At 68.0% G+C, this 56888-nt stretch carries 55 protein-coding genes, 1 tRNA gene and 1 pseudogene (1 of these 57 running past the window's edge); 25 read left to right on the top strand and 32 right to left on the bottom strand.

What is annotated here, in order from left to right:
- The first annotated feature begins 475 nt into the window (after window positions 1-475).
- The 3 genes from A5750_RS25920 to A5750_RS18720 are packed head-to-tail and all read left to right on the top strand — an operon-like array spanning window position 476 to window position 3427.
- Window positions 476-2107 (top strand): hypothetical protein, encoded by a 1632-nt coding sequence (locus A5750_RS25920; protein ID WP_067264834.1) that lies wholly within the window; start codon window positions 476-478, stop codon window positions 2105-2107.
- A gap of 7 nt (window positions 2108-2114) precedes the next feature.
- Window positions 2115-2768, top strand: a complete 654-nt coding sequence (locus A5750_RS18715) for a glycosyltransferase family 2 protein (RefSeq protein WP_067264839.1) — start codon at window positions 2115-2117, stop codon at window positions 2766-2768.
- Window positions 2765-3427 (top strand): DUF2064 domain-containing protein, encoded by a 663-nt coding sequence (locus tag A5750_RS18720; protein WP_067264841.1) that lies wholly within the window; start codon window positions 2765-2767, stop codon window positions 3425-3427. The genes A5750_RS18715 and A5750_RS18720 overlap by 4 nt, the downstream gene beginning before the upstream one ends.
- Window positions 3428-3434: 7 nt before the next feature.
- On the opposite strand, the gene A5750_RS18725 is transcribed toward A5750_RS18720, so the two are convergent.
- The 10 genes from A5750_RS18725 to A5750_RS18770 all read right to left on the bottom strand — a co-directional run bounded on the left by A5750_RS18725 (window position 3435) and on the right by A5750_RS18770 (window position 11684).
- Window positions 3435-4787: a hypothetical protein gene (locus A5750_RS18725; RefSeq protein WP_067264842.1), complete on the bottom strand. Its 1353-nt coding sequence runs from the start codon at window positions 4785-4787 to the stop codon at window positions 3435-3437.
- Window positions 4788-4793: 6 nt separating this feature from the next.
- The gene (menE, locus tag A5750_RS18730) at window positions 4794-5879 is read right to left on the bottom strand and encodes an o-succinylbenzoate--CoA ligase (RefSeq protein ID WP_067264843.1); all 1086 of its coding nucleotides are present in this window, start codon (window positions 5877-5879) and stop codon (window positions 4794-4796) included.
- Between the two features lie 68 nt (window positions 5880-5947).
- Window positions 5948-6250 (bottom strand): DUF3349 domain-containing protein, encoded by a 303-nt coding sequence (locus A5750_RS18735; protein WP_066956493.1) that lies wholly within the window; start codon window positions 6248-6250, stop codon window positions 5948-5950.
- Between the two features lie 56 nt (window positions 6251-6306).
- The gene (locus A5750_RS18740; protein ID WP_066956495.1) at window positions 6307-6606 is read right to left on the bottom strand and encodes a hypothetical protein; all 300 of its coding nucleotides are present in this window, start codon (window positions 6604-6606) and stop codon (window positions 6307-6309) included.
- The gene (locus tag A5750_RS18745) at window positions 6606-7841 is read right to left on the bottom strand and encodes an inorganic phosphate transporter (protein ID WP_066956498.1); all 1236 of its coding nucleotides are present in this window, start codon (window positions 7839-7841) and stop codon (window positions 6606-6608) included. Before A5750_RS18745 ends, A5750_RS18740 begins: the two co-directional genes overlap by 1 nt.
- Window positions 7842-7938: 97 nt before the next feature.
- Window positions 7939-8346 (bottom strand): VOC family protein, encoded by a 408-nt coding sequence (locus A5750_RS18750; protein ID WP_066956501.1) that lies wholly within the window; start codon window positions 8344-8346, stop codon window positions 7939-7941.
- Window positions 8347-8373: 27 nt separating this feature from the next.
- The gene (locus tag A5750_RS18755; RefSeq protein WP_066956504.1) at window positions 8374-9270 is read right to left on the bottom strand and encodes an SDR family oxidoreductase; all 897 of its coding nucleotides are present in this window, start codon (window positions 9268-9270) and stop codon (window positions 8374-8376) included.
- 107 nt (window positions 9271-9377) lie between these two features.
- On the bottom strand, window positions 9378-10280 hold the full coding sequence (locus A5750_RS18760; protein WP_066956506.1) for a 1,4-dihydroxy-2-naphthoyl-CoA synthase: 903 nt from the start codon (window positions 10278-10280) through the stop codon (window positions 9378-9380).
- 13 nt (window positions 10281-10293) lie between these two features.
- Window positions 10294-10749 (bottom strand): nitroreductase family deazaflavin-dependent oxidoreductase, encoded by a 456-nt coding sequence (locus A5750_RS18765; RefSeq protein ID WP_066956509.1) that lies wholly within the window; start codon window positions 10747-10749, stop codon window positions 10294-10296.
- Window positions 10750-10760: 11 nt separating this feature from the next.
- The gene (locus A5750_RS18770) at window positions 10761-11684 is read right to left on the bottom strand and encodes an aldo/keto reductase (protein WP_066956513.1); all 924 of its coding nucleotides are present in this window, start codon (window positions 11682-11684) and stop codon (window positions 10761-10763) included.
- 81 nt (window positions 11685-11765) lie between these two features.
- Between A5750_RS18770 and A5750_RS18775 the strand changes: the two genes are divergently transcribed.
- Window positions 11766-12314, top strand: a complete 549-nt coding sequence (locus A5750_RS18775; RefSeq protein ID WP_066956515.1) for a TetR/AcrR family transcriptional regulator — start codon at window positions 11766-11768, stop codon at window positions 12312-12314.
- 81 nt (window positions 12315-12395) lie between these two features.
- Here the strand turns inward: A5750_RS18775 and fadD8 are convergent, their stop codons facing one another.
- Window positions 12396-13997 carry a fatty-acid--CoA ligase FadD8 gene (gene fadD8, locus A5750_RS18780; protein ID WP_066956518.1) on the bottom strand — a complete coding sequence of 534 codons (1602 nt, stop codon included), beginning with the start codon at window positions 13995-13997 and terminating at the stop codon, window positions 12396-12398.
- 66 nt (window positions 13998-14063) lie between these two features.
- Between fadD8 and A5750_RS18785 the strand changes: the two genes are divergently transcribed.
- The 7 genes from A5750_RS18785 to A5750_RS18815 all read left to right on the top strand — a co-directional run bounded on the left by A5750_RS18785 (window position 14064) and on the right by A5750_RS18815 (window position 21667).
- Window positions 14064-15668, top strand: coding sequence for an amidohydrolase (locus A5750_RS18785; protein ID WP_066956521.1), 1605 nt, complete (start codon window positions 14064-14066; stop codon window positions 15666-15668).
- A 50-nt stretch (window positions 15669-15718) separates the two neighbouring features.
- A complete protein-coding gene (locus tag A5750_RS18790; protein WP_231989252.1) occupies window positions 15719-16636 on the top strand; it encodes an o-succinylbenzoate synthase in 918 nt (305 codons plus the stop codon).
- Window positions 16633-17415: an alpha/beta fold hydrolase gene (locus A5750_RS18795; protein WP_067264849.1), complete on the top strand. Its 783-nt coding sequence runs from the start codon at window positions 16633-16635 to the stop codon at window positions 17413-17415. The genes A5750_RS18790 and A5750_RS18795 overlap by 4 nt, the downstream gene beginning before the upstream one ends.
- A 57-nt stretch (window positions 17416-17472) precedes the next feature.
- The gene (gene menD / locus A5750_RS18800; protein ID WP_067264851.1) at window positions 17473-19098 is read left to right on the top strand and encodes a 2-succinyl-5-enolpyruvyl-6-hydroxy-3-cyclohexene-1-carboxylic-acid synthase; all 1626 of its coding nucleotides are present in this window, start codon (window positions 17473-17475) and stop codon (window positions 19096-19098) included.
- The gene (locus A5750_RS18805) at window positions 19073-19639 is read left to right on the top strand and encodes a DUF3592 domain-containing protein (RefSeq protein ID WP_067264860.1); all 567 of its coding nucleotides are present in this window, start codon (window positions 19073-19075) and stop codon (window positions 19637-19639) included. The genes menD and A5750_RS18805 overlap by 26 nt, the downstream gene beginning before the upstream one ends.
- Window positions 19640-19677: 38 nt before the next feature.
- Window positions 19678-20832, top strand: coding sequence for a glycosyltransferase family 1 protein (locus A5750_RS18810; protein ID WP_067264863.1), 1155 nt, complete (start codon window positions 19678-19680; stop codon window positions 20830-20832).
- A 211-nt stretch (window positions 20833-21043) separates the two neighbouring features.
- Window positions 21044-21667 (top strand): FHA domain-containing protein, encoded by a 624-nt coding sequence (locus tag A5750_RS18815; RefSeq protein ID WP_066956540.1) that lies wholly within the window; start codon window positions 21044-21046, stop codon window positions 21665-21667.
- Here A5750_RS18815 and A5750_RS18820 read toward each other — a convergent pair whose 3' ends face one another.
- From A5750_RS18820 to A5750_RS25925, 3 genes are all read right to left on the bottom strand, one after another.
- Window positions 21668-22429 (bottom strand): RNA polymerase sigma factor, encoded by a 762-nt coding sequence (locus A5750_RS18820; RefSeq protein WP_066956543.1) that lies wholly within the window; start codon window positions 22427-22429, stop codon window positions 21668-21670.
- A gap of 191 nt (window positions 22430-22620) precedes the next feature.
- Entirely contained in the window at window positions 22621-22755 is a 135-nt protein-coding gene (locus tag A5750_RS26540; RefSeq protein ID WP_255396765.1) for a hypothetical protein, read from the bottom strand.
- Window positions 22752-22973, bottom strand: coding sequence for a hypothetical protein (locus A5750_RS25925; RefSeq protein ID WP_156659708.1), 222 nt, complete (start codon window positions 22971-22973; stop codon window positions 22752-22754). The genes A5750_RS26540 and A5750_RS25925 overlap by 4 nt, the downstream gene beginning before the upstream one ends.
- On the opposite strand from A5750_RS25925, the gene A5750_RS18825 reads away from it, so the two are divergent.
- On the top strand, window positions 22966-23214 hold the full coding sequence (locus A5750_RS18825; protein WP_066956545.1) for a hypothetical protein: 249 nt from the start codon (window positions 22966-22968) through the stop codon (window positions 23212-23214). The genes A5750_RS25925 and A5750_RS18825 overlap by 8 nt on opposite strands.
- A 28-nt stretch (window positions 23215-23242) precedes the next feature.
- On the opposite strand, the gene A5750_RS18830 is transcribed toward A5750_RS18825, so the two are convergent.
- Window positions 23243-24067, bottom strand: coding sequence for an SDR family oxidoreductase (locus tag A5750_RS18830; RefSeq protein ID WP_067264868.1), 825 nt, complete (start codon window positions 24065-24067; stop codon window positions 23243-23245).
- A 55-nt stretch (window positions 24068-24122) separates the two neighbouring features.
- Here A5750_RS18830 and A5750_RS18835 point away from each other — a divergent pair, with 55 nt between their 5' ends.
- The gene (locus A5750_RS18835) at window positions 24123-24815 is read left to right on the top strand and encodes a demethylmenaquinone methyltransferase (protein WP_066956551.1); all 693 of its coding nucleotides are present in this window, start codon (window positions 24123-24125) and stop codon (window positions 24813-24815) included.
- A gap of 7 nt (window positions 24816-24822) precedes the next feature.
- On the opposite strand, the gene A5750_RS18840 is transcribed toward A5750_RS18835, so the two are convergent.
- Together A5750_RS18840 and menJ are read right to left on the bottom strand one after the other, a co-directional pair.
- Window positions 24823-25176 (bottom strand): DUF732 domain-containing protein, encoded by a 354-nt coding sequence (locus tag A5750_RS18840; protein ID WP_066956686.1) that lies wholly within the window; start codon window positions 25174-25176, stop codon window positions 24823-24825.
- 92 nt (window positions 25177-25268) lie between these two features.
- Window positions 25269-26495, bottom strand: a complete 1227-nt coding sequence (gene menJ, locus A5750_RS18845) for a menaquinone reductase (protein ID WP_156659710.1) — start codon at window positions 26493-26495, stop codon at window positions 25269-25271.
- A gap of 15 nt (window positions 26496-26510) precedes the next feature.
- Between menJ and grcC1 the strand changes: the two genes are divergently transcribed.
- From grcC1 to A5750_RS18860, 3 genes and pseudogenes are all read left to right on the top strand, one after another.
- Window positions 26511-27527, top strand: coding sequence for a nonaprenyl/(2E,6E)-farnesyl/geranylgeranyl diphosphat synthase (gene grcC1 / locus A5750_RS18850; RefSeq protein WP_066956557.1), 1017 nt, complete (start codon window positions 26511-26513; stop codon window positions 27525-27527).
- A gap of 83 nt (window positions 27528-27610) precedes the next feature.
- Entirely contained in the window at window positions 27611-28465 is an 855-nt protein-coding gene (gene htpX / locus A5750_RS18855) for a zinc metalloprotease HtpX (protein ID WP_066956560.1), read from the top strand.
- A 163-nt stretch (window positions 28466-28628) separates the two neighbouring features.
- A pseudogene (locus A5750_RS18860) lies at window positions 28629-28990 on the top strand (toxin-antitoxin system HicB family antitoxin).
- 9 nt (window positions 28991-28999) lie between these two features.
- On the opposite strand, the gene A5750_RS18865 reads toward A5750_RS18860, so the two are convergent.
- The 6 genes from A5750_RS18865 to A5750_RS18890 all read right to left on the bottom strand — a co-directional run bounded on the left by A5750_RS18865 (window position 29000) and on the right by A5750_RS18890 (window position 35151).
- Window positions 29000-30553 carry a SulP family inorganic anion transporter gene (locus tag A5750_RS18865; protein WP_067264873.1) on the bottom strand — a complete coding sequence of 518 codons (1554 nt, stop codon included), beginning with the start codon at window positions 30551-30553 and terminating at the stop codon, window positions 29000-29002.
- Between the two features lie 245 nt (window positions 30554-30798).
- On the bottom strand, window positions 30799-31824 hold the full coding sequence (locus tag A5750_RS18870; RefSeq protein WP_156659712.1) for an NAD(P)H-dependent glycerol-3-phosphate dehydrogenase: 1026 nt from the start codon (window positions 31822-31824) through the stop codon (window positions 30799-30801).
- Window positions 31825-31895: 71 nt separating this feature from the next.
- Window positions 31896-33407, bottom strand: coding sequence for an NAD(P)/FAD-dependent oxidoreductase (locus A5750_RS18875; protein ID WP_067264876.1), 1512 nt, complete (start codon window positions 33405-33407; stop codon window positions 31896-31898).
- 71 nt (window positions 33408-33478) lie between these two features.
- Window positions 33479-34093 (bottom strand): RES family NAD+ phosphorylase, encoded by a 615-nt coding sequence (locus A5750_RS18880; protein ID WP_197505463.1) that lies wholly within the window; start codon window positions 34091-34093, stop codon window positions 33479-33481.
- Window positions 34090-34596, bottom strand: coding sequence for a DUF2384 domain-containing protein (locus A5750_RS25930; protein WP_066956574.1), 507 nt, complete (start codon window positions 34594-34596; stop codon window positions 34090-34092). Before A5750_RS25930 ends, A5750_RS18880 begins: the two co-directional genes overlap by 4 nt.
- Before the next feature lie 63 nt (window positions 34597-34659).
- Window positions 34660-35151, bottom strand: a complete 492-nt coding sequence (locus A5750_RS18890) for a YajQ family cyclic di-GMP-binding protein (protein ID WP_066956577.1) — start codon at window positions 35149-35151, stop codon at window positions 34660-34662.
- Window positions 35152-35220: 69 nt separating this feature from the next.
- On the opposite strand from A5750_RS18890, the gene A5750_RS18895 reads away from it, so the two are divergent.
- Window positions 35221-35304 (top strand) — tRNA-Tyr (locus tag A5750_RS18895).
- Window positions 35305-36030: 726 nt separating this feature from the next.
- Here the strand turns inward: A5750_RS18895 and A5750_RS18900 are convergent.
- The 3 genes from A5750_RS18900 to A5750_RS18910 all read right to left on the bottom strand — a co-directional run bounded on the left by A5750_RS18900 (window position 36031) and on the right by A5750_RS18910 (window position 39884).
- On the bottom strand, window positions 36031-37170 hold the full coding sequence (locus A5750_RS18900; RefSeq protein WP_066956580.1) for a PPE family protein: 1140 nt from the start codon (window positions 37168-37170) through the stop codon (window positions 36031-36033).
- Between the two features lie 868 nt (window positions 37171-38038).
- Window positions 38039-38968, bottom strand: coding sequence for a DMT family transporter (locus A5750_RS18905; RefSeq protein WP_066956583.1), 930 nt, complete (start codon window positions 38966-38968; stop codon window positions 38039-38041).
- Window positions 38969-39014: 46 nt separating this feature from the next.
- The gene (locus A5750_RS18910; RefSeq protein ID WP_067264883.1) at window positions 39015-39884 is read right to left on the bottom strand and encodes an oxidoreductase; all 870 of its coding nucleotides are present in this window, start codon (window positions 39882-39884) and stop codon (window positions 39015-39017) included.
- Window positions 39885-39975: 91 nt separating this feature from the next.
- Between A5750_RS18910 and A5750_RS18915 the strand changes: the two genes are divergently transcribed.
- The 6 genes from A5750_RS18915 to A5750_RS18940 all read left to right on the top strand — a co-directional run bounded on the left by A5750_RS18915 (window position 39976) and on the right by A5750_RS18940 (window position 49077).
- A complete protein-coding gene (locus tag A5750_RS18915) occupies window positions 39976-40962 on the top strand; it encodes a diacylglycerol kinase family protein (protein WP_066956589.1) in 987 nt (328 codons plus the stop codon).
- A 457-nt stretch (window positions 40963-41419) separates the two neighbouring features.
- On the top strand, window positions 41420-44659 hold the full coding sequence (locus tag A5750_RS18920) for a fatty acyl-AMP ligase (protein WP_067264887.1): 3240 nt from the start codon (window positions 41420-41422) through the stop codon (window positions 44657-44659).
- 17 nt (window positions 44660-44676) lie between these two features.
- Window positions 44677-45585 (top strand): metal-dependent hydrolase, encoded by a 909-nt coding sequence (locus A5750_RS18925; RefSeq protein ID WP_067264890.1) that lies wholly within the window; start codon window positions 44677-44679, stop codon window positions 45583-45585.
- A 19-nt stretch (window positions 45586-45604) separates the two neighbouring features.
- Entirely contained in the window at window positions 45605-46510 is a 906-nt protein-coding gene (locus tag A5750_RS18930) for an alpha/beta fold hydrolase (protein ID WP_067264905.1), read from the top strand.
- Between the two features lie 10 nt (window positions 46511-46520).
- Window positions 46521-47597: a PDR/VanB family oxidoreductase gene (locus A5750_RS18935; protein ID WP_067264893.1), complete on the top strand. Its 1077-nt coding sequence runs from the start codon at window positions 46521-46523 to the stop codon at window positions 47595-47597.
- 184 nt (window positions 47598-47781) lie between these two features.
- Window positions 47782-49077 carry an NRAMP family divalent metal transporter gene (locus tag A5750_RS18940; protein WP_066956600.1) on the top strand — a complete coding sequence of 432 codons (1296 nt, stop codon included), beginning with the start codon at window positions 47782-47784 and terminating at the stop codon, window positions 49075-49077.
- A 6-nt stretch (window positions 49078-49083) separates the two neighbouring features.
- On the opposite strand, the gene A5750_RS18945 is transcribed toward A5750_RS18940, so the two are convergent.
- Window positions 49084-50085: a cation diffusion facilitator family transporter gene (locus A5750_RS18945; protein WP_067264906.1), complete on the bottom strand. Its 1002-nt coding sequence runs from the start codon at window positions 50083-50085 to the stop codon at window positions 49084-49086.
- A 140-nt stretch (window positions 50086-50225) separates the two neighbouring features.
- On the opposite strand from A5750_RS18945, the gene A5750_RS18950 reads away from it, so the two are divergent.
- Complete coding sequence (locus A5750_RS18950) at window positions 50226-50447, top strand: hypothetical protein (RefSeq protein ID WP_066956618.1); 222 nt, start codon at window positions 50226-50228, stop codon at window positions 50445-50447.
- A 75-nt stretch (window positions 50448-50522) separates the two neighbouring features.
- Here A5750_RS18950 and A5750_RS25935 read toward each other — a convergent pair whose 3' ends face one another.
- Together A5750_RS25935 and A5750_RS18955 are read right to left on the bottom strand one after the other, a co-directional pair.
- Window positions 50523-50768 carry a hypothetical protein gene (locus A5750_RS25935; RefSeq protein WP_156659714.1) on the bottom strand — a complete coding sequence of 82 codons (246 nt, stop codon included), beginning with the start codon at window positions 50766-50768 and terminating at the stop codon, window positions 50523-50525.
- A 747-nt stretch (window positions 50769-51515) separates the two neighbouring features.
- Window positions 51516-52247, bottom strand: a complete 732-nt coding sequence (locus A5750_RS18955) for a 2-thiouracil desulfurase family protein (protein WP_082948218.1) — start codon at window positions 52245-52247, stop codon at window positions 51516-51518.
- 135 nt (window positions 52248-52382) lie between these two features.
- On the opposite strand from A5750_RS18955, the gene A5750_RS18960 reads away from it, so the two are divergent.
- Window positions 52383-53297 carry an alpha/beta hydrolase gene (locus A5750_RS18960; protein ID WP_066956626.1) on the top strand — a complete coding sequence of 305 codons (915 nt, stop codon included), beginning with the start codon at window positions 52383-52385 and terminating at the stop codon, window positions 53295-53297.
- Between the two features lie 5 nt (window positions 53298-53302).
- Here A5750_RS18960 and A5750_RS18965 read toward each other — a convergent pair whose 3' ends face one another.
- From A5750_RS18965 to A5750_RS18975, 3 genes are all read right to left on the bottom strand, one after another.
- A complete protein-coding gene (locus tag A5750_RS18965) occupies window positions 53303-54652 on the bottom strand; it encodes a hypothetical protein (RefSeq protein ID WP_067264897.1) in 1350 nt (449 codons plus the stop codon).
- Window positions 54653-54755: 103 nt separating this feature from the next.
- Entirely contained in the window at window positions 54756-55994 is a 1239-nt protein-coding gene (locus A5750_RS18970) for a cytochrome P450 (protein WP_067264908.1), read from the bottom strand.
- Between the two features lie 150 nt (window positions 55995-56144).
- Window positions 56145-56888, bottom strand: partial view of an MFS transporter gene (locus A5750_RS18975; RefSeq protein WP_082948219.1) — the 3' portion only. It continues 447 nt past the right edge of the window; the window shows 744 of its 1191 coding nt (coding positions 448-1191); its start codon lies off the right edge, out of view; its stop codon occupies window positions 56145-56147.

Raw genomic sequence — 56888 nt, forward strand, 5'->3', positions numbered from 1 at the left:
ACCCCACCCCCCCCCCCCCCCCCCCCCCCCGCCGGCCGGCGGCGGGGGCGCGGGGGGCCCGGGGGGGCGGGGGGGGGGGGGGCGCGGCCCGCGGGGGGGGGGGGGCCGGCGCCCGGCCGGATGATGCGAGCGGTTTGCTGCGCCTGTCCGGGATCGATGGGGCCGGTGGGCGCGTCGTCACTGCTCTGGATCACCATGCCCCCCGGAATTCAAGGACCGTCAATCGTGGCGCAGGTTCGGTTGCGCGGCGGGTGAACACCCTGCCGAGGCGGCCGGACTGCTCGCTTGCGAACATATTCTCCGTTCGGACGCCCTCGCAGATTCCCCCGCGACCGTCCTGTCGTTCGAGAAGCTGGTTACGCTGCGCTATGGGCAAACGTTGTCGCCCGAATAACGGATACTGCCAACGGTATCGCAAGTGTAATGATGCCGGGACATTGCTGGTCGTGGGGTAGCCAGCCGAAGGAGAACCGGGATGGACGTCGTGTTGGGGGTCGCGGTCACGGGCCCGGTTGCCCGCTTGGCGCTTGTCGGGCCGGGCGCGGACGTGATCGACCAATCCGTCGTCGACCTGGCGGAGAACCCGGTCGGCAAACTCACCGAGACGGTGGTGGGCACCAATCGGCTCCTGGCGGACGAGAACCACCGGCTGGTCAGCACCCGGGTGTGCTGGAGCGACGATCCGCGGGCCGGCCAGCTGCGGCAGGCACTGGAAGATTCCGGCGTTTCCAACGTCGCGTTGCTCTCCGACTCGCAGGCGGTGGCCGCGCTGATGCGCGCGGCCGGGCGCCCCGGCGCCGCCGCGCTGGTGCTGGACGACGCGACGGCGACGCTGTCCGTGCCGGGTTCTGCCGATGACCAGAACGCACCGCCGACCGTGCTGGCCAGGGAGGCGGTCGCCGGCAGCGACGCGACCGCGACGTTCAACACGATGATGGCCCAACTCGGCGCCAGGCCGGACGCCCCGGGCGACGTGTACCTGGTGGGCGCTTCGCCCGAGCTGGCTCAGGTCGCCGACCAGATCCGCGATGCGTCGACCATGCGGGTGCAGGTCGCCGACGACCCCGCCTTCGCGATCGCCCGCGGCGCGGCGATGGCCGCCGCGGCGCAGACGGCGTTGTCGGCCGGGGATGCCACCGCGATGGCGCCGGCCGTGGGACTCACCGGGGACGAGACCGCCATGGCGCCCGGGCTCACCGGGGATGAGACCGCCATGGCGCCCGGGCTCACCGGGGACGAGACGACGGTCGTGCCTCCGGCAGATGTGGAGGAACCACAGCTGGCGTACTCGATGACCGACGATGCCGAGCCGTTCGCCGGCGACGAGTACGGCCCCCAATACGACGACTTCGACGACGTCGACGAGACCACGGCCATCCCCTCCCGGCTGAGCCGCCGATCCCTGGTGGTGGGCAACGCCGTGATCGCCTTCGCGGTCATCGGTTTCGCGTCGCTGGCCGCCGCGGTGGCCATTGCGGTCCGTCCCACCGCGAGCCAACAGCCGGTGGTGGGACACCAGAACGTCGCCCCGGGCAAGTTCATGCCGTTGTTGCCGACCCAGCAGCAGGCGCCGGTGCCACCGCCCCCGGTTGATCAGCCCAACGCGGGTTTCCAGGGCGGCGTCATCCCGGATGCCAACGGTCTTATTCCGGCACAGGGCGGCGGTGGGCCGGCCGTCCCCGCCGCGCCGGTGTCGCCCGGCTTCGTACCTAACCCGAATCCCGCTGTGCCCGTTCCGGTCCCGATCATCGTTCCGGTCCCGGTGTATCCGCCGCCCCCATACACCCCGCCGACGTTCACGACGCCGACGACCACGACGACGATCACTACCACGACCACGACGCCGACGACCACGACACCGACCACGACGACGTCCACCACGACGGAGCCGTCCACCACAACGCCAACCACGACGACGCCGACGACAACGACACCGCCCGTGACCACGACCACCCCGCCGACGAGCTCTAAGGAGCCGTTCACCTCGACGCAAACGCCGACAACCGCCGCGCCGCCGCCCAGCACGCACGAAACGACGGTGGCGCCGCACACGCAGACCCCGCAAACGCTCGCCCCGCAGCAGCCACGCACCCATCGCGGGTTCTGAGGCGTCCATGCCCGACGCCGTCACGGTGGTCCTGCCCTGCCTCAACGAGGAGGAGTCGCTGCCCGCGGTGCTGGCGGCCATCCCCGCCGGATACCGGGCGCTGGTCGTCGACAACAACAGCACCGACGACACCGCCGGGGTCGCGCGGCGGCACGGTGCCGAGGTCGTGCTCGAGCCGCGGGCCGGGTACGGCTCGGCGGTGCACGCGGGCGTGGTGGCCGCGAGGACGCCGATCGTGGCGGTGATCGACGCCGACGGCTCGATGGACGCCGGGGAGCTGCCGCGGCTGGTCGCCGCGCTCGAGCAGGGTGCCGATCTGGTGATCGGACGGCGCCGGCCGGTAGCCGGGCTGCATTGGCCGTGGGTGGCCCGGGTCGGCACCGTGGTGATGAGCTGGCGGCTGCGCACCCGCCACGGATTGCCGGTGCACGACATCGCGCCGATGCGGGTGACCCGGCGTGAGGCGCTGCTGAATCTCGGTGTCGCCGACCGGCGTTCGGGTTACCCGCTGGAGCTGCTGGTCCGGGCCGCGGCCGCCGGCTGGCGCGTGGTCGAACTCGACGTCAGCTACGGGCCCCGCACCGGCGGCCAGTCGAAGGTCAGCGGTTCGCTGCGGGGGAGCATCACCGCGATCGTCGACTTCTGGAAGGTGATCTCGTGACTGTCGTGGCGGTGACGCTGCTGGTGGTCGCGAAGGCGCCCGAGCCCGGCCGGGCCAAGACCCGGCTCGCCGCGACGGTCGGGGACCTCGTCGCCGCCGAAATCGCCGCCGCCGCACTGCTGGACACGCTGGACGCGGTGGCCGCCGCGCCGGTGGCGAACCGGGTGGTGGCCATGACCGGCGACCTGAGCGCCGCAGCCGCCGCCGACGAGATCCGGCAACGGCTGGAGTCCTTCACGGTGATTCCCCAGCGCGGCAACGACTTCGCCGATCGCCTCGCCAACGCCCATGCCGACGCGGCGGACGGCTATCCGGTGGTGCAGATCGGGATGGACACCCCGCAGGTGACCGCCGACATGTTGATCGACTGCGCGCAACGCCTGCAGGAGGCGCCGGCCGTGCTCGGGCCGGCCGTCGACGGCGGCTGGTGGGTGCTCGGTTTGCGGAGCCCCGAAACGGCCGAATGCCTGCGCACCGTCCCGATGTCGCAGCCCGATACCGGACTGCTGACGTATCGGGCGTTGCACGACTTGGGAATTGAGCCCTATGCAGCGCCCCGACTGGCCGACTTCGACGTCGTCGACGACGTGGCGGCGGTGCGCGAGGCGTGCGGGCCCGCCAGTCGCTTCGCGACGGTGACCCGCGCGGCCGGCCTGTAGCCCGCGCCTACCAGTTCGTGACGATGAGGGTATTGAGCGCCAGGGCGCCGGCGATGTTGAGCGCCAGCCACACTCGGTGCGACCGGACGGGCAACAGCGCGGGTGCCGCGGTGAGCCAGATGGTGAAGGGCAGCCAGATGCGCTCGACCTCGGCCTTGCTGAGCATGCTCAGGTCCGCGCAGGCGATCGCGGCGAGCGCCGCCAGCAGCAGCAGGTGGAACCCGGAACGGCGGCGGATGGCCACCGGGTCGAACAGCCGGCTGATGCCGGCGACGCTGCCCAACCCGATCGCACACACCACCGACGCCAGGTTGGCCCAGCTCCAGTACGCAAACGGGCGGTCTTTAGCGATGCCCTGCCAATAGCGTTGCTGCACAAGGGTATAGCCTTCGAACCAGTAGAACCCCGCCACCGCGAAGGCGACCGCCACCGCCACCGCGGCCAGCGTCGCCGGGCCGAGCGCCCGCAGCACGGCGCGCCAGTCGGCGGCCGATACCAGCACCGCCAGGGCCGGGAGCCCCATCAACATCAGGCCGTAGTTACAGAACACGCCCCAGCCCAGCAGCAGGCCCGCGGCGGCGCCCACCCACGCGGGGAACCGGACCGGTCGGTGCACCGCCACGGCCAACAGCGCGATGCCCCATGCCGCGACCCCGGCGAAGTAACCGTCGGCGGAGACCGCGACCCAGATTGCGGTTGGCGCCACGGCCACGAACGGCGCGGCACGTCGCGCGGTCTGCTCGTCGGCCAGCGCGCGAACGGCGATCAGCACCGCGGCCGTCGCGCTGGAGCCGACGAGCAGGCACAGCAGCCCGGCCCACGCGCCCCCGTGCAGGCCGATCCGGTCCAGCCAGACGAAGGTCAGCAGCGCGCCGGGTGGGTGCCCGGAGACGTGGGTGGTCCAGGAGTTCGGTTGGTAGTCGACGATCCGGCCCGCGAACGTGCGCAACGTAGCCGGAATGTCGGCGATGCTTCCCACCTGGGACAGGTACTCGTCCCGGGTGGTCAGCCGGCCGGCGAAGCCGCGTTGCCACCCGTCGATCATCGCCAGCGCGAAGGCCCAGGCGCAGGCGGTGGCCCACGTGCCCAGCGTGAGGATCCGCCACGAAACGCGTTGCGCCAGAATCGGTCCCCACGCCACCGCGGCAATCGCGAGGGCGATGGCAGGCCCGGTACCCCAACTGGCGTGGATTTCCCAGGCACCGAAAATCGGCGCGGCTCCGGCGTGCGTGCCGAACCGCTCCTGCCCAACATCGGTCCGCGGCCGCACGCCCCAGTGCAGGCGCGGCAGGATGAACGCCGCCCCGACCAGCACCACCCCGACCGCGACGGCCGCTGACTCCCGACGTGCCACTCTCACGGTCGATCAGCCTATTGATCGGCCGAACCGGCGCCCCAGCGCCGCCCGGTCGACCTTGCCGATGCCGCGCCGCGGCAGCGCGTCGACCACGTGCAACTCGCGCGGGGCGGCGGTGGGGTCCAGGGCGCCCGTCACATGGGCGCGCAGCGCGTCCAGCGTCGGCGCCGAGCAACCCTCGGCCAGCACGACCGCGGCCACCACCCGCTGGCCCAGCCGGTCGTCGGCCACGCCGAAAACTGCGCAGTCCGCCACGGCGGGGTGGGTGCCCAGCGCCGCCTCGACCAGCTGCGGCAACACGGTCAAGCCGCCCGTGCTGATCGCGTCGTCGGCGCGGGCCAGCACGGTCAGCACGCCCGCCTCGTCGATAGCGCCGAGATCGTCGGTGCGGAACCAGCCCGGCTCGGCGAACAGGTCGGGGTCCACCGGATTGCGGTAGCCCTTGGCCAGGGTCGCGCCCCCGAGGGCGATGCGCCCGTCGTCCACCCGGACCAATACGCCGCGCAGCGGTACGCCGTCGTAGACGCAGCCACCGGCGGTCTCACTCATGCCGTAGGTGCGAACCGCGGTGATGCCGGCGGCCGCCGCGGCGTCGAGCACGCCCGCCGGGGCCGGTCCACCCCCGAGCAAGACGGCATCGAGTTCGGCGAGCGCGCCCGCGGCCGCCGGATCGGTCAGCGCCTTGGCCATCTGCGCAGCGACCAGCGACGTGTAGCGCCGGCCGGGTCCCAATCGCCTTATCGCGCCGGGCAATTCGGCCACATCGAAGCCCTTGGAGGGATTTGTGACGTCCAGCTCGACGGGCGCCGAGCCCGCGAGCGCGCTGCGCACCAGCACCTGCAGCCCGGCGATGTGGTACGGCGGCAACGCCAGCAGCCAGCTGCCCGGCCCGCCGAGGCGGTCGTGGGTGGCCGCGGCGCTGGCCGTCAGCGCGGCCGCGGTCAGCAGGGCGCCCTTGGGCGCACCCGTGGTTCCCGACGTCGTCACCACCAGGGCCACGTCGTCGTCGATCTCTTCCCCCACCCGCAGGGCCGCCGCCAGCGCATCCGAGCCGGGGGCCAGGGCGACCAGGGCGGAGTCGCGGCCATCCAGCACCCGTTCCAGGGCGGGCAGCAGCGACGAGACGGCGGAGCCCGGCAGGACGGTCTGGGCGCGCAGTACGGCTATGCGGGGTCCTCGACCTGGTCCGCGTCATCGAACGGCCAGCCCTGCGCACCCAGCCGGACCCGCACCCGCTCGACGTCGTCGGGGGTGGGCAGCTCGTCGGTGATCTGCGTGATCAGCACCCCGATGTCGACGTCATCGAACTCGCCGCGCCGGATCAGCTCGCAGGCCACCTCTTTGACCTCGTCGTTGGACATCCGGCGGGCCAGCAGCGCCAGCACCGGGAAGGTGTCCGTCGGCGGGACGCCTTCCGGGTATCCCGCGCGCAGCCACGAGACGATTGAATTGAGAAATCCGTTCACGCTGGTCCAACTCCCCCCGGTGTCCGGCTCGTTGACGCGGTGGGCATCGCTCGATGCTACTTGGGTTTGGCTCCAAGGAAGGCGACGCCGGTGTGATGGGCGATGAAATCCCGGGAGATGTACGCCAGAGCGAAGGCGATCGCCAGCAGGACCACCGCATAGATCGCCCATGCGAGGGCCAGCAGCAGCGGGTTTTTCTGTGCCGAGCTGCCATCGGTGCTTACCTGCCCCGCACCCACTGCGTGGAATCGGAGCCCCAGGGCGAACAACCCCGGCAACGCGGCTCCGGCCAGCATGGCGAAGAGCAGGATCTTGAGGGAGGCCTGGTAGTTGAACCAGTCGCTGAAGTGACTCATCAAGCGTTCGCCTTCATTGTGGGGTCGTCGGAGTCGTACCGGGGGGTGGCGCCCGCCATGGGGCCACCGTCGGAGGGCGGTTCGTGGCCGTCCGCGGCTTCGAGCCCGGCGGTCAGGTCGCCCTTCCATTCGGCGTTGACGTTGTTGTGGTCGACCTTGACCTTGCGCGACCGGATGTAGATGGTGGCCGAAACCGCGACCAGCAGCGCGAAGCCGACGATCGCGCCGGGGTAGCCGCCGATGTAGTGCACGATCCAGTAGGTGACCGCGCCGACCAGCCCGGCCAACGGAAGCGTCACCAGCCAGGCGACGCCCATGCGGCCGGCGACGCCCCAGCGGACCTCGCCGCCGGGCTTGCCGAGTCCGCTGCCCAGCACCGAACCGGTGCAGACCTGGGTGGTCGACAGCGCATAGCCGAAGTGGGTGGACAGCAAAATCACTGCGGCCGAGGACGACTCGGCCGCCATGCCCTGGGGCGACTGGATCTCCACCAGCCCCTTGCCCAGCGTGCGGATGATCCGCCAGCCGCCCAGGTAGGTGCCCGCCGCCATGGACAACGCGCAAGCGACGATGACCCATAGGGGCGGCATCGCGGCGTTTCTGCTGATCGAGCCGTAGGACATCAGCGCCAGGAAGATGATGCCCATCGTCTTCTGCGCGTCGCCGGTCCCGTGCGCCAGCGAAACCAGCGACGCCGAGCCCCACTGGCCGTACCGGAACCCGGCCTCGGTGCGCTTGACCGGGATGCCGCGGGTGATCCGGTACACCAGCCAGGTCGCGATCGCCCCGACGGCGATGGCCAGGATCGCGGCCACCACAGCCGGGATGAGTACGTGGGATACCAGGCCTTTCCACAGCACCCCGTGCCCGCCGACGGCGGCGATCGTGGCGCCGACGATGCCGCCGATCAAGGCGTGCGAGGAACTCGAGGGGATACCGAAGAGCCACGTCAGCAGGTTCCACACGATGCCGCCGACCAAGCCGGCGAATACCAGCTCCAGCGTCACGATGTGCCCGTCGATCAAGCCCTTGGCGATCGTGGCGGCGACGGCGGTGGACATGAACGCGCCTACCAGGTTCAGCACCGCGGACAGTGCGACCGCCGCCTTGGGCTTGAGCGCGCCGCTGGCGATGGAGGTCGCCATCGCGTTGCCGGTGTCGTGGAAGCCGTTCGTGAAATCGAAAGCCAGTGCCGTGATTACGACAATACTCAAGAGGAACAACTGGATGTTCACAGCGCCCGATTCTGGTGGTAGGGGGATTCCATTGTCGAATGCAGGAAGACCTGAATCGCGGGTGTATTGAGAGTCGTCGCCAGATGTTACCTCTCAGTTAACCGGAATTCCCCTGCGGTTTACCCCGGGTGTCGCGGCGCAGCGGGTGGTCGGGCGGGATTTGAACGAAGATCAGCGTGATCCCGTCCGGGTCCGTCACGTGCATTTCGTATAGGCCCCACGGTTCTTGGCGCGCCTCGCGCGCGATCGGCACGCCCCGGCTTTGCAGCTCGGCCTGGGTCGCTTCGATGTCGCGAACCTGAAGCCACAGCGCGCCGGGGAACGGGCCCCGGGAATGGTTCGGGGAGCCGTAGCCCGCCAGCTCCAGCAACGACTGGCCGGCGAAAAAGACTGTGCCCGCGCCGTATTCACGGGCTATCGCGAGCCCGATCTGGTCTCGGTAAAACGTCAACGACTGCTGATAGTCCGCCGGCCGGAACAGCATCCGGCTGGCCAGGATCTCCATAGCGTCGTGTCTATCACATGGGGCGGTTCAGCTGCCGTTTTCGCGGTTGGGTTGGATCCGCTGCCGCTGCATGAGCGTGTTCACCAGCCGGGGACCGAACGTGTCGATCGCCTTCGCGGCGATCGCCATCCGCGGCGCGATCCGCACCGGCCGGGTGCGGGCGGCGGTCAGCATCCATTCGGCGGCCTCTTCTGACGTGAGCGCGGGCATGCCCTCGTACGCCTTCGTCGGCGCGATCATCGGCGTGGCCACCAGCGGGTAGTACAGCGTCGTCGAATGCACACCCTTGCGCCCCCACTCGGTCTCCACGACGCGGCTTACCGCCGACAGCGCCGCCTTCGATGCGTTGTAGACCGCGAACAGCGGCGACGCCTCCGACAGCACCCCCCATGTTGAGACGTTGATGATGTGGCCGTCGCCGCGTTCGAGCATGCCGGGCGCCAGCCCGCGGATCAGCCGCAGCGGCGAGTAGTAGTTGAGCGCGATCGTCCGCTCGACGTCGTGCCAGCGCTCCAGCGACTCCGCCAGCGGCCGGCGGATGGACCGGCCGGCGTTGTTGATCAGGATGTCGACCCCGCCGAGCCGCTTCTCGACGTCGGCGACCAACGCGTCGACGGCGTCCATGTCGGAGACGTCGCACGGCAGGGACAGCGCGGTGCCGCCCGCCGTGGTGATCCGTTCCGCGAGCGCGTCGAGCAGTTCCTGTCGACGGGCGACGACGGCCACCGTCGCGCCCTGGCGGGCCAGCAGTTCGGCCGCGGCCTCGCCGATGCCCGACGACGCGCCGGTCAGCAGGATGCGCTTGCCGTTGAGGTCGACCGGCTTGATGGCGGGCCGGTTGATCAGCACCTGCGGGGCCATCGGGGGGCGCATGGTGGCCAGGACCAGCTGATCGGTGATCCGGCGCAGGGGACTCTTGCTCACGTGGGGAGTCTAGGGGCGCGCCCCGTGCCGCCGAACGTCACGCTAGCGTGACGTGGGCCGCCGAGCGTCACGCCAGCGTGACGTGGGCCGCCGAGCGTCGGACCCGGCTAGAAGTAGCGCGGGAACCGGCTCCAGTCCGGCGGTCGCTTCTCCAGGAAGGCGTCGCGGCCCTCGACGGCCTCGTCGGTCATGTAGGCCAGCCGGGTGGCCTCTCCCGCGAACAGCTGCTGGCCCACCAGTCCGTCGTCGAGCAGGTTGAAGGCGAACTTGAGCATCCGTTGCGCCTGAGGCGATTTGGCGTTGATCTCGGCGGCCCACTCGATTGCCGCCTTCTCCAGGTCGGCGTGGTCGATGACCGCGTTGACCGCGCCCATGTGGTGCATCTGCTCGGCGGTGTACGCGCGGCCGAGGAAGAAGATCTCGCGGGCGAACTTCTGGCCCACCTGACGCGCCAGATATGCACTGCCATAGCCGCCGTCGAAGCTGCCGACGTCGGCGTCGGTCTGCTTGAAGCGGGCGTGCTCGCGGCTGGCCAGGGTGAGATCGCAGACCACGTGCAGGCTGTGCCCGCCGCCGGCCGCCCAGCCGTTGACCAGGCAGATGACCACCTTGGGCATGAATCGGATCAGCCGCTGCACCTCGAGGATGTGCAGCCTGCCGGCGCGGGCGGGGTCGACGGTCTCGGCGGTGTCGCCGCTCGCGTACTGGTAACCGCTGCGCCCCCGGATCCGCTGATCGCCGCCGGAGCAGAACGCCCAGCCGCCGTCTTTGGGCGACGGACCGTTGCCGGTCAGCAGCACCACGCCCACGTCGGGGGACATCCGCGCGTGGTCGAGCACCCGGTAGAGCTCGTCGACGGTGTGCGGCCGAAAGGCGTTGCGCACCTCGGGCCGGTCGAACGCCACCCGCACGGTCGCGTCGGTGACGTGGCGGTGGTAGGTGATGTCGGTCAGGTCGTCGAACCCGGCCACGGGCCGCCAGGCCTGGGCGTCAAAGGGATTGTCAGTCAAGGGTTTCGAACTCCTATACCGGGTCCAGGCGGAACACTGCGCAGCGGCCGGCGAGGGCTTCGAACTCGTCGGGGCGCCCTTCGGTGACGAGCCCCGCCCGCTTCATGAAGCCGACGCCCGTCGGCACCTCGGTGGGGAAGAGTCGCAGGATCGGCCGCGCGTCGTCGGCGGACAGCTCGGCCATCCGTACCCTCTGGGCGTGACGGCCGCGCGCGATCGTGGCCTCACCGGCGGCCCGAACGTTGGCCACCCAGTCGGCGCCCGGGAACCCGGCGACGACGTACTGCCGGCCGTCGACGGTCATGGGGGTCACCGGGGTTGAGCGGTCCGCGCCGGACTTGCGGCCGGTCACCGTCAGCACCACTGGGCTCTCGCCGCCGAAACTCATTCCCAGCCGCGACATCTGGATGAAGACCTTGTTGGCCGGCTTCAACCACCACGGCGGCTTGATCGGTTTGCCGCTTCCCATAGGCAGCGACGTTACCTCTCAAAGGGCTCCGCGCCATGGGGCTGGGGTTCGGTTGTACCAACGGCGTCCAGCGTTTCCAGTGCTTCGGCATCGAGGGCGACGTCGGCCGCGGCAAGGTTTTCCTCGAGGTGCCCGACGGATCGCGTGCCCGGGATCAGCAATGTGTTCGGCGCGTGCGCCAGCAGCCACGCCAAGCCGACCTGGGCGCCCGTGACGCCGAGCGCACCGGCGATCTCGGCCACCGCAGGATGGTCGGCGACCTTCGGGAAGCCCGGAAACGACGAGCCCAGCGGGAAGTAAGGCACCCAGGCGACGCCCTCGGCCGCGCACAGGTCCAGCGTGGCTTCCTGTGAGCGGTCGAGCAGGCTGTAGGCGTTCTGCACGCAGGCAATCCCCGCGGGCAACGCCCGCCGCACCACCTCGAGCGGCACGGCGCTGATGCCGATCGCGCCGATCTTGCCCTCGTCGCGCAGCGCGATCATCTCGGCGAGCTGGTCGTCGACGTCGACGACCTGGTCGCCCTCGGCGGCCACGCCGGGCCCCAGGTCCATGCGCCGCAGGTTGACCACCGGAACGCAGTCCAGACCGAGCTGGCGCAGGTCGTCCTCGACCGCGGCGCGCAGCTGCTCGGGCTTTTGTGCGGCGGCCAGGGGGATCGGTTGTTCGCCGGTGAAGCGCGCACCGACCTTGCTGACGATGACGAGGTCGTCCGGGTAGGGGGCCAGCGCCGCCCGGATCCGGCGGTTCACTTCGCCGGGGCCGTAGAACGACGCGGTGTCGATGTGGTTGACGCCGAGGTCGACCGCGCGGCGCAGCACCGCGGCCGCATCCTCGGCAGACGGGGCCTCGAACAGCTGCATCGCGCCGTAGCCGATGCGGGCGACTGCCGACGCGCCAATGTTGCCCCGCCCGCCGGGTTGTGGTTTGTCCGTCATGGTGCTCCCTCGTGCCACACTGGAGAAATGCGGAGGGTCCTCCGCTTGTTCGAGCCTAGCAGAAACGGAGGAACCTCCGCTTTGGTCGAGATCCGATCGGACGCGCGCCGTAATCGTGAGCGGCTGCTCGAGGTGGCGACGGCGGCGTTCACCGCCGGCCAAGGGCGATCCGTGTCGCTCGAGGCCATCGCGCGCGAGGCCGGCGTCGGGATCGGCACGCTCTACCGCCACTTTCCGAATCGGGAGGCGCTCGTCGAGGCGGTCTATCGCGCCGAGCTCGCCGAAGTGGCCGCAACGGCCGACCGGCTACTCAAGCGGCATCCGCCCAAGGCCGCGCTGCGCCGCTGGATGGACCGCTACGCGTCATTCGTGGCCGCCAAGCGTGGCATGGCCGAGTCGCTGCAGGCGATCTTCGCCTCCGGCGCCATGCAGGCCGGCCAGACTCGTGACAGCATCGTCGGCGCCGTCGACCTGCTGTTGCGTGCGGGCGTCGAGGACGGCAGCCTGCGCCCCGACGTGCAGGCCGACGATGTGGTGTCCAGCCTGATTGGCATCTTCCTGGCCAGCGGCTCGCCCGAGCAGACGGGCCGCATGCTCGACCTGCTGGCGGCCGGCATCGCGACAAGCTAGCCGGATTTTTGCGCCCAACGTCACGCTGGAGTGACGGCGCCCGGTGAGCGCCACGCTGGCGTGACGCTCGGCGACACAAACTCAGCCGACGGCGCGGCCGGCGCCCTCCCAGAACTGGGCGCGCACGGCCTTCTTGTCCGGCTTGCCCAGCGCGGTCACCGGCACCGACTCGACGACGATCACCTGCTTGGGCGACTGCACCGACCCCTTGCGCTCCTTGACGGCGGACTGGATCTCGACGGTCACCCGCGCCACCGACTCCTCGTCGGAGGGATGGTCGGGTCGCAGCACGATCACCGCGGTGACGGCTTCGCCCCACTTCTCGTCCGGCGTGCCGATTACGCACACCTGCGCGACCGCCGGGTGCTCGGCGACGACGTCCTCCACTTCCCGGGGGAACACGTTGAATCCGCCGGTGACGATCATGTCCTTGACCCGGTCCACGATGAACCAGAAGCCGTCCTCGTCCTCGCGGGCCATGTCACCGGTGTGCAGCCAGCCGTCCTTGAACGTCTTGGCCGTCTCCTCCGGCAGGTTCCAGTACCCGCCGCTCAGCAGTGGCCCGGACACGCAGATCTCACCGACCTCGCCCTGCGGCACCGGGTTGCCGTCGGCGTCCAGCAGTGCGGTGCGGGCGAACAGCGTGGGCCGCCCGCAGGAGGTGAGCCGCTTTTCGTCGTGGTCCTTCTTGGCCAGGTAGGAGATGACCATCGGCGCTTCGGATTGCCCGTAGTACTGGGCGAAGATCGGCCCGAAGCGGCGGATGGCCTCGGCCAGCCGCACCGGGTTCATCGCCGAGGCGCCGTAATAGACCGTCTCCAGCGACGACAGGTCGCGGGTGTGCGAATCCGGGTGGTCCATCAGCGCGTAGATCATCGACGGCACCAGCATGGTCGCGGTGATCTTCTGCTCCTCGATCACCCGCAGCACCTCGGCCGGATCGAACTTGGTCAGCACGACCAGCTCGCCGCCCTTGATGATCGTCGGCACGAAGAACGCCGCACCGGCATGCGACAGCGGCGTGCACATCAGGAAGCGCGGGTTCTCCGGCCACTCCCACTCCGCGAGCTGAATCGTGGTCATCGTGGTGATCGACTGCGCGGTGCCCAGCACACCCTTGGGCTTGCCGGTGGTGCCACCGGTGTATGCCATTCCGCCGATGTGATCGGGCGGAAGGTCGGCCGCCACCAACGGCTGCGGCGGATACTTCGCGGCCTCGGCCACCAGGTCCACCGCGGAATCGGCCAGCGCTTCGGGGACCGGGCCGATGGTCAGCACCTGCTTGAGGCCGGGCACCTTCTCCAGCAGGCCCAGCGCCCGCTCGACGAACATCGGGTTGGGATCGATGATCAGCGACGTCACGCCGGCGTCGCCCAGCACGTAGGCGTGGTCGTCCAGGGAACCCAGCGGGTGCAGGGCCACGCGCCGGTAGCCCTGGGTCTGGCCGGCGCCGATGATCATCAGCACCTCGGGCCGGTTCAGCGACAGCAGCCCGACGGTCGCGCCGGTGCCCGCACCGAGCGCCTCGAAAGCCTGGATGTATTGGCTGATGCGCTCGGCGAGCTGTCCACCGGTCAGCGTGGTGTCGCCGAGATGCAACACCGGCTTGTTCTTGTTGCGCTTGAGCGCACCGACTGTCAGGTGTCCGGAATGAATGGGATGGCGCAGCAGATCGTCACTCATGGGGCAAGACTAGAACGTGTTGCAATTCCGGTCAGCCACCCCCTCGGAGCACTAGCATCCCTGCACATGGCGCAGGCAGATCTGGTCGTTACCGGAACCATCCTGACCGTCGACGACGCGCGGCCCACCGCCGAGGCGCTCGCCGTGGCCGACGGGCGCATCGTCGCCGTCGGCAGCCGCTCCGATGTGGCCATGCTGACCGGCCCCGAGACGCGGACCATCGACTTCGGCGAAGGCTGCGTCATGCCGGGATTCGTTGAGGCGCACGGCCATCCGCTGATGGAGGCCTTGGCGCTGTCGGACCGCATCGTCGACATCCGGCCGGTCACCATACGAGAAGCCGACGACGTCGTCGGCGCCGTCCGCCGTGAGGTCGCCGCCAGGGGAGCGGCCGGCGCCTACCTGAACGGCTGGGACCCGCTGCTGCAGTCCGGGTTGCCCCAGCCGACGCTGGCCTGGCTGGACGAGATTGCGCCGAACGGGCCGTTGATCATCATCCACAACTCCGGGCACAAGGCCTATTTCAATTCGCCCGCCGCACGGCGCGCCGGCCTGACCCGCGACGCCCCCGATCCCAAGGGCGCCCGGTTCGGCCGCGACGCGCACGGCGAGCTGGACGGCACGGCCGAGGAGACCGGCGCGGTGTTCCCGCTGCTGGCCGGGGCCATCGCGCCCGGCGACTATCCGGCGATGCTGCTCGCCGAATGCGCGCGGCTCAACCGCGCCGGCCTGACCACCTGCTCCGAGATGGCCTTCGACCCGGCGTTCGGGCCGGTGGTCGAGCGGCTCCGCGACCAGCTGACGGTCCGGCTGCGCACCTACGAGATCTCCAATCCGCAGATGCGCACCGACGCCACACCCGGCCAGGGCGACGACATGCTGCGCCAGGTCGGCATCAAGATCTGGGTAGACGGCTCCCCGTGGGTCGGCAACATCGCCCTGTCCTTCCCGTACCTGGATACCGACGCCACCCGCACCATCGGGGTGCCGCCCGGCTCCTGCGGCCACGCCAACTACACCCGCGAGCAGCTCAGCGAAATCGTCGGCGCCTACTTCCCGCTGGGCTGGCCGATGGCCTGCCACGTGCAGGGCGATGCCGGAGTGGACACCATCCTCGATGTCTACGAGGAGGCGCTGAAGCGCCACCCGCGCGACGACCACCGGCTGCGGCTCGAGCACGTCGGCGCCATCCGGCCCGAGCAGCTGCAGCGCGCCGCCAACCTCGGGGTCACCTGCAGCATCTTCGTCGACCAGATCCACTACTGGGGCGACATCATCGTCGACGGCCTGTTCGGCCCCGAACGCGGATCCCGTTGGATGCCAGCCGGTTCCGCGGTCGCCACCGGCATGCGCATCTCGTTGCACAACGACCCCCCGGTCACGCCCGAGGAGCCGTTGCGCAACATCAGCGTCGCGGTCACTCGGACGGCGCCCAGCGGCCGGGTGCTGGCGCCCGAGGAGCGGTTGACCGTCGAGCAGGCCATCCGCGCGCAGACCATCGACGCGGCGTGGCAGTTGTTCGCCGACGACGTGGTCGGCTCGCTGGAGGTGGGCAAGTACGCCGACCTGGTGGTGCTGTCGGCCGACCCGCGGACCGTGCCGCCCGAGGAGATCGCCGACCTGGAGGTGCGCGCGACGTTCCTGGCGGGCCGCCAGGTCTACGGCCCGTGACACCCACGCTCGACGACCTTTTGGACCGCCTGCAGGTGGTCGCGTTGCCGATGCGGGTGCGGTTCCGCGGCATCACGACCCGGGAGGTCGCGCTCATCGAGGGCCCCGCGGGCTGGGGGGAGTTCGGCGCCTTCCTGGAGTACGCGCCGCCCGAGGCCGCGCACTGGCTGGCCGCGGGCATCGAGGCCGCCTACCGCCCGCCGCCGCAGCCGCGGCGGGACCGCATCCCGATCAACGCCACCGTCCCGGCCGTCGACGCCGCCCGGGTGGGCGAGGTGCTGGCCCGGTTCCCGGGCGCCCGCACGGCCAAGGTGAAGGTCGCCGAGCCGGGCCAGACGCTGGCCGACGACGTCGAGCGGGTCAACGCCGTGCGCGAACTCGTGCCGACCGTGCGGGTGGACGCCAACGGCGGCTGGACCGTTGAGCAGGCGGTGCGGGCAGCCACCGCGCTGACCGCCGACGGCCCGCTGGAATACCTCGAACAACCATGCGCGACCGTCGACGAACTCGCCGCCCTGCGCGCGCGGATCGACGTGCCGATCGCCGCCGACGAAAGCATCCGCAAGGCGGACGACCCGCTCGCCGTGGTCCGCGCCGGCGCCGCCGACATCGCGGTGCTGAAAGTCGCCCCGCTGGGCGGCGTTGCGGCCATGCTTGCGATCGCCGCGCAGATCGACATCCCGGTCGTGGTCTCCAGCGCGATCGACTCGGCGGTCGGCATCAGTCATGGCCTGGCCGCCGCGGCGGCCCTCCCGGTGCTGCGCCACGCGTGCGGGCTCGGCACCGGCGGGCTGTTCGTAGCGGACGTGGCCGACGTTGCCGCCCCCGTCGACGGCACCCTGGCGGTCGGGCCGGTTACCCCCGACCCGGCCCGGCTGCGGGACCTCGCCGCGCCCGCGGAGCGGCGGCAATGGTGGATCGACCGGGTCAGGGCCTGCCACGCACTCCTTGTACCGTCGTCCGAGTGATCAACCTGGCTTACGACGACCGCGGCTCCGGTGAGCCGGTGGTGTTCATCAGCGGCCACGGCGGGGCCGGCCGGACCTGGCAGCCGTATCAGGTCCCCGCGTTCCTGGCGGCCGGCTACCGCGTCATCACCTTCGACAATCGGGGCATCGGCGCCACGGAGAACGCGCAGGGTTTCACGACGCAGACCATGGTGGCCGACACGGCGGCGCTGATCGAAGGACTGGATGCCGCGCCGGCCCGCATCGTGGGGATGTCGATGGGTGCGTTCATCGCCCAGGAACTCATGCTCGCGCGGCCCGAGCTCGTCAGCTCCGCGGTGTTGATGGGCACCCGGGGCCGCATGGATAAAACCCGCGAGTTCTTCCGCGACGCCGAGGCCGAGCTGGCCGACGCCGGTGTCCAGGTGCCGAGCTCGTACGAGGCGAAAATCCGCCTGCTGGAAAACTTTTCGCACAAGACGCTCAACGACGACGTCGCGGTCGCGGACTGGATCGCCATGTTCAGCATGTGGCCCGTTAAGGCCACCCCGGGAACGCGTTGCCAGCTCGACATCGCCCCGCACACCAACCGGTTGCCGGCCTACCGCAGCATCGCGACGCCGGTGCTGGTGATCGGCTTCTCCGACGACGTGTTGACGCCGCCCTACCTGGGGCGCGAGGTCGCCGACGCGCTGCCCAACGGCCGTTACGTGCAGATACCCGACGCCGGCCACCTCGGCTTCTTCGAGCGCCCCGACGCCGTCAACGAGGCCGCGCTGAAGTTCTTCGCCAGCAACTAGTTCTGGCGCCAGCTGCGCTCGGCGCCCCCGATGTGCTGGTTGTGACAGGCTGTAGGAGTGAACCCCTCGACGACACAGGCGCGCGTCGTCGTTGACGAGCTGATCCGCGGCGGCGTCCGCGACGTGGTGCTGTGCCCCGGGTCGCGCAACGCGCCGCTGGCGTTCGCGCTGCAGGATGCGGACAGTTCTGGCCGGATCCGGCTGCACGTCCGCATCGACGAGCGCACCGCCGGCTACCTGGCCATCGGCCTCGCAATCGCCGCCGGTGCCCCGGTGTGCGTTGCGATGACGTCGGGCACCGCCGTGGCCAACCTCGGGCCGGCCGTGGTGGAGGCCAACTACGCGCGGGTGCCGCTGATCGTGCTGTCGGCCAACCGGCCCTACGAAATGCTGGGCACCGGGGCCAACCAGACCATGGAGCAGCTGGGGTACTTCGGCACCCAGGTCCGCGCTGCCATCAGCCTGGGCCTGGCCGAGGACGCGCCCGAACGGCTGGACGCCCTCAACGCCACCTGGCGGTCGGCCACCTGCCGGGTGTTGACAGCCGCCACGGGATCTCGCACGGCCAACGCGGGCCCGGTGCAGTTCGACATCCCGCTGCGCGAGCCTCTGGTGCCGGACCCCGAACCGCACGGCGCCGCGATCCCGCAGGGACGGCCCGGCGGACGGCCGTGGACGTACACGCCGCCGGTCACGTTCGACCAGCCGCTGGACATCGACCTGTCGCCCGACACCGTCGTCATCGCCGGACACGGCGCGGGCCCGCACCCCAACCTGGCGGAGTTGCCGACCGTCGCCGAGCCGACGGCACCGGCCCCGGCCAACCCCCTGCACCCGCTGGCCTTGCCGCTGCTGCGTCCCAAGCAGGTGATCATGCTCGGCCGCCCGACGCTGCACCGGCCCGTCTCGGCATTGCTGGCCGATCCGAAGGTGCCGGTGTACGCGTTGACCACCGGGCCGCGCTGGCCCGACGTCTCGGGCAACTCCCAGGCGACAGGCACGCGGGCGGTGACCACCGGGACGCCGAATCCGGCGTGGCTGAAGCGCTGCGCGGAGGTCAACAGGCACGCGATCGAAGCGGTGCGCGGCCAACTCGAGGCGCACCCGCTCACCACCGGCCTGCACGTCGCCGCGGCGGTGGCCGGCGCGCTGCGCCCCGGAGACCAGTTGGTACTCGGCGCGTCCAACCCGGTCCGGGACGCGGCGCTGGTCGGCCTGGACACCCACGACATCCAGGTCCGCTCCAACCGCGGGGTCGCCGGCATCGACGGCACCGTTTCCACCGCGATCGGGGCCGCGCTCGCCTACGAGGGACGCACCGTCGCGCTGATCGGCGACCTGACGTTCGTCCACGACAGCTCCGGTCTGCTGATCGGCCCCACCGAGCCGACACCGCGCAAGCTGACCATCGTGGTCTCCAACGACAACGGCGGCGGCATCTTCGAACTGCTCGAGCAGGGCGACCCGCGGTTCTCCGACGTGTCGTCGCGAATCTTCGGAACGCCGCACGACGTCGATGTGGGCGCGCTGTGCCGTGCCTATCACGTTGAGAGCCGCCAGATCGAGGTGGACCAGCTCAGCGCGGCCCTCGACGAACCCGCGGCCGGGATGCGGGTGCTGGAGGTCAAGGCCGACCGGTCCTCGCTGCGGCAGCTGCATGCGGCCATCAAGGCGGCCCTGTGAGGGTTTCGTGAACTACCCGAAAAGGGTGCTGCACATACTGATTCACGGCCGCAGCGAGAAGCCGCCGAATACCCCGTCGAGGATTGCGTTGCGCTGGGCCCGGATTGCGGTGCTGATCGTGGCCGGCTTGGTGACATTGCAATCGGCCCTGCTCGTCGCGGGCGCCTGGCGCAACGACCTTGCGATCCAACACAATATGGGGGTGGCGCAGGCCGAGGTGCTCAGTGCCGGGCCGCGCCGCTCGACCATCGAATTCGTCACACCCGAGCGGGTCACCTACCGTCCCGAGCTCGGCGTCCTGTACCCGTCGCATCTGGCCACGGGCATGCGAATCTACGTCGAGTACAACAAGAACGACCCGAATCTGGTTCGCGTGCAGCACCGCAATGCCGGGCTGGCCATCATCCCGGCGGGGTCGATCGCGGTGGTGTGCTGGCTGGCGGCGACGGTCCTCCTGGTAGGACTGGCGCTGCTGGACAAGATGCTGGATCGTCGCGCTGGGGCTCCCGACCAGCAGATTTCGCACGACGTATGCCCGTAGGCAACCTTGTCGAAAGTCGGTGCTGAAACTGTGGTGTTGTGCGCGTTGCCATCGTCGCCGAATCGTTCCTGCCGGAAGTCAATGGTGTCAGCAACTCGGTGATCCGGGTGCTCGAGCACCTGCGCCGGAACGGTCACGAAGCCCTCGTCATCGCCCCGGACACCCCGCCCGGTGCCGCCCCGGCCGATCGCGTCTACGACGGGATCCGCGTGCATCGTGTTCCGTCGCGGATGTTTCCCAAGGTGACCACGCTGCCCCTCGGTGTGCCGATGCCCCGGATGGTGAGCGTGTTACGCGGATTCGACCCGCACGTGGTGCATTTGGCCTCTCCGGCGCTGCTGGGTTACGGCGGGGTGAAGGCGGCCCGGTGGCTGGGGGTGCCGACGGTCGCCGTGTATCAAACGGACGTACCGGGTTTCGCGGCGAGCTATGGCATTCCCATGACGACACGGGCCGCGTGGGCCTGGTTCCGCCATCTGCACAGCCTCGCCGACCGAACCTTAGCGCCGTCCAGCGTCACGATGGAATCACTTGTGGCGCATCGCTTCCCGCGAGTTCACCAGTGGGCACGCGGGGTCGACGTCCTGCGGTTCGCCCCGTCGGCGCGTGACGAGGCACTCAGACAACGATGGTCGCCGCAAGCCAAGCCGATCGTCGGCTTCGTGGGCCGGTTGGCGCCCGAGAAGCACGTCGAGCGGCTGATCCCGCTGGCGGCCCGAGACGACGTGCAACTTGTCATCGTCGGTGACGGCGTTGATCGGAGTAAGTTGCAAAAGGCAATGCCGACAGCGGTTTTCACGGGTGCGTTGTACGGCGACGAACTCGCAACGGCGTACGCCAGCATGGACGTCTTCGTGCATCCCGGCGAGCACGAAACGTTTTGCCAAGTCGTGCAGGAAGCGCTGGCGTCGGGATTGCCGGTGATCGCCCCCGACGCCGGCGGCCCACGCGATCTCGTCACGCCGTGGCGCACCGGTCTGTTACTGGGCGTCGGCGAATTCGAGGCGAGGTTGCCCGCGGCCGTCACCCATTTGATCGACGAACGCCACCGGTACGCGCTGGCCGCCCGGCGCAGCGTGCTCGGCCGCAGCTGGCCGGTCATCTGTGATGAGCTGCTCGGCCACTATGAGGCGGTGCTCTCGCCGTTTGCCCGCAGGCGGATGTTCGCCAAGCGGTACGCGCAGGGCAGCTGAGTTAGCGTTCGGCCCGGGGCCGGCACGCGCGGACGACGATTTGCTGTCGTCAGCTCGGCTGAATGTTTCTCGCGGCCGTGTGTTGGGCCTTAACATCCAAGTTTGGTGCCGGATCGGCGGGGCAAGGGCGTTGCCTTGGTCACGGGCTGCATCGACGGCTCGGCCAAGCTCTGAGTCGCAGGGGCAGAATTGGCCTGATAGGAGGGTCAGCATGGCTTCGCATTTGGAGGTGTGGAAACCGTCAGGGCGGGAGCTGATCGCGCTGAGCGGTGAACGAATGACCCTCGGCAAGTCCTTGACCAACGCGGTGTCGTTCGAGCACGACCCGACCGTGTCTCGCGTTCACGCCGTCTTGGAGAACTTCGGTCAAGCGTGGTCCGTGCGGGACCTGGGTAGCCGCAACGGCACCTTTGTCAACGGAGAAAAGATCGCTGCGGAACGGATTCTGCGGTCTGGCGACGAATTGCGGCTCGGCAGTTCACGGTTGGTCTTCTGGATGACCAGGGGCGCTGACGAAGCACCGGGCGATCAAGAAACCGAAACCGGCAAGTCCGTCCTGCGGCCACCTCGGATGACCCAGCGCGAACTCGACGTCCTCAAGGTTTTGTGTCGCCCCTTCGTATCCGACGACCCGTTTCCCGAGCCTGCATCGGTTCGTCGGATGGCCCAGGAGCTGTTCGTCACCGAAGCAGCCGTCAAGCAACATCTGCAACACCTCTACGACAAGTTCGGCATCAGCACCGAGGGAGATCGCCGGGTAAGACTGGCCAATGCGGCCATCCGGCTCGGCGCCGTCAACCGCTCCATGCTGCGAGACCGCCGTACGCAAGGGTGACTAGGAGATCTTGTCGAGCACCCCGCCGCCGAGCATGGCGACGGCATTGAGGGCACTGCGACGGTATCCGTCACATGTGGGGCACGACTCGATATGGCGGGCAATGCGCTTCCGCATCAGCACGGTGAACTCTCCGTCCCAGCCCGACAGATCCGCGGCGAGCCGGGGGCACCCGTTCCGCGGGGCGCGCCTTGCCACCAATAGCGCACCCAGCGAGCGCTCGACGGTGTCGCGCAGCCGCTGCAGGAGCTTCTTGGTGGACTCATAACTGATGCCCAGCGCTTCCGCGAGCTCGGTTCCTGTCACGCCGTGGCGGTAGGCAAGGTTCAGCACTTGCCGGTCCCGCTCGGACAATCCGCCGGCGGCCTGGTCGATCAGTTGGCGGAGCTCGTTCTGGGCCGTCAGCGTAAACGGCCCCGGACCCGTCGCCACATCGTCGGGCAGCTCGTCACAGGCGGCCTCACGGCGACGTTCGGCCAGGGTCCGCAGGGCGCGGCGACGGGCGATGGCGTACAGCCACGGCCTCAGCTTGTCCGCATCACGCAACTTCGGCAACTCTGTCGTCGCGATGCAGAAGACCTCCTGCACGCAGTCCGAGGCCGCGTGGCGGTCACGCAGCATGCCGACGCAGTAGGCGTGCAGTGGGCCTGCATAGCGGTTGTAGATCGCGGCCAGCGCGGCGCGATCGCCGGTCGCCGCGGCGCGGGCGAGGTCCGTGTCGCTGATAATGGGGTTCTTCGGCACCGTGGTCATGAAAGTCATGACTGAAATGCTCGGGGTTGCTGGTTGATTTCGTAATTACCGTGAAAGCCAGTTTCAGCTTCCGCAAGGGAAGGGTTTCCTACCTGTTTGGTAAGGGTCGGTACCTGGAGCACGCGTACGACCACCGCCCCATAACCGATGCAACGGTTATGGGGCGGTGCCGACGATTTGTGACCTGTTTGCCGAGCAGCTCACGCCTTCGTCTTGGTGTGCGCCGTGCGCGTGCCGGTGCCGTTGCCGCGGCCGCCGTGGGCGATGCGCAGCTCTTCAGCGGTCAGTGTGCGGATGCTCTGTCGGCGCAGCGCGATCTTGTCGTTGATACTCATTTGATCTTTCCTTCTCGTGCGATTTGTTGACCGGCAAGCCCGGGGTGGACCCGCTCATAGGTAGGAGCGCCGGCGACGTCGAAGGGTGACCATTTTTCGTCATGGTTGCGCGGGTTCGTCGGTGTGACGCCGTCATTCCATTCGATACCCTGATTGCAGGTAAGTGGCGAGGCGAAAGAGTTGACCCGCAACAGGAATGGAATCGATGCGATGATCACGACACGTGCTGAAGCGGCGGAATACGTCAAGGACGCCGGAGGGTTGAAGCTTGTCGTTTTCGGAGCCGACGGGCACGAGGTTGCAGCGATGTTCGTGCAAGGATCGGTGACCTACAACCCGGAGGAAGCGACCTTCATCGCCGTCGCTGAGGACGGCCACCCGGTGGGCGAGCTGCTCGTGGATGAGTCGGTCGATTATGACGAGAACATCGATGCCTTTGTCATCCGCACCGCGCGATAGTTATCGAGGCGAGCCCGGTTCTCGCTAGCTACCCCTGCGCCAGCTCCGCAACGGGCTGCCATTCCTCCCAGGTGCGCAGCCGGCTTTCGTAGTCGGCCTTGGCCGTTTCCAGCGGCGATACGCCGAAAAACACTCGCAGGGGCGGCTTTTCGGCGTCGACGACCTTCAGTAGCGCTGTGGCGGATGCCTCCGGATTGCCCGGGCTGGCCCAGCGCTTGCTGCGCTCGGCCTGCACGGCGGCGCGAACGTCGTCGTACGCCGGTAGCGGATCGGCCAGCTTGGCCGAATCTCCGGCCCAGTCGGTGTCGAAGCCACCCGGCTCGATCAACGTGACGTGCACGCCGAACGGGGCGACCTCCAGGGCCAGCGCCTGCGAGAACCCTTCCAGCGCCCACTTCGACGCGTGGTAGGCGCCGAGCAACGGGAACGCGGTGATGCCCCCGATCGATGAAACCTGGATGATGTGGCCGCTGCGCTGCTCCCGCAGGTACGGCAACGCGGCCTGGGTGATCCACAGCGCCCCAAACACGTTCGTCTCGATCTGTTCGCGTGCCTCTTGCTCGGAGAGCTCCTCGACGAACCCGAACTGGCCGTAGCCGGCGTTGTTGACCACGATGTCCAGCCGCCCGAAGTGGTCGTGCGCCTGCTTGACCGCCGCGAAGTCCGCGTCCCGATCGGTGACGTCCAACCGGATCGGCAACAGCGCGTCGCCGTACTTCTCGGCCAAGTCCTCCAGCGACGCCGTGTTGCGCGCCGTCGCGGCGACCTTATCGCCGCGCTCCAGCGCCGCGATCGCCCATGCCCGTCCGAAACCCCGCGATGTACCGGTGATAAACCAAACTTTTTCAGTCACGCAGCGGTACAACGCCGATGTCGCCACCTAATTCCCGGCAGGTAGCGTCTTCATCGTGAATCGCGCGGCGTTGGACAAGGACCCCCGAGATGTCGCTTCGATGTTCGATGGCGTCGCCCGCCGCTATGACGTGACCAACACGGTGTTGTCGTTGGGACAAGACCGCTACTGGCGGCAAGCCACCCGGTCGGCGCTGGCGATCGGGCCCGGCCAAAAGGTGTTGGACCTGGCCGCGGGCACCGCGGTATCCACCGTCGAGCTGAGGAAATCGGGGGCGTGGTGTGTGGCGGCCGATTTCTCGGTCGGCATGCTGGCAGCGGGTGCCGCGCGCAACGTGCCCAAGATCGCCGCCGACGCCACGCGGCTGCCATTCGGCGACGACGTATTCGACGCTGTCACAATCAGTTTCGGTTTGCGAAATGTCGTGGACCCCCAGGCCGCGCTGCGCGAGATGGTGCGCGTCGCCCGGCCGGGTGGGAGGTTGGTGGTGTGCGAATTCTCCACGCCCACCAACCGGGTTTTTGCCACTGTCTACAAGGAGTATCTGATGCGTGCGCTGCCGCGGGTGGCGCGCGGGGTGTCCAGCAACCCCGATGCCTACGTCTATCTCGCGGAATCGATCAGGGCGTGGCCGGACCAGGCGAGCCTGGCGCACGACATCTCACGTGCGGGATGGGCGGCGGTGCGGTGGCGCAACCTGACCGGCGGCATCGTGGCCCTACACGCGGGGTACAAGCCCCTGCGTTGAGAACGACCTAGTGGGAACCGGCGCTCTGGACGAAGCCGACCTGGTCGGGGCAGTAGTGGTCAACCGCGGCGCCGAGGAATTGGAACGCCTGGCCCTGGGTGGTGCCCCGCGGCAGGTTCCGCTGGATGAAAGTGGCGGACTTGTACGGGTCGCCGTCCACGCCCCTGCCGATCCGTTCGCACGTGATCTTGCCCAGCCATGCCAGCTGGTCCTGCGGCTGGTAGATGCCGAAGCCGTTGACGGTGTTCTTGAACGGCGCGTCTTGGTCGTTGGGCGGCGGCGGGGAGGCCAGCGCCGGAGCGGCCAACGCGATGGCGGCGGCGGCCAGGCCGCCGATAGTAGCCAGCTTCGTTCCCTTCATTAGCCGGACTATACACCGCTCGCCGGAACCGTGCGGAAAATTCTCGATGGCCGCAATCTGGTCGGAGCACCGTTTGCGCACGTCAAAGGCGTTCAGCTGAACGGCACCCGGCGATCGAGCAGCCGCGACAGCCGGCCGCCGCCCCGCCAGGCCCGCGCCACCCAGTCGGCGTCGTCGTCGGTGACCAGGTTGGCCATCACCCGCACGGCGATCGTCATCAGCCTCGGGGAGCGCATCGCGATCGGCCCCGTCGTGGGCAGGAACCGCTGGAACGTCAGCAACAGCGCCAGCCGTCTGGCGACGGAGAACCCCCGGCCGTAGTGCTCCTGCAACAGCGACGGCCACACCCGGGACAGGTCATGACAGTCCAGCAGCTCGGCGGCCAGCCGCCCGGTCTCCATCCCGTAGTCGATGCCCTCGCCGTTCAGCGGGTTCACGCAGGCCGCGGCGTCGCCGATCAGCATCCAATTGGGGCCTGCCACCCCGGACACGGCGCCGCCCATCGGCAGCAGCGCCGACGACACGGCCCGCGGCGGCCCGTCGAAGCCCCACTCGTCGCGGCGCAGGTCGGTGTAGTAGTTGATCAGCGGTCGCAGCGCCAGGTCGGCCGGCCGTTTCGACGTCGACAAAGCCCCGATGCCGATGTTCACCTCACCGTTGCCCAGCGGGAAGATCCAGCCGTAGCCGGGCAACACCGCGCCGTCGGGGGAGCGCAGTTCGAGATGCGACGTCAGCCACGGGTCGTCGGCGCGCGAAGTGGCCAGGTACCCGCGGGCCGCGACGCCATAGACCGTCTCCTGGTGCCAACGCCGGCCTAGCTTGCGGCCCAGCGAAGACCGGGCCCCGTCGGCCACGATCAACTGGCGGCAACCCACCTCCGTGCCGTCGGCCAGCGTCAGCGACACCACTCGCCTCGACGAGTCATGATGCACCGCAACGGCTTTCGTTCCCAGCATCATCCGCGCACCGGAATCTTCGGCGACCTTGCGGATCCGGTCGTCCAACTCGAACCGGGCCACCGCGCTGCCGGTCGACGGAAACGACGGGCCGGGCCAGTCGACTTCCACCTCGCCGCCGAACCCGCTCATCCGCAGGCCGCGATGCCGGATGCGGGTGTCCAGCCAGTCGCCCAGCCCGAGGCGCTCGCACTCGGCGACCGCGCGCGGGGTCAGCCCGTCACCGCACGGCTTGTCCCGCGGAAAGCTGGCGGAGTCGATGACCAGGACGTCGTTGCCCGCGCGTGCGGCCCACGCGGCGGCGGCCGAACCGGCGGGTCCGGCGCCCACGACCACCAGGTCGGCTTGGGTCTCCACGCTCACCAGTATGTTGGTCGAGTGAGTACTCCGGCGACGGTGGTGGCGGGCGTTGACTTCGGTGACCCCGCGTTCGCCGCGACGGTGCGCGGCGGCGTCGGGCGGATCGAGCAGCTCATGGACACCGAACTGCGCAGCGCCGACGAGGTGATGACCGAGTCGCTGACGCACCTATTCAAGGCCGGCGGCAAGCGATTCCGGCCGTTGTTCACGGTGCTGTCCGCCCAGATCGGGCGGGACCCCGACGCGCACGAGGTGACCATCGCCGGCGCGGTCATCGAACTGGTTCACCTGGCCACGCTCTACCACGACGACGTGATGGACGAGGCGGAGGTGCGCCGCGGTGCCCCCACCGCGAACGTCCGCTGGGGGAACAACGTCGCGATCTTGGCCGGGGACTACCTGTTTGCCACGGCGTCGCGGTTGGTGTCGCGGCTGGGGCCCGAGGCGGTGCGCCTGATCGCCGAGACGTTCGCCCAGCTGGTGACGGGGCAGATGCGCGAGACGCGCGGCCTGACGGGCCCGTCCGAAGGGGCCGACCCGATCGAGCACTACTTGAAGGTGGTCTACGAGAAGACCGCTTGCCTGATCGCCGCGGCGGGCCGGTTCGGCGCCATGTTCTCGGGCGCTGAGGCCGAGCAGGTCGAGCGGCTCAGCCGGCTCGGCGGCATCGTGGGCACGGCCTTCCAGATCTCCGACGACATCATCGACATCGACAGCGACTCGCACGAGTCCGGCAAGCTACCGGGCACCGACGTCCGCGAGGGTGTGCACACCCTGCCGATGGTCTACGCGCTGCGCGAACCCGGGCCCGACGCGGCGCGGTTGCGTGAGCTGCTGGCCGGGCCCATCGAGGACGACGATGCGGTGGCCGAGGCGCTGGCGCTGTTACGGGCGTCCCCGGGGATGGCCAAGGCGAAGCACACCTTGGCGGAATACGCGGCCCAAGCGCGCGACGAGCTGGCCCTTTTGCCCGACGTTCCCGGCCGGCACGCGCTGCAGACGCTGGTCGAATACACCATCAGCCGGCACGGATAGCGCGTCCAGGAACCCCAGAGGTCTCCTCGGGCGTTCAATTGACAACAGTCAAGCAATGAACGGGCTCTCGTAGGAGGACACCGATGACCTGGCATCCGCATGCCAATTGGCTGAAGACCTTCGCCCTGTTGGTCGGCATGTCCACGTTGATCGTGTTTGTCGGCTCGCTGTTCGGCCGGACGGCGATGTGGCTGGCGGTGCTGTTCGCCATCGGCATGAACGCCTACACGTACTTCAACAGCGACAAGCTGGCGCTGCGGGCGATGCACGCGCAACCGGTTTCCGAGCTGCAGGCGCCGGTGATGTACCGGATCGTGCGCGAGCTGGCCACGGCCGCGCACCAGCCGATGCCCCGCCTGTACATCAGCGACACCAACGCGCCCAACGCGTTCGCGACCGGACGCAACCCGCGCAACGCCGCCGTCTGCTGCACCACCGGCATTCTGGACATCCTCAATGAGCGTGAACTGCGCGCGGTGCTCGGACACGAGCTGTCCCACGTCTACAACCGCGACATCCTCATCTCATGCATCGCCGGCGCGATGGCGTCGGTGATCACCGCCCTGTCCTACATGGCGATGTTCTTCGGCGGCGGAAACCGGGAGGGTGGTAATCCCTTTGCGATGCTGCTGGTTTCGTTGCTGGGTCCGATCGCCGCCACCGTGGTGCGGCTGGCGGTGTCCCGCTCGCGCGAGTACCAGGCGGACGAATCGGGCGCGGTGTTGACGGGCGACCCGCTGGCTTTGGCGTCTGCGCTGCGCAAGATCTCGGGTGGTGTCCAGGTCGCCCCGCTTCCGCCGGAGCCGCAGCTGGCCAGCCAGGCGCACTTGATGATCGCGAACCCGTTCCGCGCGGGCGAGCGCATCGGGTCGCTGTTCTCGACGCACCCGCCGATCGAGGACCGCATCCGGCGCCTGGAGGCGATGGCGCGGGGCTAGATATGGCCCGCACTATGAGCGCTCTCCGCAAGGATGTGTGCGCTGCCGTTTTTGATAGCGCCCGCGCTATCAAATTCGGTGAGAGCCATATGGTCCGAACAGCCGCGCGTCCCTGGGGATGAGTGACTCCCGGTTTGATAGCACCCGTGCTATCAAATCCGGCGTGAACCGCTACACCTACCGCGCTCAGTGGTTGCGCGACTACGACGAGTACCTGGGCGTATCGAATTCCCCTACATGAGGCGCGAAGCGCCGACCGCGCCGCAGGCTGTGGCCGCCGTGAAGGAGCATGTGGAGGCCGTGAAGGAGCATGTGGAGGGCCTGCGCGCCACCGGAGAGCAAGTCCCCACACCGCTTTCCGAACGACGCTACAGCGGGAAAATCCTCGTCAGAACGTCGCCGCAGCTGCATGCCCGCCTGGCGCTGGAAGCCATCGAGCAGGGGGTGCCGATGAACCAGTGGATCGTCCAGAAGCTCAGCGGGAGGGCGCCCAGCAGCACCTTCGGGCTCTCCGGGTGGGATTAAGCACGCCACTCAGGCTGCGGCCTCGGGCCTTTCGGGTCCGATGGCCTCACTTGCATCCTTGCGAGCGGAATGGCCCGTCTCGAGCCTTCCCCGGATGCGCACCATGCCGCCGTTGGCCTCATGCTGGTGCTGCCAGTCGCTGATCGCCTGGTGCGCAGCGTGATCCAGGTAGTGCACCGAAACCTCCACGGTGACAACGCATCCGGCGGGTATGGACGCCAGCACCCGCGTCAGCCGCGGGAGCGCCAGGAACGTGCAGGCCGCACCCTCGATGAGCACCTGCCACTCGCCGTCGACGGGCTTGGCGTCGACCTTGGCCCGGATCACCCGCCAACCGGTCAACGCGATGGCCAACGCGAGCCCGATCAGGACGCCGTGCAGCAGATTGAGGAAGACGACGCTGACGGCGGTCACGACGTACACGGCGAGATCGCCATGCTTCATCGCGGTTTCGATGTGTGCCGGCTTGAGCAGCTGAATGCCGATGACGATGAGCAGACCGGCAAGTGCGGCGGTGGGGATCTCGTCGACCAGCCCGGCGAACGGGATGGTGAACAACAAGATCCATACGCCATGCATGAAGGCCGAGGCGCGCGATTTGGCACCCGCGTTGACATTGGTGGAGCTGCGGACGATGACACCGGTGACCGGCAGCCCGCCGATGGTCCCCGACACGATGTTGGCGGCGCCTTGTCCCACCAGCTCGCGGTCGAAATCGGTGCGTGGCCCGTTGTGCATGCGGTCGACCGACACGGCCGACAGCAGGCTCTCGACGCTGGCGATGAGCGCGACGGTGATCACCCCGATCGCAACCGCGCCCCAGTTGCCGTGCGGAATGTCGGGCAGCTGCAATGCGTCCAGCGGCGAGCCCTCGAGGTCGATCCGCCGCACGTGGAACGGAAAGACGACCGACATCACCGTCACGGCCACGATCGCGACCAACGGCCCCGGAATGCGGCGCACCTTGGCCGGAACCCACCGCCAGGCCACCAGGATGACGATCACCAGTACGCCCAGGATCACCCCGGGCCGGTGCGCGCTGATGATCTGGCCCGGCAGGCCGATGAGGTTGTGCCAGGCCGTGCTCTTGGACTTTCCGCCGAGCAACACGTGCGCCTGCTGCAGCGCGATCGTGATGCCGATGCCGGCCAGCATGGCGTGCACGACCACCGGTGAGATCGCCAGGGCCGCCCGTGCGACGCGGCTGAGCCCCAACAGTACCTGCAGGGCGCCCGCGGCGACGGTGATCAAACACGTTACACCCCAACCGAAGTCGGATACGAGGTCGGCGACGACGACGGTCAGGCCCGCCGCGGGGCCGCTGACTTGCAGCGGTGATCCGCCGATGGCGCCGACCACGATGCCGCCGACGATCGCGGCGATGAGGCCGGCGAGCACCGGGGCGTTGGAAGCGATCGCGATGCCCAAGGACAAGGGGAGTGCGACCAGGAAAACCACGAGTGACGAAGGAAGGTCGTGGCGGATGATCGATCGCACTCGATCTTTGCGTGAGTCCTTGGCCTGGTCGGGAGGTTGATTGCCGAGCTGTTCGATGTTTTGCATCGGTCTCGTCCCTCGTTAGGAGTTAGCGGGGGAACTTCCGATATCCGCCCCATATAGCGTTGTATTACGTCGGCGTAACACCTTGGCGCACAAACGGTTACAACCCGGCCGGATCTGCAGGATCATGGCCGGGAACCCCTGGCTGCGTTAGTGACGGTATTTTGCTGGCAAACCCGGGGTCAAGCGGACGAGCCAACCCCATATGGAACGCAAAGATTTAAATTCCGCATCATCGGACGGACATCTCAGAACCCCGAACCGTGCACCTCGTGGCCGGGTACCTCGGCGATCAGACCCCGGTAGGCCTCCTCGACGCTCGACCCATGGTTGATCACCGCGTCGACTTCGCGGGCGATCGGCATGTTCAGTCCGAACTCGTTGGCGAACTCCATGATCACGCTGGCGGCCTTGACGCCCTCGGCGACCTGGTTCATCGAGGAGATGATCTCGTCGATCGGCTTGCCGGCGCCCAGTTGTTCGCCGACGTGACGGTTGCGGCTGCGCTGGCTGGTGCAGGTCACGATGAGGTCGCCCAGGCCGGCCAGGCCGGGGAAGGTCTCGGGATTGCCGCCCAGGGCGACGCCGAGCTTGGTCATCTCGCGCAGCGCGCGGGCGATCACCAGCGCGCGGGTGTTTTCCCCGATGCCCAGGGAGTAGCCCATCCCGACCGATATCGCGTAGACGTTCTTCAGCGCCCCGGCCATCTCGACGCCGATCACGTCGTCGGTGGTGTACACCCGGAAACGCCGGGTGCGGAACAGCCCGGACAGCCGGGTCGCCAGATGCTGGTCGGGCATGGCCAGCACCGCCGCGGCGGCGTAGCCCTCGCCGACCTCGCGCGCGATGTTCGGCCCAGCCAGGATGCCCGCGGGATGGCCGGGCAGGACCTCCTCGATGATCTGCGACATCCGCATGTTGGTGCCCTGCTCGAGGCCCTTGACCAATGACACCACCGGCACCCACGGCCGCAGTTCCTTGGCCAGTTCGGCCAGCACGCCGCGGAAGCCGTGGGAGGGCACGCCCATCACCACGACGTCGGCGGAGTTCGCCGCCTCGGCGAAGTCGGTGGTGGCGCGCAGGGTGTCGCTCAACACCACGTCGTTGCCGAGATAGCGGCTGTTGCGGTGCTTCTCGTTGATGTCGCTTGCGGTCTCCTCCGAGCGGACCCATTGCAGCGTCGGGCCGCGGCGCGCACAGATGGACGCCACCGTGGTTCCCCAGGAACCGCCACCAAGGACAACGACTTTGGGTTCGCGCTTCTCAGCTGCCATGGCGATCAGCGTATTGCCGACACCTCGCATTTAGTAGCAGTTCACGAACTTCGGTCGGCGTCGGTCAAGCCTCACCCGGCCAGGGGTGCCCGGTCGGATGCCCGGCCGAAGACCATCGCTTCCTCGATGCGGTCGAAGCGGTAGTCGATGGCGTCGGCGAGGTAATTCTGCCGCACGTTCCAGGGCCGCTTGGTTCCCGATTTCGGCAGCGCGTGCACCGACCGCAGCACGTAGCCGGCGTTGATGTCCCACGACGGCTTCTCGGTCATCGGCTCGTTGCCGCGATGCGGGTAGGCGTGGGTGTAGCCGTGAGAGGTCATGTGCGCCAGCAACTTTGCCGTGGCCCGGGCGGTGATATCGGCGCGCAGCGTCCATGATGCGTTGGTGTAGCCGACGCACCAGAACAGGTTCGGCACGTCCTCGAGCATGTGGGCCTTGTAAACGAAGCGGTCGTTGGTCTTGATCTCGTTGCCGTCCAGGCTGATCGCGGTCCCGCCCAAGGCCTGCAGCTGCAGGCCGGTGGCGGTGACGATGATGTCGGCGTCGAGGTGCCCGCCGGATTTCAGCGCGATGCCGGTCGCGTCGAAATGGTCGATGTGATCGGTGACCACGTCGGCGCGGCCGGTGGCGATGGCGTTGTACAGGTCGGCGTCGGGGATCAGGCACATCCGTTGGTCCCACGGGTTGTAGCGCGGCTTGAAGTGGGTGTCGACGTCATAGCCGGCGGGCAGGCTGCTGATCGCCTTGCGGCGCAGCAGCCATCGCACCAGCCCGGGCGCCTTGCGCGACAGGGCGAAGAACACCGCTTCGGTGAGTGCGCTGTACATCCGGACCACGAGATGGGCCAGCCCGCGGGGCAACACTTTCCGCGCGACGGCGGCGACCGTGCCGTACTTCGACGCCGAGATGAGATAGGTGGGTGAGCGTTGCAGCATGGTCACTTTGGCGGCCCGGTCCGACAGCGAGGGCAGCAGCGTGACAGCGGTGGCCCCGCTGCCGATCACCACAACCTTCTTGCCGGTGTAGTCCAGGTCTTCCGGCCAGTGCTGGGGATGCACCACGACGCCGCCGAAGGTTTCGATGGCGGGGAACTCAGGGGTGTACCCCTCGTCGTAGTTGTAGTAGCCGCTGCCGAAGAACAGAAATCGGCCGCGGTACAGCTTCCGCGCGCCGTCCTGCTCGACGGTGACCGTCCAGGTGTCGGTGGACGAATCCCAGTCGGCCGAGCGGACGTAACTGTTGAACCGAATGTGTCGATCGATGCCGTACTTGTGCGCGGTGGCGGCCAGGTACTCGCGGATGTGAACACCGTCGGCCACGCCTTCTCTTCGCGTCCATGGCTCGAAGGGGAAGGAGAGCGTGAAAATGCTGCTGTCCGAGCGCACCCCGGGGTAGCGGAACAGGTCCCACGTGCCGCCGATCTGTGCGCGCCGCTCCAGGATGGTGTAGGTCAGCTGGGGGTTGCGCTCGCTGATTCGGTAAGCCGCGTCGATGCCGGAGATGCCGGCGCCGACGATGATGACGTCGGAGTAGTCGGCCTCGGTCGGTGTCTGGCCGTCGGCTTCCTGGGGAGTCACGGTCATCGTGAACCTCACTCACTTTGTGGGACTGGTCACTAGAGTAGGCACCCAGCGGTTGGCCGGGCCAGTGATCGTCATAACGGCTCCATCAGCACGTCGACGTGCAGCGGCGCGCACCGGTCGATCAGCCAGATCTGGTCGGCGGGGCTGGCGAAGATGCGCGCGTGGGACGGGTCCTGAGCGAAGGCGTTCCCGCACCTGTCGCCGAAGAAGACGTAGGCCTTGGTGTCGTTGCATTGCCGCGACATCCACACCAGCCCGTCCAGCCCGGCACTGTGCGCGGCTTCGGCCCAGCGCATCGTGGTGTCGTAGCTCGACGCCGGGCTCGCCGTGAGCTCGCCGGCGGTGACCTTGAGGCGTCGCAGCCCGGTGCCGTGCAGCACGCCCAGGCGCACGGGCCGGGTCACCTCCAGCCGGACGAGCACTTTGTCCGCGTATTGGTCGTAGGGGAGCAGGCCGCCCTCGACGGGAATGTCGTGCAGCAGCGTCTCGGCGATGGCCGCGTCCTCGGTGTCGGCCGCGTACATGATCGGCACGACCGGGTCGCCGAAGAAACCGAAGCGGGTGCGCGCGCCGATGCCGGGGTTGAAGTCGGTGGCGGTGCGCGTCGCCGACAGCACGCGGTAGAGCGGGTGTCCCGCCGGCAGGGTGGCCGTGGCCGGGTCGAACGGGTCCGGGGGTCGCCTCACCACGAGACGGCCAGGGCCTCCGCAGCGACCGCAACGACGCGATCCGGATCGGTGGCGAGGCGGTCCACGGGCCGCTTCCCGTCCAGGTAGGTGGTGGGCGAGCACAGCCACTGCACCAGCCCGGCCTCCGAGAAGCCGTTGTCCTCCGCGATCTCGCGCAGCCGGGCGATGACCGCCAGCGGTTTCCCGTCCGGGCCGAACTGGAACCCGGGGTACGCGAGGTAATTGCCGCGCCGCACGGCTACCAGCGCCTTGTTGCGGTGGGCGGTGGTGGCCAGGTTGCGCGGTGCGCTCGACCGCGAGCCCATCCGCTTACCGGCGTCGGTGCTGCTCAGCATCCCGAACTCGGCCTCGATGCGGCCGTACAGGTTCTGCTCGGCCTGCACCGCCCGCGCCACCGCGGGTTCGGTATAGACGGCGACCGACGACAGCGCGACGCCCACCGCGCGCGCGCTTTCGCGGAGGCGCTCGTGCGCGGTGGCCAGCTCGGCGACGGTGGTCATGGGGATCGCTCCAACGTTCGGTTCGTGCAGTTCATTCTACTGCACGAACCGAACGCACGGGAGCTACCGGTAGTTGACGAACTGCAGCGCGACGTCGAGGTCGGCCTGCTTGAGCATCGAGATGACGGCTTGCAGGTCGTCGCGCTTTTTGCTGCTGACCCGGATCTCGTCGCCCTGGATCTGCGTCTTGACGCCCTTGGGCCCGTCGTCGCGGATCAACTTGGTGATCTTTTTGGCGTGCTCGCTGTCGATGCCCTGCTTGAGGGTGCCGCTGACCTTGTAAGTCTTTCCCGACGCCTGCGGTTCGCCGGCGTCGAAGGCCTTCATCGAGATGTCGCGGCGGATCAGCTTCTCCTTGAAGACGTCGACGGCCGCCTTGACGCGTTCCTCGGTGGACGACGTCAGCTCGATAGCCTCGTCGCCCTTCCACGCGATGGTGGTGTCGGTGCCGCGGAAGTCGAAGCGGGTGGCCAGCTCCTTGGCTGCCTGGTTGAGTGCGTTGTCGACCTCTTGGCGCTCGACTTTGCTGACAATGTCGAACGATGAGTCCGCCATTCGATCCGTCCCTTCATCCGGTGATGGCCGTTTGTGCTTTGTCTACCCCCTCGTTGTAACCTGTCTGGCGGCAGGTTGCCCGAGCGGCCAATGGGAGCGGACTGTAAATCCGTCGCGAAAGCTTCACAGGTTCGAATCCTGTACCTGCCACCAACGTTCGTGAGAGAACTAGTTTGTCCCGCCTACGGCCGGCTTAGATGCAGGCTGAGTAGGCACTAGCTGGTGGGCGTCGCCGGGGGCAAGCACTCCGTCCACCCGGCGCGCTAGTCGGACAACATTGCCGACTCGACGGCGGCGGTGCGCCCCAACGGGGGACAGGGCTATGCGGGAAGAACTGAAATCCGGGTGGCGGAATTTCGGACCCAGAAATCACCCACAGATTTGGCCCAGCTGCCCGTCAATGGGGCTCGCGCCCTCGCAATCGCCTAGTTGGTATCTGCGCACGGGGTTATCGTGCGGGAGGTTGTCGATGCAAGCCTGACGGGCGGCGGCACCGGAGATGCCGGCACAGGGATTGTCGGCTCGTGCCGGTGCTGCTGGAATGCAGATGAGCCCCAATGCTACGGCTGTTGCCGCCGCCACGCCTATTACCACCGTTCTCATTGGTTCGTCCTTTCCCGACCCCCGATGGCCACTGATTATCGGATAGATCGGGGTGGACGGCGACTCGAGCGACACGTGGTAGGCGCCTACAACCCATCCAGCAAATTAGTTGATCAATCAGGCGACGAGAACTGCATGGATAGGCACATTGTTGACACGCCTAACCGCTGTCCTCGAACCTTGCTTGGCTCAATTGAATGCATTGCAGCACAACGTATTTGGGCGGGATAGGACGACACATGTGCACGGGCGAACCCGGCGTGGTGCGCCTTTGTCTCATCCGCCTGACGGGGGTCGGCGCATGATGTGGCCGAAGATGGGCGGTCCGTAGCCCTTCTCGTCGGGCTTGTCCCGCTGGGCTTTACGCGCCCCCGGCGGCATCGGTGGGATGAACATCGGGGTGAGAGGCGCGCCCTCGGCCGTCGTTGCCATCAATGGGCCCTGTGCGGCGGACAGCTGGATCGGAGAGGTGACCGCCGAAGGCGGGACCACGAGATTGCCAACGTACATGCCCTTGCCCAGAGAAGCGGTGGCGGAACTCTCGATTGCGCCGGCCGTACTGGCCGTAGCGGCTGGCGGGGCATAGATATTGGGGGCCCCGCCCACAGCCTCGGGACCGGTGATGTTGTAGGCGATGGCCAGGTTGCGGGGCGTCGCGGACAGGACGTCTGGGAACTGACCGGGGAAGTAATCGTGGCCGCTCGTAATCAAGCCTATGAAGGACTGGGGGTTGCCGATACCGCTGCTGACCAGGTTTTGCAGATAACCGTTGACGGTCTGAACGAACGGATTGGCGAAGAATTGCGTCGGGTCGACTGCTGCCGGGGCTAGCGGGGCGCCTACCACCGGCGCGGCCGCTGCCGCCCTGCTCACTGCAGCCGTTTGAACGGTACTGGCGGTCGGAGCGGTCATCGGGGACGGCGGGTTGAACGTCGGCATCGCCATGGTCTGGAGGCTGCTGGCCTGATAGCCGAGCATGGCGGTCGTGTTACCCGCCCACATCTGCAGGTACTGGGCCTCGTTTGCAGCGATGGCGGGAAAGTTGATGCCGAAAACGTTGGTCGCGATCAGATGGGCCAGCTGCGCGCGGTTGGCGGCGACCACGCTGGGATGCACCACAGCCGCCTGGGTGGCGGCGAACGAGCTGGCCATCGTGTCAGCCGCCATCGACATATGAGCGGCCTGGAGCGAGGTGGTTTGCAGCCAGGCGACGTAGGGCAGGGTGGATGCGGTCATCGCCGTCGCTGACGGCCCCTGCCAGGGAATCTCCGCCACGACGGAGGCGTAGCCGGCGGCGGTCTGTCCCAGCTCGATTGCCAGCTGGCGCCAGGCGTCGGCGGCGGTGAGCCATGATCCGGGCCCCGGCCCTGAATGAATCAGTGCCGATGTGATCTCGGGAGGAGCCCAGAAGTCCATCGCCGACCCCCCGTCAGAGCTTGGAGTCGATAATCCTGAAGCCGCGCATGCGGGCCTGCGCGGCCAAGCGTCCGCCGAGGGACCGATTCTCACTCCCCACGCGTTGTCCCTTTCGGTGACGTTCCTGTCCGGTACGTGGCCCGATTCGTCGATTGACAGCGTATGCGCCCGCGGGGTTGCTCACTCCGGGAATCGTGAGATCCATTTGGTCAGCTCGCCGCGCCTCTCGATTCGCCACTCGCGCGGAAAGCCGGGGCAGTGCGCTCTGATTCCGACTTCGGACCTCCCCACGAAGCGCGTATTGGATGCCCGCGCGGGGGCAGGCCGCCCGAGTCGTGATTGGCCGAAAACTCCTGCCTGGGATGTGACAGTTGACGGCAAGAGGCGCGGTCCCTGGCACACGAAAAGGCCTCAGTGTTGAACGCATCTCCCCCCCGTTCGTCAGCGCCCTTCCCGTTACAGCGTTCTCAACGCACCGGGGGCGCCCCCGGCTGTGATCCTCTCCGCTGAGCCACGCGCTGCGGTGTGCGGCGGAGACTTTCGAATCCAGGCATTGCGACAAACTTGCCCCAGTTGTCCGTAGTCGGGGCTGGCCTGGCAATTGCCCATTCGGGGCCCGTGCATGGGGTCATCGGTCGAGGAGCTGTCGGTGCAAGCCTGGTAGGCCGTGGGATCGGTGATGCCGGCACAGGGGTCGTCGGCGCGCGCTTGTGCCGGTGGAATGCAGAGGGGTGCCAGCGCTATCAGCGCCGCCACGGACGCCCCGATTGCCCTCCTCATCGGTTCTTCCTCCTGACCACTAGCCCACTAACTCAGTGTGGCACTTGTGATGAAGGCAGTCGAGCATCGCGCAAACAGACTGAAGGGCTTACCCGCTCAGGCGTTGCGGCGACGGCGGTTTCGGCTCGTCGGCGGTCCGCACGTCGCGGCCGGCGCCGGCCGACACGGTCGCGGCCTCGCCGCGAGCCAGCCCCACCGTCGCGACGATCACCAGCACCGCCGCCACCGCCAGCACGACCCAATCGAAGCCCTGGGCGTCCAACGTCTCGCCGAGCACGGTGATCCCGAGGACCGCGCCGACAATGGGCTTGGCGGCGATGATCGTCGGCAGTGAGGCCGTCAAAGCCCCTGCGCGGTATGCCGATTGGTGGATCACCATCCCGGCCGCGCCGCAGAACACCCAGCCGTAGACCTCGGGTCTGCTCCACAACTGTTCGGGGTTGTGTTCGAGGATGTCGACGACGCCCTTCATCAGCACCGCGAACACCGCCAGCAACGAGCCGGCGACCGCCGCGAGCGATACCGCGGCCAGCGGGCGATCCGACCAGATGCGCGCGCCCAGCATCGCCAACAGCAGCGGTGGGGCCATCGCGAGGGCCACGATCAGCCACACGTGTGCCGCCGCGCGCTGCTGGCCGCCGGTCGGATCGCCGACCGCGATGACAACCACCAACGCCGCGGTCAGCAACACCGCCCACACCCACTCCGCGCGGGTGACCGGATGGCGGCTCATCCGCGCGTAGATCGGTAGTGCGAACAGCAGCGCGGTCACCTGCAGCGACATCACCAACAGCACCGAGCCCTTGTCCAGGGCCGCAGCCAGCAAGATGTAACTGGCGATGTCTCCGAGACCGCCCATCCACCACCGCGTATCGCGCAACAGCATGCCGAAGAGCGCCAGGTGGCCAACGGGTTTGTCGGTGACCTCCTGGGCGGATCGCTGACGGACGACGTTGCCGATCGCCGACGCCAGCGCGGCGCACAGGGCGAGAATCGCCGCCATATCAGCCCTCGACATGCCACTAATCTAGCCGGGCCCCGGCAAACCGCCCGCCGAGCGCGGTTCAGAGCGGGAACGCGGTACCCGTGAGCTCTTCGGACAGGTCCCACAGCGCCACGGCGGTGCCGGCTCGCTTGGCCGGCCAGTTACGCCACGTCGGCTGGGTGCGCCCGTACAGGCCGAAGCGCGGGCCGACGAAGGTGTCGCCCGGCAGATCCTGCGACACCGCGTACAGGGTCTGGCGGGCGCCGAAGTCGGCATCGGTGGACACAATGCGGTCGACCGCCAACACCGCCGCGTCGCCCAGCTTTCGGCCGGAGTTGCCTTGCAGGTTCGTATGCGACCAGCCGGGGTGGGCGGCCAGCGCGCGCAGAGAAGAACCGGCGGTGTCCAGACGTCGCTGCAGCTCGCTGGTGAACAGCAGGTTGGCGAGCTTTGACTGGCTGTAGGCCAGCCACGCCGAATACGGGCGAGACTGGAAGTTCAGGTCTTTGAGGCTGATGTAGCCGAAGTGGTGCATCAGTGAGGACACCGTCACCACCCGGTCGATCAGCTTGGGCAGCAGCAGGTTGGTCAACGCGAAGTGGCCGAGGTGGTTGGTGCCGATCTGGCCCTCGAAGCCGTCGACGGTCACCGCATGTTTGGTGGCCATGATGCCGGCGTTGTTGACCAGCACGTCCAGCGCGGCCATCTCGTCGGCGAAGCGCCGCACCGAGCCCAGGTCCTGCAGGTCGAGTTGGCGCACCTCGACGTCGCTGGCCATCCGCTCGGCGGCGGCCTTGCCCTTCTCCGTGTCCCGCACCGCCAGAACGACGCGGGCCCCCGCCCGCGCCAGCTCCCGCGCGGTGACCTCGCCGAGACCGGCGTTGGCCCCGGTGATCACGACGGTGCGTCCGGCGAACGAAGGCAGGTCTGCAGCGGTCCAACCAGGCATGCAGCCCACCCTAACTACGTGATCTCACCCGCCAAGCCGCCGCAGGTATCGTGCGTGGGATGGCCGGCGGAACCTCACCTGGACGGCGCTGATGTACCTAGGGGTCATCGTCAATCCGCTCGCGCGCAGGAATCGCCGCGGGCGGGGCGACCGCGTCGCCGAGTTGCGCCGCATCGTCGGTCCGTTCGGCGAGGTGCACGAAACCGCCTCGATCGAGGACCTCGGCAAGACCCTGGACCAGCTCCATCCGCGGGTCACGCACCTCGTCGGGGACGGCGGCGACGGCGCACTGCACTGGCTGATCAACGAGATCGAGCGTTGCGAGAGCGACCCGGAGCGCTGGCCGACATTCGTGCCCACCAACGGGGGCAGCGTCAACGCCGTCGCCCGCAAGGCACACGTGCGCGGCCGGCCCGATGCCATCATCCGCGCGCTGGCGGCCGCCGCCAAGGCGGATCGGCCCCCGCCCGAGATGCCCCTTGACACCTTGCAACTCGACGGTGAAACCGCCGAGGGCGCCGCGTTCCATCGTCTGTGCTTCGGACTGGCCGCCGGGGGTGTCGGAAATCGGTTCTACGACATGTATTACGGGAAACCCGATCATGGCCGAGGCGAAGTCGTTCGAGTGATCGGTCGCTCGTTCCGCGACTACCTCGGTACGAAAGTCGGCCGTTCGCAGGACTCCAATTACGCGTCCGTGCTGTTCGCCCCGACGCGCGCCCGGGTCGTCATCGACGGTGAGGAGGTTCCGACACGGATGCACCGCGTGCTGCACGCCGGCGCCATCGACCTGCGGATCGGCGGGCCGTTCCGGCTTTTCCCGAAGGCCGAGAAGCCCGGCGCGTTGCACTTCCAGGCCGGCGAGGTGCGGCCCTCGCGCATCGTCGCGCAACTGCCCGCGGCGCTCACCAATGGCACGCTCCGGGGTCGCGGAGTGCGCGACGTCAATGGCCACGAAATGATCATCGAGGCCGACGGGGAGCCGCTCTCACCGATCATCGACGGCGAACGGTTCGTCGGTATCACCCGGCTGGTGGCCCGCGCCGGTCCGCTCATCCGCGTCGCTCAAACCGGCTGACTCCGCATCTCAGTAGATCCGCAACGCGGGCCGCTAGAACCGTGGTGGAAATCACTTGCCCACGTCGTCGGCAGGCGCGAGATTTCGAATCGTTTGGACGCGGCTATGCCCTTTGCGTTGGCGATACGAAACGGCGGGGCAATTGCCTACGGATTCAAACGCAAGAATTCAGCATTAGCGCAAATACGCATCTCAGTATTCGCGGGCTTGCTGAACGCTGTACTGACGAAAGCCCCTGGTAAAAGCGGAAACTGAAATACTGAAGTCCGTAGTTAAGGACGCGGCTCGCCCACAATGTTGTCGCTGGATAAGCCGATCCTGTGAGATCAATGTGCAGTATAGGAAAAGCCTCTGCACGCTTTGCCTGACGCCCATTAGCGGCGTTACATTGGGCTTTATCGATTGATCCCAAAGTTCTTATCGCTCATAGTTGACCCGGAAGGGGGTGGCTCCTGCGATGGAGACGCTCATTGATCACCTGCACATGCGGGAAGCGCTGACTCCGGACAAGACCCTCTTCCGGTTCGTCGACGACGAAGGCCGCGAGCAGGAGCACTACACCTACCAAAGTTTCGCCGAGCGGACGCGTGAGCTGGCCGCCTACCTGTCGGCGGAGGCCGGGCTGCGCCCGGGAGACCGCGCCCTGCTGGTCTATCCACCCGGTCTGGAGATGGTCGCTGCGTTCTACGCGTGCGCCCGCCTCGGGGTGATCGCTGTGCCGGTCAGCCCCCCGCTGCCGATGTCGTTCGAGTCGGGGCTGGCCAAACTCAGCTTCATCGCCCGCGACTGCCAGGCGAAGGCGGTGCTGTCGACCAAGCAGTTCGAATACGACTACCGCCTGCTGCTCAACCACCTCGACGATGGGTCGCCCTGGCCGGACGCCCAACGGCCCCCGGAACTGCCCTGGTACGGCACCGACGGCACGCAGGACTTCGGCGGCACGCCCGTGCCCGACACGCCTGGACCGGTGCTCTTCCTGCAGTACACCTCCGGCTCCACCAGCGACCCCAAGGGCGTGGTGGTCAGCCACGCCAACGTCATCGCCAACGCCTCGGCCTTCACCAAAGACGAGGTGCTGGTCAGCTGGCTCCCGCAACACCACGACATGGGCCTGATCTCCGCCTACCTGTTCATCCCGCTGATCGGCGGGACGACACACGCGATGTCCCCGCTGGACTTCCTCAAGCGACCGTCGGCCTGGCTGCGGCTCATCAGCGACGTGCGCGCGACCCACACGCCGGTGCCCAACTTCGCGCTCGAGTTGTGCCTGCGCGAGGACAAGCTGCCCACGTCCGAGCTCGCCGGGATCGACCTGAGCAGCCTGGAGAGCATCGTCGTCGGTGCAGAACCGCTGCGCGCCAGCACGTTCACCCGCTTCCGGCAGCGTTTCGCCCCCTACGGCCTGGAGCCCAACGCGCTCACCGGCGCGTACGGCATGGCCGAAAACACCCTGATCGTCTCGCTTCGCGGGCGCCAGACGCTGGCGCTGAACAAGCGCGCGCTGGAGAACAACCTGGCGCGCGTCGAAAAGGCCCAGCCGGAGAACAGCAACCAGGCGCCGGTGGTGAGCTGCGGCAAGCCCATCGACGGCAACGTCGTCCGAATCGTCGATCCGGAATCCGGGCGGGCCCTCGGTGAGGGCCGGGTCGGTGAGGTCTGGCTGGACGGGCCGTCCAAGGGCGGCGGCTACTGGAACCGCCCGGAGCTGAGCGCGGAGGCCTTCGCGGCCCGCATCCCCGGCGACACCGAGCACACCTACCTGCGAACCGGCGACCTCGGCTTCGTGTACGAGGGCGAGCTGTTCGTCTGCGGCCGCAGCAAGGACCTGATCATCGTGCGCGGCGTCAACTGCTACCCCTCCGACATCGAGGGCATCGTGGAGCGGTCGGCCCCGGAGGTCCGCGGCGGCTGCGTCGCCGCCTTCTCGGTGGAACACGACGAGCAGGAAGTGCTGACCGTGGTGGCCGAGGTGCGCGGCGAGCACGCGCTACCGGATGGCAAGGCCCTGGCGCGGGCCATCCGGCGGCACGGCCACATCGACCCGCACACCATCGCGTTCGTGCCGCCACACAGCATTCCCAAGACCACGTCGGGCAAGATCAGGCGCTCCTCGACGCGCCAGCTCTGGCTGGACGGCGAGCTGCCCGTCCTGGCGGCCTACACCCATCAGCCGCACGACCGGGCCGACGCGAACCCCGGGCCGCTGGACAGGTTCCGGAATCTGATCGAGAGCTACGACCTCACCGGCGAGGAGGACTGCTCCTTCGCGGACCTGGGCATCGATTCGCTGGCGCTCGCCGAGCTGCGCGCCGACCTGCAGGCCCTGCTGGAAGAGCACGGCGCGGGTGGGCTGGCCGAGGAGGTCAACACGCGCCTGCTGCAGCGACTCACGGTGGCCGAATTCTTCCGCCTGATGCGGCAAATCGGTGAGGAGTCCGGCCAGCCGCTCGATGCGCTGCGTCAGGCGCTGGACCAGATTGCGACGGAGTACGAGGCCTACGAGGTCGCCCGGATGCGTGCGGACGCGCAGCTTCCGCTGCCGGCGCTGCCGCCGGCACGCTCGGGCGCGCCCAGCGACATCCTGTTGACGGGCGCGACCGGATTCCTGGGGCCGTTCCTTGTCAGCAGCCTGCTCGGCCGGACGTCGTGCACCGTCCACGCGCTGGTTCGCGCCACGGACTCGGCACACGGCCTGGACCGGATCGTCGCGTCGCTGCGCAAGGCGCGCCTGTGGTCGCCGGCCCTGGAAGCCGAGGTCCGCCAGCGGGTGCGCGTGGTCTGCGGCGACCTCGCCGCGCCGCAGCTGGGCATCGGTGAGCAGGGGTTCCAGAGGCTGGCCGAGAGCGTCGACGCCATCGTCCACAACGGCGCCCTGGTCAACTACGTCAGGACCTACGACGCCCTGCGGCCCGCCAACGTGATCGGGACGCACGAGCTGTTGCGGCTGGCCATGACCGCGCACCGCAAGACCTTCCACCTGGTCTCCAGCACCTTCATCTACGGGTGGAGCGTCAAGCCGGTGGTCGGGGAGTCCGACGCGAACCTGGAGATGAACGCCCTGGACTTCGGCTACTCGCAGACCAAATGGGTCGCCGAGCAGCTGGCGTTCGCCGCCCAGCGGCAGGGGCTCGACGTGCGCATCTTCCGGCCCTCGTTGATCTCACCGACCAGCGCGGGGTTCGGCAGCCAGGACGACATCCTGGTGCGCACCATGGCGTTCATGATCGAGCACGGCGTCGCCGCCAACGCGCTCAACCAGCTCAGCCTGCTGCCCGCGGACCTGATCGCCGATCACATCGTCGCGTTGATGGAGCTGCCGGCCGACGCGGGCACGGTCTTCAACATGACCGCTGACGATTACTACAACATGACCGACATCACCCGGGTCTTGACCGAGCGCTATGGCTACCGCTTCGATTACCGCGACATCCCGTCGTTTGCCGCCGAGATGAACCGTCGGTGCACGCCGCGCGATCCGATCTACCCGCTGGTGGATTTCCTCACCCGCTCGGCGGACAAGATCGCGGCGATGCGGGACAAGCGCTACGGCAACAGCCAATACCAACGTGCGCGCGCGCTGGCCGCGGTCCGCCTGCGTGAGCCGGCGCTGGCGGAGACGGTCGAGAATCTCGTCCGGTTCTTGCGCAGTGAGCGCCTGATCACCGAGGCTGAGGCCGAGGCGCAACGCAGCGCCTAGCCGTAAGGGGGTCTTCTATGTTCACCGTCGACGATCAGGCGACGGGTCCGCATGACGCGTCGCTCGACCACGAGCGGATCGTTCTGCAGGCACGTGACGTCGACTTCGACTGGGCGTCGCTGCCGTTCTACTACGTGCCCAACGAGCCCTTCACCACCCACTTCTGCAACGTGCTGCACCTGCTGCTGCCCGCCGGCGAGGAGTTCATCGTCGACGCGTTCAAGAACACGTTGCCGATGATCAAAGACGATCAACTGCTGCTGGACGTGCAGGGTTTCATCAGCCAGGAGGCCATGCACTCCCAGGCGCATTCGGGGGTGCTGGACCATTTCGCGGCCAACGGCGTCGACGTCACGCCGTTCACCGACCAGATGGCCTGGCTGTTCTCCCAACTCATCGGGGACCGGCCCGGATGGGGCCGGCGGCGACGCCAGAGCTGGCTGCTCGAGCGGGTGTCGATGGTGGCGGCCCTCGAGCACTACACCGCCATCCTGGGTGAATGGATCCTCGACACCCCGCAACACGACGCCCTCGGCACCGACCCGGTGATGCTGGACCTGCTGCGCTGGCACGGAGCGGAAGAGGTCGAGCACAAAGCGGTGGCGTTCGACACGATGAAGCACCTGCGCGCCGGCTACTGGCGCCAGGTGCGCACCCAGCTGCTGGTGACACCGGCGCTGCTGTGGTTGTTCATTCGCGGGGTGCGGTTCATGTACTCGGTCGACCCGTACTTGCCGCCGGGCACCAAACCGCGCTGGCGCGACTACTTCAGCGCGGCACGGCGTGGCCTGGTGCCCGGCCCCTTCCAGTTCCTGCGGGTGATCGGCGCCTATTACACGCCGAGTTTCCACCCCTCCAAACTTGGCGGAGTCGGGCGCGCGGTCGACTACCTGGCCCGATCACCAGCCGCCCGCGCGGCGCATTGAGCTTCCGGAGTTCGCGCGAATGACCCAGTGCAGCAACGTAATCGCTTCCGACGGCGTATCCCTTGCGGTCCACGCCCACTCGGAGATCGACCGTGGGCGCCCGACGATCTTGGCGATCCACGGCTACCCGGATAACCACCACGTGTGGGATGGGGTCGCCGAGGAGCTCGGCGGGCGCTTCAACTTCGTGGCTTTCGACGTGCGCGGCGTCGGTGCCTCGTCCAAGCCGGCGCGGCGCTCGGGATACCGCCTGCCCCAACTGGTTTCCGATATCGGCGCGGTGATCGACAGCCTCGGCGTGGACCAGGTGCACCTGGTGGCCCACGACTGGGGTTCCATCCAGGCCTGGTCGGCGGTAACCGACGACACGGTGATGCGCAAGGTCGCCTCGTTCACGTCGATCTCCGGCCCGCACCTGAACTACGCGGGCAAATTCCTGCGGTCCGCACGCACGCCCCGGGGGGTGTTCGACGTGCTCAAGCAGGCGCTGGCCTCGACGTACATCTGGTTCTTCCTGTGTCCGGGGGTGCCCGAGCTGGCGATCTGGTCCCGGGCGACCGTGGCGGTCTTCGCCGGGGTCGAACTGATCGGCCGCCCACGTGGCACCCGCCGGCAGCGCGCGGCGACCACCCGGTCGATCCGCGACTACCTCAACGGGCTCAACCTGTACCGCGCCAACATGCCGGGACCGTTTTTGGCTCCGGGGAAGCAACTGCCGGAGACGAGTGTCCCCGTGCAGGTGCTGGTGGCGCGCAAGGACTATTTCGTGTCCCCGCCCCTGCAGCGGTTCACCGGCTCGATACCGGCCCGCGGCAGGGTGATCCCGATCGAGGGCGGGCATTGGGTGGTGTCCTCCCATCCCGACGTCATCGCGCGGCTGACGTCCGAATGGGTCAACCAGGTCATCGACATCCGACAGGCATAGGAAATTCGCAGTGGCACATGCGATTTGGAGTAACAGACCCGCCGACCTGTACGGTCGCCGCAAGCGTGATCGTCTCTACACGGCGTTGTGGGGAGTCGGCACCCTCTTCGGCGGGTTGGCGTCGGCGTCGCGGTGGGACCCGTCGCGGATCGTGCCGGTGCCGCGTACCAACACAGCGCTGGTCACCAAGCGCGAACTTCTCACGCCCGACGTGGTCGCGTTGACGCTCGCCGACGCGCAAGGCGGTCTGCTGCCGTCGTGGACTCCCGGCGCGCACATCGATATCCGGCTTGCTTCGGGCCGCCGCCGCCAGTACTCACTGTGCGGTCCGCCTGGTCGGCGGACCGACTACCGCATCGCGGTGCGCCGGATCGCCGACGGCGGCGGTGGCTCGATCGAGGTGCACGACGCCTTCGACGTGGGCGACACGGTCGAGTTCGAGGGCCCCCGCAATGCGTTCTATCTCGTCACCGACGAGCGTGAGGTGTTGTTCGTGATCGGCGGCATCGGCGTGACACCCATCCTGCCGATGGTCCGGCTCGCCCAGCAGCACGGAATCGACTGGCGCGCGGTGTATGCCGGGCGCAGCCGGGAGTACATGCCGCTGCTCGACGAGCTCGTGGCGATCGCGCCCGACCGGGTAACGGTGTGGGCCGACGACGAGCGCGGCCGCATAGCCACCGCCGGCGAACTGCTGGCCGACGCCGGGCCCACGACGGCCGTCTACGTGTGCGGCCCGACCGCCATGCTCGAAGCGGTGCGTGCGGAGCGCGACCAGCACGCGAACGCGCCGCTGCACTACGAACGCTTCGGGCCGCCGCCCGTCGTCGACGGTGTCCCGTTCGAGCTGGAGCTCGCCCGCTCGCGGCGCGTGCTCAGCGTCCCGGGAAACCGCTCGGCGCTCGACGTGATGCTCGACGGCGACCCGAGGACCGCATACTCGTGCCAGCAAGGCTTCTGCGGCACCTGCAAGGTGAAAGTGCTTGCGGGGCAGGTTGATCGCCGCGGCCGCACCGTGGAGGGCGACGGCGAGATGCTGGTGTGCGTCTCCCGGGCCAAGGGCGATCGCCTCGTGATCGACGCCTGACCCGGCTGGGCATTAAGTCTCGTCCCTTGCGCATGCTCCGGTAACGTACTCTCGCTCTCGGAGAGGGCAGATCGCAGATTTGAGAATGCCGCTCTTCAGGCGAAACTGCAGCGGTTAGGTGAGGCTTAGTTATCATCGGCAGTCGGGCCGCTTGAACGCAGTCGTGTGAAGGAATGGGGCAAGGGTGACCGATACCACCACGCCAGTGGCGGAGGAATTCGACGGCCCGCCGTCGGTGTCGCTGCGGGCGCGCGGCCGCTGGCTGCGGTGGGGGCTGCTGGCGGTCTGGGGCCCCGGGCTGGTGGTGATGCTGGCCGACACCGATGCGGGCTCCTTGATCACCGCGTCGCAGTCCGGCGCCCAGTGGGGCTACCGGATGGTGCTGCCGCAGCTCATGTTGATGCCGATCCTCTATTGCGTGCAGGAGATGACGGTGCGGCTCGGCATCGTCACCAAACGCGGTCACGGCGCGCTGATCCGGGAGCGGTTCGGTCGCGGCTGGGCGTGGCTGTCGGCCTTCACGCTGTTCGCCTCGGCGATCGGGGCGTTGCTGACGGAGTTCGCCGGGGTCGCCGGGGTGGGGGAACTTTTCGGTGTTTCGCGGTGGTTCAGCATCCCGGTCGCGACCGGCGCGCTGTTGGCGTTGGCGTTCACCGGCAGCTACCGGCGCGTCGAACGCATCGGCCTGATCGTCGGCGCGGCCGAGCTGGCGTTCCTGGTCGCCATGGTGTTGGCGCGGCCGCGGCTGGACGCGCTGCTGGACGGTCTGTCCTCGATGCCGCTGGGCAACTCGTCATACCTGCTGCTGGTCGCGGCCAACGTCGGCGCCGTCATCATGCCGTGGATGGTCTTCTACCAGCAGGGCGCGGTGGTGGATAAGCGGTTGTCGGAGGCCACGATTCGGCAGGCCCGCTACGACACGGCCACCGGCGCGGTGCTGACCCAGCTCATCATGATCGCGGTGGTCGTCACCATGGCCTCGACGGTTGGCGCGCACGACGGCGGAGCTTCCCTGAACACCGTCGGCGAGATCGCCAATTCGCTGACCCCCTACCTGGGCCGCACCGGCGGGACGGTCCTCTTCGGGTTGGGAATGCTCGGCGCGGCGCTGGTCGCCGCGATCGTCGCATCGCTCGCCGGAGCATGGGGGCTTGCGGAGGTCTTCGGGTGGCGGCACACGCTCAACGAGCGGCCCAACCGTGAGACCGCCAAGTTCTACATCACCTACGGGCTCGCCCACGTCGTCGGCGCCGTGCTCGTCCTGGCCAGCGTCGACCTGGTGAACCTCGCCGTGGACGTCGAAGTGATGAACGCCCTGCTGCTGCCGATCGTGCTGGGATTGCTGTTGGCGCTGGAGGCCAAGGCGCTGCCCGAGCAGTGGCGCATGCGCGGGCCGCACAAATACATCACCTGGGTTCTGTGCCTCGTTGTCATGGGCTTCGGGCTCTACATGGTTCCGCAGGCGCTGGGCTTGACCTAAGACGTCCTATTCGTCGTGGTGCGCCGGGTAGGCGTGCACAAGTGCGCTGTTGAGCTTGGGCACCGCGTGAGTCAGCTCGTGTTCGGCGTCATGAGCGATGCGGTGGGCGTCCTCGAGGCTGGTGTTGGGATCGATGTCGAGTTCCGCGTCGGCGTGCAGTTGGTGACCTATCCAGCGCATCCGGATGCTGCGCACGCTGCGGACACCCGGCCGGGCGGCAAGGCACGCCTCGGCGGTGTCGACGAGGCTCGGGTCCACCGCATCCATGAGCCGGCGGAAGATGTCGCGCACGGCGCGGTACAGCACGGCCACGATCGCCACCGTGATGATCATGCCGACCACCGGGTCCGCAATCGGGTAGCCCAGAGCGACGCCGATCGCCCCGAAAAGCACTGCCAGCGAGGTGAATCCGTCGGTCCGCGCGTGTAGGCCGTCGGCGACGAGGGCGGCCGAGCCGATCCGGCGGCCGACCCGGATCCGGTAGCTCGCGACGCCCTCGTTGCCGAGGAAGCCCACGATGCCGGCCACCGCGACCCAGGCGACGTGCTCGACGGCGACGGGGTGGATGAGCCGCAGGACGGCCTCGTAGCCGGCGATGATCGCCGACAGGGCGATCATGCCGATGACGAACAAGCCCGCGATGTCCTCGGCGCGCCCGTAGCCGTAGGTGTATCGGCGGGTTGGCGCACGTCGGCCCAACGAGAACGCGATCCAGAGCGGGACCGCGGTCAGCGCGTCCGAGAAGTTGTGAATGGTGTCGGCCGCCAGGGCGATTGAACCGGACACGACGGCGATGACCACCTGCATGGTGGCGGTCGCGGCCAGGCCGATCAGGCTGATCTTGACCGCCCGGATGCCGATGGAACTGGATTCCAGCGCGGTGTCGACGCTGTCGGCGGCGTCGTGGCTGTGCGGGACGAAAAGGTGGGCCACGATGCCGCGGAGTCCATGGGCGTGGTCGTGACCAGGCCCATGGTGGTGGTGGTGGTGGCCGCTCTCCACGGTCATCACCACGCTGCCCGCTTACCTGCATGCATACGCAGATAATAAGGCACTCAACTGGCCCACGCGAGCGCGATATGGCTAGACCTTCCGCCCGGCCATGACAAGGACGATGATCGTGACTGACGGCAAAGGAGGCTCAGATCATGATGCTCAATAGATTCGCCGCCTGGACCGGGCTCATGTCCACACTGCTCGCGTTCGCCGCGCTGCCGATGGCCCTCTTTGCGGCCGGCTCCGGCCATCCGGGTTGGGCGATGGTGGCGGCCGCCGCGTTGCTGTCCTGCGTAGGTCTCGGCGCCGGTGTGGTTGCGGCGGTCGTGCACTACGACCACCGACATCACCGAAGCACGCCCCACCTCTTCTAGCGGCTTCGACGCGTCATCGCCCGAATGGGTTCGGGCGCAACCACATCTGTTCGCATTCGCGACGGTGTCGATGACCTAACAGTTGATATGGGGAATACATCCGGTGTCGCCATGTGGACCGTCGAAGTCCCGCGTGGGCTGACTCGTTGCGGGCGCTCCCGGACCGTCTTTGGCCGGGGGTGCCGGCGCAACGGTGGAGGTCGGGGTTGCCATCGGTGTGGTGGTGTTGCTGAGCACTTCGCCGCCGCCGAAACCTGCCGCCAAAGTCAGCACCGTTGCACCGCTGAACAGCACGATCGCCTTTCTCGCTCGAGATTTCATCAGAGTCTCCGTTCTCTGTTGCGCGTAACCCTCAGTGTGCGAGCTCATACCCCAAGGGGGTAGGGGCTTAAGTCCTCTGCGCCCACGAGTGTCAAGGGGCACGCCGGATCGAGACCACCCAGGGCGGCCCGCATCAGGGTCTGGCTGGCGGCGAATCGCTTTGATGGGCTTGCAGCCGAGAGAGACCGTCGTGCATTCCGCGGGCGATTTGACCGGGAACATCAGCACTGGGATCCGGTGGCGACGGGCAATGACAGCTCAGGTTGCTGAACGGGCCGGGGTCACCGCTGGTCGCTGGCGCTAGCTCGACCCCGGCGCCGAGGACGACGCTGATGCTGATAAAGAGTCTCGTAATCACCTGGTAATGACTCACTTACAGCCTGAGTCCGCGAGTCTGCGGCAGCAAGATTCGGCCGCTTCCATGCCGGCAACCATACCCCCGTAGGGTAATGACGTCAACGTTGTGGCCGCAAGCATCGATAAACCAGTCAAGGCCTCGACGCGGGGTCGAGGCCTTGAACTGAAGGTGACTAATCGTTACACGTGCACGCGGGGTGACCGCAGGTGCAGCCGCCCGCCCGGGTGCAGGCGGAGTCCCCACAGGTGCAACCGGTGGATTTGCAGTGGCAGGTATCTGTCTCGTTCATACCGAGGACTATACCCCCGTAGGGTATCAAACGCAAGAGCATTTTTGCGCGGCCGATGTTATTGAGTTGTGCTGTCGCAGCTGAGGACTCGGGAGCACGGTCAGTGGGGTGTGCCACCGCTCGGCGGGGTATCTCGCTGCCCGAGTGCACCCAGGGTCCGCACCGCTCCCACGGCGAGCACTGTCTGCCGCGAACCCCGAAGCTCCGCCGCGAGGTCGTGTTCGAGCGCCGGAACCTCTAATTCCCGACGGCGCAACCGCCGATCCAGCGCAGCGATGAACAAGCCCTCACCCTCGCGACGGCACCCGAGAACGGCACGTTCGGTCATCACGTCCCGCGTCAGGGCGGCGGCCGGACACGACGCGACAACCTCCAGCGAGGCCCGCATGTCCAGCGTCGTGGTCAACCCGCACGACGGCGAGGCACCGATCCCGACGATGCCGGCCACCGTGATCCCGGAACGCTGGTAGTCGGCAACGTCGCGGGCGACCTGCCGCGCCAAGCGCCGATAGACGAGGCGGGTCCACAGCACGAAGGCATGCAGCAGTGGGCCGCGCAGTGGATACAGCCATCCGCCCTTGGAGTGGTGCAGGTGCAGGCTGTGGGGCTTCAATACCCCGCCCCAGGCCAGCCGCTCCGGGCACGGCAGCTGATGAATTCCGTAACCCGCGTTCATCAGCTCCTCGACCACCTCCGGCACGGCACCAGGTCGGGTGGCGCCGCCGGCGTAACGGGTGTTTTCGTTCAGCAGGCAGTGCGAGACCAGCACAACCCGTCGGCCGCGTTCGTCGTGGAGTTGGTCGAGCAGCAACTGCGGTCGTCTGCCACGCATACCGAGAGCATCGACATCCGCTTGACCGTTCAGTAGGGGCCAAGGTCACCGAAGGGTGGTCCTCTTGGTTCTGGTGGGGCGGCGCGGCCACGGGCAGATTGAGACCACGTTGTACCGACTCAGAGCGGAACCGGTGTGTCAGCGTTTGAGGAAGTGTCCTTCGAGTCCGGCGGGGTGCGGTGCGCGGCCGACCTCTACCGGCCCGCCCAAGCGGGCGACAGGCTCGCCTGTGTGGTGATGGGACACGGCGGCAGCGCCACCAAGCGCCTCGGTCTGCCCGCGTACGCGGAGAAGTTCACCGCGGCGGGCCTTGCGGTGCTGGCGTTCGATTACCGGCATTTCGGAGCCAGCGGCGGCGAGCCTCGGCAAGTCATCGACGTCGCCGAACAACGAGACGACTACCGGGCGGCGGTGCGATACGCACGCGGCCGTGACGACCTCGATCCGCGTCGAATCGGCTTGTGGGGGACGTCCCTCAGCGGTGGTCACGTGCTGGCGGTCGCCGCCACGGATCCCGAAATCACCGCCGTGGTGACGCAAGTCCCGCTGATCGACGGCTGGCACCGCGGCCGCGGGCTGCGCGAGCGGCTCAGCTGGGACGTCACGCGGCGGACGCTGCAATTCACCGTCGCAGCGGTGCGCGACGCTGTTGGCGCGAAGTGGGGCCGGCCGCCGTATCTGGTTCCGGTGGTTGCCGATCCCGGCGAGACCGCGGTGTTCACGGAGCCCGAGGCGAAAGCCGCGTTCGAGGCGCTGGGCGGCGAAGCCGTCGGCTGGCGCAATGCGCTGGCTCCCCGCATGCTGTTCGCGTTGCCGCGTTACCGCAGCGGAACCGCGGAGAAACTGCACATGCCCGTCCTGATGTGCGTGGGGGACCACGACCTGCAAGCGTCGCCCAGGTTCGCCGTACGCATCGCGTCAGCAATGAATAACGTTGAACTGCACCGCTATCCGGTCGGGCACTTCGACGTCTACACGGGCACTCTCTTCGAGGCGATCAGCTCGGTCGAGACGGAGTTTCTGCGCCGCCACCTGACACGGGACCCCTGACGAGGTCAGGACCAGGGCCCAGGGAAATGGCCGTCCTGGTCTTGCACCATCACGATGTCCTTGCAGTCCCCGTTCAAGGCCGCGGCATTCTCACCGCGGCACACCAGCGTCCAGCCCGATATTCGCGTGAAGGGCCGAACGGACCAAGTGGTCGCAATCGGATCGGTGGCGGGCAGGGCGAGCACGGCAAACGTATTGCCGGCGTTGGTGATGTAGAGGTGGTCTTCGAAGAACGCCACCTTGGCAATCGACATCTTCTTCGCGTCGTCCTGCGTCTTCAGATAATCCCACTGCTGGCTGCGCAGGTTCCACACCCCGAAGCCGAACGCGGAGTTGTCCGAATCATGGCCATCGACAAACAATTTCCCATCGGACAACGTCGCGGATAGCCCGCCACCGGGGATGCGGTCGGAGTCACCGATCTTGATGACGGCTTTGGCGTTCAGGTCATAGAACATCGTCGACAGCACCGGGGGATTGTAAGAATCCCAGTGCGTGATCTGGACCAGTTTGTTTGGGCCATCCGTCAATTCGGCATCCACACTGCGGATGTCGTTGTCCTGATAGATCGCCTCCCCGCTGGGCCGGCGCAGCTCGGCGCCCGACGTCTTGCCGGCGTCGGTGTTGCGTTGAAACGCGACGACGTCCTGCCAGGCACGCCCGGATTGTGGGTCGGTCCATGGCATCGACAGGTCGGCGCCGGAGAGGAGCACGGTCCGGGGCGGTGACGTGGCGCCGTGCCCGTCGGTGAAGGCGTTGGTCCACGCCACACCCGCCGCGGTCGAGGCGAGCCCCCAGTCCTTCGCCGCGGCGAACTTGAGGTCGGGGGTCGGCGGCTGCAGTTCTTTTGTCGCCAACGGTTGACCCGCCTTGAAGTCGTAGGCGTACGCGGTCGCCTTGGTGACTGCGGGTTGTTGCGCCTGGGCGGGTTTGACGGTCGTGACGATGTAGACGACCCTCATGTCGTCCGCCGTGCCCGTCAGCGCGCAGACGGCGCCGGTGAGGTTCTCGCCGGCGGTGACCGCCGGAACGGCCGGCGCGATGTATTGACCGGTTTTCGGATCGAAGATTTTCGGTCGGATGTCCTCGATCGCGGATTTGCTCGTCGAAAGTCTGTCAGGGCAACCGAAGTACGCCGTTCCGCCATAGCTTTTCCAATCCTTCTCCAGCGGACCCGTTATCGCCGCCGGCGATGGGGCCGCGCTGGTAGCGGTTTTCGACGGAGAAGTCGAGGTGGTCGGGGTTGCCGCTGGCGGGGACGCGGTTTCCGAACAGGACACGGCGGCCAGGCAGATGACCGATGCGACGAGGGCAAGCCCGCATTTGGGCACAGTTTGCCCCGTGAAAGCCCACATCGGAAAACCCCCGTTAAGTTCGTGTAACCAACGAGCGTAAGGCGGGCCGGGACTAACCGCGACTTGTGTCAGGCGGTCTTCGTCACACCAGGCCCGCGACCGGCTACCGGTCGAACTCGATGGGCAGGCTCTTCGGTCCGCTGAGGCTCACCATCGGTTTCCACGGGACCGGTCCCGCGGTGCGGGGGTTGAGCAGGCGGCCCGCGATGACGTTGAGCGCCTCGGCGATCTCGCGGCGGGCCAGGTTGGCGCCCAGGCAGTAATGCATGCCGCCGCCGAAGGTCAGGATGGGCGGCGCCCCCTCACGCGTGATGTCGACCCGGTCTGGCTCGTCGTACACCGCCGGGTCGCGGTTGGCCGCGGCCGTGTTCACCAGGACCATCGTGCCGGCGGGAAAGAGGTAGCCGTCCAGCTCGGCGTCCTCGACCACCAGGCGAAGGGTCCCGCACGCGATCGGCGAGTGGCGCATGGTCTCCTCGACCGCGCGCATCGCCAGTTCGGGGTGCTCCTTGAGCAGGCCCCATTGCTCCGGGTGCTCGCAGAGGACGTGTACCGAGGCGGCCACCTGGTTCCGAGTGGTGTCCGTGCCCGCCAGCAGGAGGCCGCCCGCGAGCATCCGCAGCTCGGCGGTGTTCAGCCGGTCGCCTGAAAAAGTAGGGTCCTCGGCGCGAATCAGGTCGGAGAGCAGGTCATCGGTCAAGCTGTGCCGCCGCCGCGCGACCATGTCGTCGACGTAGGCGTCGAGCTGGTGCCAGGCGTTCATGACGACGGGTTCGACCGCGCGCAGGTCGACGCTGAAGCTGAAGGCCTTGAAGACGTCGTCCGCCCACAACGAGAACTGCTGCCAGTCCTCGCGCGGAGCGCCGAGCAATGCGCAGATGATCGGGACGGGGTAGGGGCGGGCGAGGTCGGTGACGACGTCGCAGCTGCCCGCGTCGATGACCGTGTCCACCAGTCCGTTCATCACCTCGACCATGGTGTCGTGCAGCCGCATGGTCGCGCGGGGCGTGAACGCCTTGGACGTCAGGCTGCGCAGCCGATGGTGTGCGTCGCCTTCCAGGCACAGCAGGCTGTTGATCACCTTGTCCCACAAGGGGCCCGACGTGACGCCCTGGACGAGCAGGTTGATCCCCGGCGGGATGTGGAATCGGGCGTCGCGAAGGACGGAGCGGACGAGGTGGTAGGAGAGGACTTCGGGTCCGTGCGGTCCGATGGCGACGGGAGCCTGCCGTTGCGCCGCCTGGAGGCGGGGATAGACGTCGGCGGGGGTTTCTTCGGCGCCATAGGTCAGCGTCGGCAGATCGGCATCGAAAACGCTTGTGGGAGCGGTACCGACGGTCATGACGGTCTCCTCGAGGCCGCGCGAGCGATCCGTTCGCGACAACTTTCACACAATGTATGGCCGTACCGATTGGGTGTCAACGATCTCGCGCCTTCTCGGGCTAACGGGCCATACAAATTAAAAGGCGTGTGTGGCCGTGTGGTTCGACGCCTACCCGTGTCTCATGCCGCGAACCAGTTGGCTGCCGATCAGCCCGGCCGCGAACACCCCGCCGGTGACTCCCGAAATGAGCAGCGGCAGTTGACCATTCGCACCCCAGAGGAAGCCCGCCCACAACCCCGCCACCAGGACGGCCAGTCCGATGCCGCCCTGGAACAAGCCCTGCGCGCTGGCCTGGTGCTCCGGGTCGACCAGCCCCGAAATCCAGGCCTTCCCGACGCCGTCGGTGCACCCGGTGAACAGCCCGTAGGCGCCGATCAGCAGCCACGCCGTCACGATGTCGGTGGTCAGTCCCAGCCCGATGTAGCCGATCGCGAAGAATGCCAGGCCGAGGCCGAACAACGCCGGCCTGCCGATGCGGTCGGCGAGCGATCCGGCCGGGTAGCTGGCCAGGGCATACACCGCGTTGTACCCGACGTATGCCAGGATCACCCCCACCACCGAGAAACCAATCTCGTTCAGCCGCAACAACAGCAGGGCGTCGGGAAAATTCGCCACGCTGAACAGCACGAGGACTGCGGTCACCCGCCAATACGGCCGCGGCAACGAGCGCACGCCGGCCCACATCGATTGCTGCGCTCGCGGGGCGCGACTGCTGCGCTCGCGCACGAGGAAGACGAGCGCCACGGACAGGACGGCGGGCACGATGGCGACATACAGCAACGGCGCGATCCGGTGGTCGAGCAGCTCATAACCCACCAACCCGAGCAGCGGACCAAAGACGGCGCCGAAGGT

The sequence above is a fragment of the Mycobacterium sp. 852002-51613_SCH5001154 genome, from assembly GCF_001667425.1.
In the GTDB taxonomy this organism is placed as follows: Bacteria; Actinomycetota; Actinomycetes; order Mycobacteriales; family Mycobacteriaceae; genus Mycobacterium.

Excerpts from the sequence above, each read along its gene's own strand:
- A5750_RS25920 (WP_067264834.1), top strand. The coding sequence starts at position 476 with ATGGACGTCGTGTTGGGGGTCGCGGTCACGGGCCCGGTTGCCCGCTTG.
- A5750_RS18715 (WP_067264839.1), top strand. The coding sequence starts at position 2,115 with ATGCCCGACGCCGTCACGGTGGTCCTGCCCTGCCTCAACGAGGAGGAG.
- A5750_RS18740 (WP_066956495.1), bottom strand. The coding sequence starts at position 6,606 with ATGAGTCACTTCAGCGACTGGTTCAACTACCAGGCCTCCCTCAAGATC.
- A5750_RS18750 (WP_066956501.1), bottom strand. The coding sequence starts at position 8,346 with ATGGAGATCCTGGCCAGCCGGATGCTGTTCCGGCCGGCGGACTATCAG.
- A5750_RS18765 (WP_066956509.1), bottom strand. The coding sequence starts at position 10,749 with ATGGGAAGCGGCAAACCGATCAAGCCGCCGTGGTGGTTGAAGCCGGCC.
- A5750_RS18770 (WP_066956513.1), bottom strand. The coding sequence starts at position 11,684 with ATGACGGACAAACCACAACCCGGCGGGCGGGGCAACATTGGCGCGTCG.
- fadD8 (WP_066956518.1), bottom strand. The coding sequence starts at position 13,997 with ATGAGTGACGATCTGCTGCGCCATCCCATTCATTCCGGACACCTGACA.
- A5750_RS18785 (WP_066956521.1), top strand. The coding sequence starts at position 14,064 with ATGGCGCAGGCAGATCTGGTCGTTACCGGAACCATCCTGACCGTCGAC.
- A5750_RS18790 (WP_231989252.1), top strand. The coding sequence starts at position 15,719 with ATGCGGGTGCGGTTCCGCGGCATCACGACCCGGGAGGTCGCGCTCATC.
- A5750_RS18805 (WP_067264860.1), top strand. The coding sequence starts at position 19,073 with ATGCGGCCATCAAGGCGGCCCTGTGAGGGTTTCGTGAACTACCCGAAA.
- A5750_RS18815 (WP_066956540.1), top strand. The coding sequence starts at position 21,044 with ATGGCTTCGCATTTGGAGGTGTGGAAACCGTCAGGGCGGGAGCTGATC.
- A5750_RS18820 (WP_066956543.1), bottom strand. The coding sequence starts at position 22,429 with ATGACTTTCATGACCACGGTGCCGAAGAACCCCATTATCAGCGACACG.
- A5750_RS26540 (WP_255396765.1), bottom strand. The coding sequence starts at position 22,755 with ATGAGTATCAACGACAAGATCGCGCTGCGCCGACAGAGCATCCGCACA.
- A5750_RS18825 (WP_066956545.1), top strand. The coding sequence starts at position 22,966 with ATGATCACGACACGTGCTGAAGCGGCGGAATACGTCAAGGACGCCGGA.
- A5750_RS18840 (WP_066956686.1), bottom strand. The coding sequence starts at position 25,176 with ATGAAGGGAACGAAGCTGGCTACTATCGGCGGCCTGGCCGCCGCCGCC.
- htpX (WP_066956560.1), top strand. The coding sequence starts at position 27,611 with ATGACCTGGCATCCGCATGCCAATTGGCTGAAGACCTTCGCCCTGTTG.
- A5750_RS18865 (WP_067264873.1), bottom strand. The coding sequence starts at position 30,553 with ATGCAAAACATCGAACAGCTCGGCAATCAACCTCCCGACCAGGCCAAG.
- A5750_RS18870 (WP_156659712.1), bottom strand. The coding sequence starts at position 31,824 with ATGGCAGCTGAGAAGCGCGAACCCAAAGTCGTTGTCCTTGGTGGCGGT.
- A5750_RS18875 (WP_067264876.1), bottom strand. The coding sequence starts at position 33,407 with ATGACCGTGACTCCCCAGGAAGCCGACGGCCAGACACCGACCGAGGCC.
- A5750_RS25930 (WP_066956574.1), bottom strand. The coding sequence starts at position 34,596 with ATGACCACCGTCGCCGAGCTGGCCACCGCGCACGAGCGCCTCCGCGAA.
- A5750_RS18890 (WP_066956577.1), bottom strand. The coding sequence starts at position 35,151 with ATGGCGGACTCATCGTTCGACATTGTCAGCAAAGTCGAGCGCCAAGAG.
- A5750_RS18900 (WP_066956580.1), bottom strand. The coding sequence starts at position 37,170 with ATGGACTTCTGGGCTCCTCCCGAGATCACATCGGCACTGATTCATTCA.
- A5750_RS18905 (WP_066956583.1), bottom strand. The coding sequence starts at position 38,968 with ATGTCGAGGGCTGATATGGCGGCGATTCTCGCCCTGTGCGCCGCGCTG.
- A5750_RS18910 (WP_067264883.1), bottom strand. The coding sequence starts at position 39,884 with ATGCCTGGTTGGACCGCTGCAGACCTGCCTTCGTTCGCCGGACGCACC.
- A5750_RS18915 (WP_066956589.1), top strand. The coding sequence starts at position 39,976 with ATGTACCTAGGGGTCATCGTCAATCCGCTCGCGCGCAGGAATCGCCGC.
- A5750_RS18920 (WP_067264887.1), top strand. The coding sequence starts at position 41,420 with ATGGAGACGCTCATTGATCACCTGCACATGCGGGAAGCGCTGACTCCG.
- A5750_RS18925 (WP_067264890.1), top strand. The coding sequence starts at position 44,677 with ATGTTCACCGTCGACGATCAGGCGACGGGTCCGCATGACGCGTCGCTC.
- A5750_RS18930 (WP_067264905.1), top strand. The coding sequence starts at position 45,605 with ATGACCCAGTGCAGCAACGTAATCGCTTCCGACGGCGTATCCCTTGCG.
- A5750_RS18945 (WP_067264906.1), bottom strand. The coding sequence starts at position 50,085 with ATGACCGTGGAGAGCGGCCACCACCACCACCACCATGGGCCTGGTCAC.
- A5750_RS18950 (WP_066956618.1), top strand. The coding sequence starts at position 50,226 with ATGATGCTCAATAGATTCGCCGCCTGGACCGGGCTCATGTCCACACTG.
- A5750_RS25935 (WP_156659714.1), bottom strand. The coding sequence starts at position 50,768 with ATGAAATCTCGAGCGAGAAAGGCGATCGTGCTGTTCAGCGGTGCAACG.
- A5750_RS18955 (WP_082948218.1), bottom strand. The coding sequence starts at position 52,247 with ATGCGTGGCAGACGACCGCAGTTGCTGCTCGACCAACTCCACGACGAA.
- A5750_RS18965 (WP_067264897.1), bottom strand. The coding sequence starts at position 54,652 with ATGTGGGCTTTCACGGGGCAAACTGTGCCCAAATGCGGGCTTGCCCTC.
- A5750_RS18970 (WP_067264908.1), bottom strand. The coding sequence starts at position 55,994 with ATGACCGTCGGTACCGCTCCCACAAGCGTTTTCGATGCCGATCTGCCG.